Origin of the sequence: Hymenobacter lapidiphilus (assembly GCF_003417065.2) — a bacterium.
GTDB lineage: Bacteria > Bacteroidota > Bacteroidia > Cytophagales > Hymenobacteraceae > Hymenobacter.
Genome location: NZ_QVLT01000001.1, coordinates 1 through 55,152, shown reverse-complemented (window position 1 = coordinate 55,152; position 55,152 = coordinate 1). Strand labels below are relative to the sequence as shown.

The 55,152-nt window shown below is 60.9% G+C and carries 51 protein-coding genes, 1 other RNA gene and 3 pseudogenes (1 of these 55 only partly in view); 29 read left to right on the top strand and 26 right to left on the bottom strand.

The window, feature by feature from the left end:
* On the bottom strand, positions 1-633 hold the 5' portion of the coding sequence (locus D0N36_RS00275) for a pyridoxal phosphate-dependent aminotransferase (protein ID WP_116939075.1). 564 nt of this gene lie to the left of the window's left edge; the window shows 633 of its 1,197 coding nt (coding positions 1-633); its start codon is at positions 631-633; its stop codon lies beyond the left edge, outside the window.
* A 92-nt stretch (positions 634-725) separates the two neighbouring features.
* On the opposite strand from D0N36_RS00275, the gene D0N36_RS00270 reads away from it, so the two are divergent.
* Positions 726-1,142, top strand: coding sequence for a hypothetical protein (locus D0N36_RS00270; RefSeq protein WP_116939074.1), 417 nt, complete (start codon positions 726-728; stop codon positions 1,140-1,142).
* Here the strand turns inward: D0N36_RS00270 and D0N36_RS00265 are convergent.
* From D0N36_RS00265 to D0N36_RS00255, 3 genes are all read right to left on the bottom strand, one after another.
* Positions 1,139-2,038 carry a glycoside hydrolase family 16 protein gene (locus tag D0N36_RS00265; RefSeq protein ID WP_147320693.1) on the bottom strand — a complete coding sequence of 300 codons (900 nt, stop codon included), beginning with the start codon at positions 2,036-2,038 and terminating at the stop codon, positions 1,139-1,141. The genes D0N36_RS00270 and D0N36_RS00265 overlap by 4 nt on opposite strands.
* A 256-nt stretch (positions 2,039-2,294) precedes the next feature.
* Positions 2,295-3,149: a M12 family metallopeptidase gene (locus D0N36_RS00260; RefSeq protein ID WP_116939072.1), complete on the bottom strand. Its 855-nt coding sequence runs from the start codon at positions 3,147-3,149 to the stop codon at positions 2,295-2,297.
* A gap of 288 nt (positions 3,150-3,437) precedes the next feature.
* Positions 3,438-3,734 carry a DUF202 domain-containing protein gene (locus D0N36_RS00255; RefSeq protein ID WP_116939071.1) on the bottom strand — a complete coding sequence of 99 codons (297 nt, stop codon included), beginning with the start codon at positions 3,732-3,734 and terminating at the stop codon, positions 3,438-3,440.
* Positions 3,735-3,861: 127 nt separating this feature from the next.
* Between D0N36_RS00255 and D0N36_RS00250 the strand changes: the two genes are divergently transcribed.
* Positions 3,862-4,890, top strand: coding sequence for a mechanosensitive ion channel family protein (locus D0N36_RS00250; protein WP_116939070.1), 1,029 nt, complete (start codon positions 3,862-3,864; stop codon positions 4,888-4,890).
* A 185-nt stretch (positions 4,891-5,075) separates the two neighbouring features.
* Here D0N36_RS00250 and icd read toward each other — a convergent pair whose 3' ends face one another.
* From icd to dnaX, 4 genes are all read right to left on the bottom strand, one after another.
* A complete protein-coding gene (gene icd, locus D0N36_RS00245; RefSeq protein WP_116939069.1) occupies positions 5,076-6,338 on the bottom strand; it encodes an NADP-dependent isocitrate dehydrogenase in 1,263 nt (420 codons plus the stop codon).
* 288 nt (positions 6,339-6,626) lie between these two features.
* A complete protein-coding gene (locus D0N36_RS00240; RefSeq protein WP_242478735.1) occupies positions 6,627-9,596 on the bottom strand; it encodes a M16 family metallopeptidase in 2,970 nt (989 codons plus the stop codon).
* A gap of 275 nt (positions 9,597-9,871) precedes the next feature.
* Positions 9,872-10,741, bottom strand: coding sequence for a hypothetical protein (locus D0N36_RS00235; protein WP_116939068.1), 870 nt, complete (start codon positions 10,739-10,741; stop codon positions 9,872-9,874).
* A gap of 34 nt (positions 10,742-10,775) precedes the next feature.
* Positions 10,776-12,047 (bottom strand): DNA polymerase III subunit gamma/tau, encoded by a 1,272-nt coding sequence (gene dnaX / locus D0N36_RS00230; protein WP_116939067.1) that lies wholly within the window; start codon positions 12,045-12,047, stop codon positions 10,776-10,778.
* Between the two features lie 222 nt (positions 12,048-12,269).
* On the opposite strand from dnaX, the gene ssrA reads away from it, so the two are divergent.
* Together ssrA and D0N36_RS00220 are read left to right on the top strand one after the other, a co-directional pair.
* Positions 12,270-12,640: a transfer-messenger RNA gene (gene ssrA / locus D0N36_RS00225) on the top strand.
* Between the two features lie 209 nt (positions 12,641-12,849).
* Positions 12,850-13,224 (top strand): hypothetical protein, encoded by a 375-nt coding sequence (locus D0N36_RS00220; RefSeq protein ID WP_116939066.1) that lies wholly within the window; start codon positions 12,850-12,852, stop codon positions 13,222-13,224.
* 234 nt (positions 13,225-13,458) lie between these two features.
* Here D0N36_RS00220 and D0N36_RS00215 read toward each other — a convergent pair whose 3' ends face one another.
* The 5 genes from D0N36_RS00215 to D0N36_RS00195 form a co-directional block, all read right to left on the bottom strand.
* Positions 13,459-13,806 (bottom strand): hypothetical protein, encoded by a 348-nt coding sequence (locus D0N36_RS00215; RefSeq protein WP_116939065.1) that lies wholly within the window; start codon positions 13,804-13,806, stop codon positions 13,459-13,461.
* A gap of 74 nt (positions 13,807-13,880) precedes the next feature.
* Complete coding sequence (gene uvsE / locus D0N36_RS00210; protein ID WP_116939064.1) at positions 13,881-14,798, bottom strand: UV DNA damage repair endonuclease UvsE; 918 nt, start codon at positions 14,796-14,798, stop codon at positions 13,881-13,883.
* Positions 14,799-14,961: 163 nt separating this feature from the next.
* Positions 14,962-15,630: a carboxypeptidase-like regulatory domain-containing protein gene (locus D0N36_RS00205; protein ID WP_116939063.1), complete on the bottom strand. Its 669-nt coding sequence runs from the start codon at positions 15,628-15,630 to the stop codon at positions 14,962-14,964.
* Positions 15,631-15,805: 175 nt separating this feature from the next.
* Positions 15,806-16,471 (bottom strand): hypothetical protein, encoded by a 666-nt coding sequence (locus D0N36_RS00200; protein ID WP_116939062.1) that lies wholly within the window; start codon positions 16,469-16,471, stop codon positions 15,806-15,808.
* A gap of 201 nt (positions 16,472-16,672) precedes the next feature.
* Entirely contained in the window at positions 16,673-17,920 is a 1,248-nt protein-coding gene (locus tag D0N36_RS00195; RefSeq protein ID WP_116939061.1) for a metallophosphoesterase, read from the bottom strand.
* Positions 17,921-18,033: 113 nt separating this feature from the next.
* Between D0N36_RS00195 and radC the strand changes: the two genes are divergently transcribed.
* Together radC and D0N36_RS00185 are read left to right on the top strand one after the other, a co-directional pair.
* Positions 18,034-18,801, top strand: coding sequence for a RadC family protein (gene radC, locus D0N36_RS00190; protein ID WP_242478733.1), 768 nt, complete (start codon positions 18,034-18,036; stop codon positions 18,799-18,801).
* A gap of 164 nt (positions 18,802-18,965) precedes the next feature.
* Positions 18,966-19,580 (top strand): DUF1684 domain-containing protein, encoded by a 615-nt coding sequence (locus D0N36_RS00185; RefSeq protein ID WP_190242454.1) that lies wholly within the window; start codon positions 18,966-18,968, stop codon positions 19,578-19,580.
* A gap of 207 nt (positions 19,581-19,787) precedes the next feature.
* On the opposite strand, the gene D0N36_RS00180 is transcribed toward D0N36_RS00185, so the two are convergent.
* Positions 19,788-22,250: a T9SS type A sorting domain-containing protein gene (locus tag D0N36_RS00180; RefSeq protein ID WP_116939059.1), complete on the bottom strand. Its 2,463-nt coding sequence runs from the start codon at positions 22,248-22,250 to the stop codon at positions 19,788-19,790.
* Between the two features lie 299 nt (positions 22,251-22,549).
* Here D0N36_RS00180 and pheT point away from each other — a divergent pair, with 299 nt between their 5' ends.
* The 5 genes from pheT to D0N36_RS00155 all read left to right on the top strand — a co-directional run bounded on the left by pheT (position 22,550) and on the right by D0N36_RS00155 (position 28,652).
* Positions 22,550-24,985 carry a phenylalanine--tRNA ligase subunit beta gene (gene pheT, locus D0N36_RS00175; protein WP_116939058.1) on the top strand — a complete coding sequence of 812 codons (2,436 nt, stop codon included), beginning with the start codon at positions 22,550-22,552 and terminating at the stop codon, positions 24,983-24,985.
* A gap of 144 nt (positions 24,986-25,129) precedes the next feature.
* Positions 25,130-25,429, top strand: a complete 300-nt coding sequence (locus D0N36_RS00170) for a hypothetical protein (protein WP_092769557.1) — start codon at positions 25,130-25,132, stop codon at positions 25,427-25,429.
* Between the two features lie 50 nt (positions 25,430-25,479).
* Positions 25,480-25,770, top strand: a complete 291-nt coding sequence (locus tag D0N36_RS00165; RefSeq protein WP_092738424.1) for a cell division protein ZapA — start codon at positions 25,480-25,482, stop codon at positions 25,768-25,770.
* A 249-nt stretch (positions 25,771-26,019) separates the two neighbouring features.
* Positions 26,020-27,717, top strand: a complete 1,698-nt coding sequence (rny, locus tag D0N36_RS00160; RefSeq protein WP_116939057.1) for a ribonuclease Y — start codon at positions 26,020-26,022, stop codon at positions 27,715-27,717.
* A 167-nt stretch (positions 27,718-27,884) separates the two neighbouring features.
* Positions 27,885-28,652, top strand: coding sequence for a hypothetical protein (locus D0N36_RS00155; protein ID WP_116939056.1), 768 nt, complete (start codon positions 27,885-27,887; stop codon positions 28,650-28,652).
* 15 nt (positions 28,653-28,667) lie between these two features.
* On the opposite strand, the gene D0N36_RS00150 is transcribed toward D0N36_RS00155, so the two are convergent.
* Both D0N36_RS00150 and D0N36_RS00145 read right to left on the bottom strand, forming a co-directional pair.
* Positions 28,668-29,363, bottom strand: a complete 696-nt coding sequence (locus D0N36_RS00150; RefSeq protein WP_116939055.1) for a hypothetical protein — start codon at positions 29,361-29,363, stop codon at positions 28,668-28,670.
* A 90-nt stretch (positions 29,364-29,453) separates the two neighbouring features.
* Positions 29,454-30,854, bottom strand: a complete 1,401-nt coding sequence (locus D0N36_RS00145) for a mercuric reductase (RefSeq protein WP_116939054.1) — start codon at positions 30,852-30,854, stop codon at positions 29,454-29,456.
* Between the two features lie 198 nt (positions 30,855-31,052).
* On the opposite strand from D0N36_RS00145, the gene D0N36_RS00140 reads away from it, so the two are divergent.
* Complete coding sequence (locus tag D0N36_RS00140) at positions 31,053-31,790, top strand: hypothetical protein (RefSeq protein WP_116939053.1); 738 nt, start codon at positions 31,053-31,055, stop codon at positions 31,788-31,790.
* A 150-nt stretch (positions 31,791-31,940) separates the two neighbouring features.
* Here the strand turns inward: D0N36_RS00140 and sucD are convergent, their stop codons facing one another.
* From sucD to D0N36_RS00125, 3 genes are all read right to left on the bottom strand, one after another.
* Positions 31,941-32,822 carry a succinate--CoA ligase subunit alpha gene (sucD, locus tag D0N36_RS00135; protein WP_116939052.1) on the bottom strand — a complete coding sequence of 294 codons (882 nt, stop codon included), beginning with the start codon at positions 32,820-32,822 and terminating at the stop codon, positions 31,941-31,943.
* Positions 32,823-32,992: 170 nt separating this feature from the next.
* Entirely contained in the window at positions 32,993-33,520 is a 528-nt protein-coding gene (locus D0N36_RS00130; RefSeq protein ID WP_116939051.1) for a transposase family protein, read from the bottom strand.
* A complete protein-coding gene (locus tag D0N36_RS00125; RefSeq protein ID WP_190242453.1) occupies positions 33,435-33,860 on the bottom strand; it encodes a helix-turn-helix domain-containing protein in 426 nt (141 codons plus the stop codon). Before D0N36_RS00125 ends, D0N36_RS00130 begins: the two co-directional genes overlap by 86 nt.
* Before the next feature lie 179 nt (positions 33,861-34,039).
* Between D0N36_RS00125 and D0N36_RS00120 the strand changes: the two are divergent.
* A pseudogene (locus D0N36_RS00120) lies at positions 34,040-35,014 on the top strand (PLP-dependent cysteine synthase family protein); the annotation flags it as partial.
* 44 nt (positions 35,015-35,058) lie between these two features.
* Positions 35,059-35,469, top strand: a complete 411-nt coding sequence (locus D0N36_RS00115; RefSeq protein ID WP_116939048.1) for a response regulator — start codon at positions 35,059-35,061, stop codon at positions 35,467-35,469.
* 85 nt (positions 35,470-35,554) lie between these two features.
* Here D0N36_RS00115 and ade read toward each other — a convergent pair whose 3' ends face one another.
* Complete coding sequence (gene ade / locus D0N36_RS00110) at positions 35,555-37,255, bottom strand: adenine deaminase (RefSeq protein WP_116939047.1); 1,701 nt, start codon at positions 37,253-37,255, stop codon at positions 35,555-35,557.
* A gap of 307 nt (positions 37,256-37,562) precedes the next feature.
* Between ade and D0N36_RS00105 the strand changes: the two genes are divergently transcribed.
* The 11 genes from D0N36_RS00105 (at position 37,563) to D0N36_RS00055 (ending at position 46,157) form a co-directional block, all read left to right on the top strand.
* Positions 37,563-37,955 (top strand): hypothetical protein, encoded by a 393-nt coding sequence (locus tag D0N36_RS00105; RefSeq protein WP_116939046.1) that lies wholly within the window; start codon positions 37,563-37,565, stop codon positions 37,953-37,955.
* Between the two features lie 38 nt (positions 37,956-37,993).
* A complete protein-coding gene (gene cmk, locus D0N36_RS00100; RefSeq protein ID WP_116939045.1) occupies positions 37,994-38,695 on the top strand; it encodes a (d)CMP kinase in 702 nt (233 codons plus the stop codon).
* Between the two features lie 156 nt (positions 38,696-38,851).
* Positions 38,852-39,736 (top strand): 4-hydroxy-3-methylbut-2-enyl diphosphate reductase, encoded by an 885-nt coding sequence (locus tag D0N36_RS00095; RefSeq protein ID WP_116939044.1) that lies wholly within the window; start codon positions 38,852-38,854, stop codon positions 39,734-39,736.
* A 159-nt stretch (positions 39,737-39,895) separates the two neighbouring features.
* Positions 39,896-40,450, top strand: a complete 555-nt coding sequence (locus tag D0N36_RS00090) for a DUF502 domain-containing protein (RefSeq protein ID WP_116939043.1) — start codon at positions 39,896-39,898, stop codon at positions 40,448-40,450.
* A gap of 150 nt (positions 40,451-40,600) precedes the next feature.
* Complete coding sequence (locus D0N36_RS00085; RefSeq protein ID WP_116939042.1) at positions 40,601-40,888, top strand: 2TM domain-containing protein; 288 nt, start codon at positions 40,601-40,603, stop codon at positions 40,886-40,888.
* A gap of 78 nt (positions 40,889-40,966) precedes the next feature.
* On the top strand, positions 40,967-42,091 hold the full coding sequence (locus D0N36_RS00080) for a PQQ-dependent sugar dehydrogenase (RefSeq protein ID WP_116939041.1): 1,125 nt from the start codon (positions 40,967-40,969) through the stop codon (positions 42,089-42,091).
* 125 nt (positions 42,092-42,216) lie between these two features.
* Positions 42,217-42,681, top strand: a complete 465-nt coding sequence (locus D0N36_RS00075) for an ATP-dependent zinc protease family protein (RefSeq protein ID WP_116939040.1) — start codon at positions 42,217-42,219, stop codon at positions 42,679-42,681.
* Positions 42,682-42,782: 101 nt separating this feature from the next.
* Entirely contained in the window at positions 42,783-43,685 is a 903-nt protein-coding gene (gene rimK / locus D0N36_RS00070; RefSeq protein WP_116939039.1) for a 30S ribosomal protein S6--L-glutamate ligase, read from the top strand.
* Between the two features lie 151 nt (positions 43,686-43,836).
* A complete protein-coding gene (locus tag D0N36_RS00065) occupies positions 43,837-44,934 on the top strand; it encodes a succinylglutamate desuccinylase/aspartoacylase family protein (RefSeq protein ID WP_116939038.1) in 1,098 nt (365 codons plus the stop codon).
* Between the two features lie 81 nt (positions 44,935-45,015).
* Complete coding sequence (locus tag D0N36_RS00060; RefSeq protein WP_116939037.1) at positions 45,016-45,672, top strand: OmpH/Skp family outer membrane protein; 657 nt, start codon at positions 45,016-45,018, stop codon at positions 45,670-45,672.
* A gap of 227 nt (positions 45,673-45,899) precedes the next feature.
* Positions 45,900-46,157 (top strand): hypothetical protein, encoded by a 258-nt coding sequence (locus D0N36_RS00055; RefSeq protein WP_116939036.1) that lies wholly within the window; start codon positions 45,900-45,902, stop codon positions 46,155-46,157.
* A gap of 85 nt (positions 46,158-46,242) precedes the next feature.
* Here D0N36_RS00055 and D0N36_RS00050 read toward each other — a convergent pair whose 3' ends face one another.
* From D0N36_RS00050 to D0N36_RS00035, 4 genes are all read right to left on the bottom strand, one after another.
* On the bottom strand, positions 46,243-46,782 hold the full coding sequence (locus D0N36_RS00050) for a hypothetical protein (protein ID WP_116939035.1): 540 nt from the start codon (positions 46,780-46,782) through the stop codon (positions 46,243-46,245).
* A gap of 58 nt (positions 46,783-46,840) precedes the next feature.
* Complete coding sequence (locus tag D0N36_RS00045; RefSeq protein WP_116939034.1) at positions 46,841-47,518, bottom strand: NAD(P)H-binding protein; 678 nt, start codon at positions 47,516-47,518, stop codon at positions 46,841-46,843.
* A 113-nt stretch (positions 47,519-47,631) separates the two neighbouring features.
* Positions 47,632-48,462: a CvfB family protein gene (locus tag D0N36_RS00040; protein WP_116939033.1), complete on the bottom strand. Its 831-nt coding sequence runs from the start codon at positions 48,460-48,462 to the stop codon at positions 47,632-47,634.
* A gap of 181 nt (positions 48,463-48,643) precedes the next feature.
* Entirely contained in the window at positions 48,644-50,554 is a 1,911-nt protein-coding gene (locus tag D0N36_RS00035; protein ID WP_116939032.1) for a BamA/TamA family outer membrane protein, read from the bottom strand.
* A gap of 296 nt (positions 50,555-50,850) precedes the next feature.
* Here D0N36_RS00035 and D0N36_RS00025 point away from each other — a divergent pair, with 296 nt between their 5' ends.
* The 4 genes and pseudogenes from D0N36_RS00025 to rfbD all read left to right on the top strand — a co-directional run bounded on the left by D0N36_RS00025 (position 50,851) and on the right by rfbD (position 54,351).
* Positions 50,851-52,119 carry a putative DNA modification/repair radical SAM protein gene (locus D0N36_RS00025; RefSeq protein ID WP_116939031.1) on the top strand — a complete coding sequence of 423 codons (1,269 nt, stop codon included), beginning with the start codon at positions 50,851-50,853 and terminating at the stop codon, positions 52,117-52,119.
* A 105-nt stretch (positions 52,120-52,224) separates the two neighbouring features.
* On the top strand, positions 52,225-52,419 hold the full coding sequence (locus D0N36_RS00020) for a hypothetical protein (RefSeq protein ID WP_116939030.1): 195 nt from the start codon (positions 52,225-52,227) through the stop codon (positions 52,417-52,419).
* A 69-nt stretch (positions 52,420-52,488) separates the two neighbouring features.
* Positions 52,489-53,435, top strand: a pseudogene (locus tag D0N36_RS20185) (TIGR03915 family putative DNA repair protein).
* A 49-nt stretch (positions 53,436-53,484) separates the two neighbouring features.
* The gene (gene rfbD, locus D0N36_RS00010; protein ID WP_116939029.1) at positions 53,485-54,351 is read left to right on the top strand and encodes a dTDP-4-dehydrorhamnose reductase; all 867 of its coding nucleotides are present in this window, start codon (positions 53,485-53,487) and stop codon (positions 54,349-54,351) included.
* Positions 54,352-54,364: 13 nt separating this feature from the next.
* Here the strand turns inward: rfbD and D0N36_RS00005 are convergent, their stop codons facing one another.
* Positions 54,365-54,787 (bottom strand): hypothetical protein, encoded by a 423-nt coding sequence (locus D0N36_RS00005; RefSeq protein WP_147320691.1) that lies wholly within the window; start codon positions 54,785-54,787, stop codon positions 54,365-54,367.
* Between the two features lie 233 nt (positions 54,788-55,020).
* Positions 55,021-55,152 (bottom strand): annotated as a pseudogene (locus tag D0N36_RS19420) (IS481 family transposase); the annotation flags it as partial.

The window sequence follows — 55,152 nt, the reverse complement described above, 5'->3', positions numbered from 1 at the left end:
GTCGTAGCAGAACTCGCGGTAGGCTTCGTCGGCCAGCAGGTACAGGTTGTGGCGCAGGCATAGGTCGCGCAGCTGCTCCAGCTCGGCGCGCGAGTACACGTAGCCGGTCGGGTTATTAGGGTTGCAGACCAGGATAGCGCGGGTACGAGGCGTGATTCGGGCCTCGAAGTCGGCAATCGGCGGCAGGGCAAACTCATCTTCCAGATAAGAAGATACCGGCACCAGCCGGGTGTCGGTGGCTATGGCAAAACCCTGATAGGGCCCGTAGAATGGTTCGGGCACGATGAACTCGTCGCCCGGATTTAGGCAGGCCAGCAGCGCAAACATAATAGCCTCACTGCCCCCGGTGGTTACGATGACGTCGTCGGCGGTAACTGCCAGGCCCTGCTGCTGGTAGTAAGTGGCCAGCACGTGGCGGTAGGAGTCGAGGCCGGCGCTGGGGCCGTAGTCGAGCACCCGGATGTCGGCCCGCTGTACGGCGGCCACCATCTGTGGGGGCGTTTCGATGTCGGGCTGCCCGATGTTGAGCGGGTGCACTGTGAGGCCCCGGCGGCGGGCCGCTTCGGCGTAGGGCGTGAGGTGGCGGTAGGGCGATGGCGGCAGCAGCTGGCCGCGCTCCGATACGTGAAGCATGAAGCAGGGAAGAAGGAAATCGGATGCGGAATGCGGGTGCAAGGTAACAGCCGGCCGGTCAGGTTGTAGCGGCGCGCGGTATCTTTCGCATCATGGAAAATAGCCTGCCTTTCCCGTTGCCCGCCACTGTTGCGCAGTGCCGGGTGTTGCTGCTCGACTGCCTCAAAAGCGGAGAATACGCCCTTACTTCGTCTGACAAAGAAGGCAGCCGAACGCTATGCTACTACCGAAAGACCTTTTTGCGGGCGGCGGTAGGCGACGAAGGCACCAGCCTGCTCCGCCTGCCTACCGATGAGCACCTGCTGGTACACATCGGGCAGCAGCTCGGTGCTATGCTGGAAATAATCGATGGGCAGCCCCGCTGGCGCTACGACCTCACCGAAGCTGAGCAGCTTGAGCAATGGCAGCTGCAGCTGGGCCGACTCAGGCCCTTTGGCCAGGCCCAACAGCGGTTCGTGGCCAGCGTATTAGCCGAATTCGCCGCCCTGTCGCTAACGCCGCTTGGCTAAGGCTGGCCCCGAACTTTGTACACCTTGATGTAATCCACGACCAGGCTGCTGTAAGGGCCATCCGGGCCTGTGGGCCAGGTGGCCAGGTCGGAGTATGTTAGCACGGCCTGGTTGACGATAACAGTAGCCGGGGCCGGAAAAGTAGGAAGGCGGCTGGCCGGTACTGTGCGCAACCGGCGTTGGTTCAGGTAAAAGGTTACTTCAGTAGGTGTCCATATGGCAGAAAAGACGTTGAAATCGGCACTCAGATCCTTCCAGGCTGGCGCTTGGAAGCTGGCAGATTCGTGGCGGGCCGGCTTGTTGGGGGTGTAGTGCACGGTGTTGGAGTACTCGCGGCCGGCACCACCCTCAAACACATCTATTTCGGTGGGGCCACTGAACAGCCAGAAGGCTGGCCAAGTACCTTCGCCGCCCCCAAACCGGCAGCGAATCTCAAACAGACCGTATTGGAAGCCCCGGTTACCTGCCCACCGGGCCGTATCACCCAGTGCGGGGTTGGCCCCGAATCCGGGCTTCAGGCTCAGCCACCCCGACTCAAAATGCAGCTGCTTGAGCGTGTCGCGGCCGTCTACCTGGAAAGCGAAAGTGCGCGGCTGAGGCAGCGGACGGGCCGTGAGGTAGACGTAGCCGTCGCGCAGCGAAACGGCGGCCTGATCGTAGTATTCATCCTCGTACTGATTGCCCCACAGCGTTGGGCCGTTGTCGGGCGCAAACTGCCAGGGCGAGCGGACGGCCATATCGGCCACGTCGCGGTAGGTATCAAAATCTTCGAGAAAAACCAGCTGCCAGTCGGTGTAGCGCAGGCGGCGCTGGGCCTCGGCCGGCAACCCCGCCGATAGCAGCGGTAGCAGGCATAATAGTAAGCGGCAAATGGCTGGCAGGTACTGCTTGGACACACTAACTGGATTGAGGCTACTGAGCGAAGTGAGGGTTGGGAAGTTGCGAAAAACACTACTTCTGGCATGCTTAGATAAGTGGACACCAGATCAGGCATGACAATTTTCCGGCATGCCTTAAACGCAGAACGACCAAGCTCCGATGCAGGCGAAAGAGCAAAAAATTGGGCGGCCTTCCCCGAAGGAAAGCCGCCCGATCTGAAAAAAGCGCCAAGTGTACGCTCAACAGGCCTACCAGGTGCCCTGTGGTTGCTGGTTAGTACATGGCGTCGATGCCGCTCTTGTCGCCGGCCGAGAGGCCGGTACGCTGGATGTCAAACGTCGAGCCATCCTTTCGGGTGATGGTCGGCTGACCATTCGATGAGAACGAGAACGAACCGTACATCATGATGGAGCCAAAATCGAGGGCGCCGTAATCGGTGCCGCCGTAACCCGAGGCAGAGTATTTGCTGAAGTTGCCTTCGTAGCCCGACTGGATGTTTTGGGTGAGAATGTTAACGAAGGTGTCACGGTCGTTGCGGGTCTGCTCGTGAAACAGGCCCACGGCGTGGCCGATTTCGTGGATGGTGTTGCCCGTGCTGCAGCCCGAAGCCAGGTTGATGTACTGCCGGCTGCCGGTGCGCCCGATGTTTGAGGAGCAGCCCGAGCCTACCCGGAACGTTACATAGGCGGTTTGGGTGGTGCGGGCAATGAATCGTACGGGCGAGTTGGCCTGCCAATGCGCAATGGCATCGGTTACGCGGGCCTGATTGGGCAGGGCCGCATCAATGGTGTAATACACGATGCCCGAAGGCCAGCGGCCCGTAGTGCGGCCGGCGCTGCCGGGGCGCTGCTGGTCGCCATCGGAGCCGGCAGTAAGCTGCTCGCTGGTAAGCAGAATGTCGCCTTCGTACACTTTATCCCCGTTGATTTTCTGGTAGCTGACGGGCTGGCCGGCCCACTCCCCGGTTTTCAGCTCCCCGGTCTGGCCAGGGTAGGCCAGCTCGGCCTGGTCCTGGGCCACCTGCTCTGGCTGGTTGGGTTGGGCCTGCTGGTCTTTGCTGCAGCTCGCTAATGAAATAGTACCAAATAAGGCCAAGTAGGCCAGGGCGGAAAATGATGGTTTGAACATGATGTAGAAGGGTTTGGTTGTGGAGTGTGGTCGAAACGCCAATGATAAAACAATATTTCATTCGCGCCGGAAACAAGCCGGCTCCCCGCTTCCGGCCGCTACCCGCCCGCCTTTGGTTTCACAACTTTTCGGTGTGTGTAGCTTCCCCAAAAAACTGCCTTGTACCTTATTGCAGTGCTATTAAGCCAAATCTGTAATCGGCTTCCCTTATATATGGCTGAGGGAGTAGTAGCTCTGTGCAATGACATAATCATGCACGAGCAGGTGCAGGCAATAAAGGCCGGCTACTTAGGTCATTGCATCGGCCGCGGCTACGAATTGCTCGATGTGGCGGGCGCGCACCTGGTAGCGCCGCCAGCCCACTACCACAATGGTCAGGCCCAGGGGCAGTAACAACCCGCCGGCCCAGATATACGCGCTGCTGCGGAAGAACTTGAAGAAGGTTAAACCGGCAATAACTAATGTCAGGCCGGTGCGCAGGTACGCCAGCAGCGTCCGTTCGTTGGCCAGGCGGGTGCGTTCCATGGCCAGCCGGTCGCGCAGTTCGAGGGGGGAGTTGGGGGTAGCGGTGTGCAGCTTTGTCATGGTAGGGCCTACGCAGAAAGCGGCTGGCGGGTCGGCAGCCGGCCGCTATAACTATTCGTCGGGCAATTACGTGTTCTATGCATTGGATGCTTGCTGGCCACCTCTCTTCTTACCCTTTCTCTGTTCTATGGATTTTTCGGTTACCTGGCAGAAGCTCAATAGCATGGGCACCACCTTTATGGCCATGCTGCCCAACCTGCTCATCGGGCTGGTGGTGCTGGCCATTTTCCTCTTCATTGCCCGGGGCGTGCGCTCGGGGGTGGAGCGGCTCACCGCCATCCGCCACCAGAGCCAGAGCCTCACGCTGCTGCTGAGCCGGCTGGCCTACCTGTTTGTGGTGCTGCTGGGCGTACTGGTGATGTTCACCGTCATGATTCCCAGCTTTACGCCCACCAGCCTCATCAGTGCGCTGGGTATCGGCGGGGTGGCCATCGGCTTCGCGTTCAAAGACATTTTCCAGAACTTCCTGGCCGGCATCCTGCTGCTACTCACCGAGCCCTTCCGCATCAACGACCAGATCAAGTACAAGGACTTCGAGGGTACTGTCGAAACCATCCAGGCCCGCGCCACCACCATCAAAACCTACGACGGCCGCCGCGTCGTCATCCCCAACGCCGAGCTGTTCATCAACGCAGTAACCGTGAACACGGCCTACGACATGCGCCGGCTGGAGTATGATTTTGGCATCGGCTACGGCGACAACATTGCTCAGGCCCGGCAGGTGATGCTGGCCGCCGTGCAGTCGATACCCGGCGTGCTCTCCGACCCGGAGCCCGAGGCCCTGGTGGTGGAAATCGGGGAGAGTACCATCGATATCCGGCTGCGCTGGTGGATTAACCCGCCCCGCCGCGCCGACTACATGAAGTCGAAGGATGCGGTGCTTGAACTCGTAAAAAACAAGCTCACCGAAGCCGGAATCGACCAGCCCTTCCCCACCCAGGTGGTGCTGCTGCACGACCAAACCGAGGAAACCGACGGCAACCGCAAAACCCAGCGCGAAGGCTGGCCCGCCGGCCCCGGCGAAATGCCCCGCTCTATGATAGAAGTGCGCCAGCAGCGCCGGGAACAGGAGCAACGCCAACTAGCCAAGCAGCAACCGGCCCCCGTACCCGCGGATTCTCCCGCCGACCAGCAACCCGACCCCCGCCAGCAGTAGACTGATAGGATGGTTAGGCTGCCTGATTATTTACCAGAATTGAAAAAGGCCGGGCTTCCCTGATTAGGGGAGTCCGGCCTTTTTTAGCGCTTGGTTATTTTTCTAGCGGTACACTATTCACGAAACCGCCATAAAACAGTTTTGAGTTGCGGATGGGGTTGCGGTAGTTGGCTTACACCAAGCTACTACATATCCTGGATGATTTCGTTGCCGAACTCGCTGCACTTAAGCAGGGTAGCGCCTTCCATCTGGCGTTCGAAATCGTAGGTGACGCGCTTGGCGGCAATGGCGGCTTCGAGGCCTTTGTAGATGAGGTCGGCGGCTTCGTTCCAGCCCAGGTGCTCCAGCATCAGGGCGCCGGAGAGAATCACCGAGCCGGGATTCACCTTGTCGAGGCCGGCGTACTTGGGGGCCGTGCCGTGGGTGGCTTCGAAGATGGCGTGGCCGGTTTCGTAGTTGATGTTGGCGCCCGGTGCAATGCCGATGCCGCCCACGATGGCGGCCAGCGAGTCGGAGATGTAGTCGCCGTTCAGGTTGAGCGTGGCGACTACCGAGTACTCGGAGGGGCGGAGCAGAATCTGCTGCAGGAAGGCATCGGCAATGCTGTCCTTGATGAGGATTTTGCCGCTCTCGAGGGCCAGCTTCTGCTGGGCGTCGGCCATTTCCTGGCCCTGCTTGGCCAGTACCTTGTCGTACTGAGCCCACGTGTACACCTTGTCGCCAAACTCCTTCTCGGCTAGCTCGTAGCCCCAGGTTTTGAACGCGCCCTCGGTGAACTTCATGATGTTGCCTTTGTGCACGATGGTCACCGAGGGCTTCTTGTGCTTGATGGCGTACTCGATGGCCGCGCGCACGAGCCGCTCGGTGCCTTCCTTGCTCACCGGCTTAATGCCGAAGGAGGACGTTTCGGGGAAGCGGATTTTCTTCACGCCCATCTCATCCTGCAGGAATTCTAGCATTTTCTGGGCCTGTGGCGTACCGTTCATGTACTCGATGCCGGCGTAGATGTCCTCGGTGTTCTCGCGGAAGATGACCATGTCGGTCAGCTCGGGGCGCTTTACGGGCGAAGGCACGCCTTCGAACCAGCGTACGGGGCGCACGCAGGCATACAGGTCGAGCTCCTGGCGCAGGGCCACGTTCAGGCTCCGGATGCCGCCGCCCACGGGCGTGGTCAGGGGGCCTTTAATGCCCACCAGGTATTCGCGGAAGGCGTCGAGGGTTTCGTTGGGCAGCCAGTTATTCACCTGCTTGAAGGCCTTCTCACCAGCCAGCACTTCTTTCCACTCCAGCTTACGCTTGCCGCTATAGGCCTTCTCTACCGCCGCATCTAGCACGCGGACGGCCGCAGCCCAAATATCCGGTCCCGTACCGTCGCCCTCAATGAATGGGATAATCGGCTGATCCGGCACATTCAGCTTGCCGTTCTTGATGGTTATTTTCTCTGCCATTGTCGAAAAAAAGTGTCAGGTGTTACGTGACAGGTATTTTGAGGTTAGTGCTGGGCGTTAGTGCTTAGTTACTCGTGCTTAGAGCTTAGGCTGTGCTTGATATCGGCCTCACTGATCAGCGCTAGTAACTTGTTTGGTGCTCGGGTGCTGTTGTTTATTGTTTTGGCTGTTGTAGTGGAGTGTTCTGATACTGCGAGTTATCGACCTGTTTAGTGCTTCATTGATAATGCTTAGCACGTTCAGCCAAAACGGCCTGAGCACCAAGCACTATCACCTAAGCACTAAAATCTAATACCCGAAAATCTCCTTCAGTGTCAGCTGCTCGACTTTGCCGTATTTGGCCAGGGCCTTGAAGTTGAGGCGGTCTTTGGAGCCGATGACGAGGATGGTCTGGGGCTGGCCTTTCACGCGGGCCTGCTGAAACTTGAGCAAGTCGGCGAAGCTCATGTTGGCCGTCTGCTCATACACGTCGCGACGCAGGTCGTAGTCGAGGCCTAGGCGTTTGGCGCGCTCGTAGCTGAAGAGGATGTCGGATTTGGTGATGCGGTCGGTGGCGATGCTGTTGCGGATAGCGGCTTTGGCAATCTGCAGGTTGGCTTCGGCCGTGGGCATATCGGTGAGCAGGAGCTGCATGCCGGCCATAGCTTCGGGCAGCTTGTCGGCCTGGGCCCCGATGTAGCTCATGTTGTAAGAGCTGCGGCCCGTTTTATCGGCCGTGGCGAAGCGCGAGGAAGCCGAGTAGGCGAGGGCCTGGCTTTCGCGCAATTCCTGGAACACGATGCTGCCCATACCGCCCCCGAAGTAGGTGTTATAAAGGCTGGTGGTGGGCACGAGCGTCTTATCGAACAAAGGCCCTTTGCTCATGAACAGGATTTCGGCCTGCACCATGTTGTAATCCACCCAGTACACTTTGGGCGTATTCAGTGGCTGCTCGGCGTAGTCCTTGTTGGCGGGCACGGCGGCCAGCGTGGCGGGCGTTTTGTGCAGCTGGTTGAGCGTGGCGGTCAGACCGGTTTCGGGCTTGGGGCCGTAGTACAGCACCCGGTGCTGGTAGGTGGGCAGCTGCTTGATGAGGCTGGTGAGCTGCTCGGGCTTGAGGGCCTTGAGCTTTTTCTCACTGAGCTGGGTGGTGAAGGGGTTTTTCGCGCCGTACTTGGCGTAGTTCACCATGGCCTGCTGCAGAATCACGCCCTTGTTGAGCTTGGCATCCTGGCGGGCCTTGAGCACGCCGGCCACCATGTTTTTGAGGGCGGCGGCATCGGGCTTGGGAGCCGCGAGCAGGCTTTCGAACAGCTGCAGCGCGGGCTCCATATTGCTATCGAGGCCGCTGAGGCTGATAGTAGTGCGGTCCTGCTCGCTCTGCACCGCAAACGAGCAGCCCAGCTTATAGAACTCCTGCTGCAGCTCGGCGGCCGAGTACTTACCGGCCCCCAGGTACTGCAGGTAGTCGGTGGCCAAACCCAGGCGCTGGTTGCCGTTGGTGCCCATATCGAGCACGTAGTACAGGTTGAACAGGTTGTTCTCGGTGTTGCGGGTGTAGAACACCGGAATGCCCGAGGCCAGCTTGGTCTCCTGAATGTCCTTCTTGTAATCAACAAAAACCGGCTGCAAATCGGGCGACGACATGCCCATTACCTGTTTGTAGAAGTCGGAGGCCGCGTCGCGGTTAACGGGCACCGGCGTAATGGCCGGCTTCACCACTTTCACGATGTTGGGGTCCTGGCCGGTGCGCTTGTACACCAGGGCATAGCCGGGGCCGTAGTACTGCTGGGCCACGCGCATCACGTCCTCGCGGTTCACCTTGCCGAAGTCCTCGATCTGCTGCAGGTAGTCCTTCCAGTCGGCGCGGGCCACGAAAGCATCCACGAAAGCGCCGGCGCGGGCCTCATTGCTCTCGTAGCTCTTGGTACGCTGCAGCTGCTCGTTGTTGATGATGGCCGGAATCAGCCACTCCGGGAAGTCGCCTTTCTTTACTTTATCCAGCTGGCCCAGCAGCAGGTCGCGCACTTCCTCCAGCTTCTGGCCCTGGCGGGGCGTAGCGTAAAGGATGTGGCTGGAGTAGTCGTTGTTGATATTGGCAAACGAGGACGCCTGCAGTACTTTCTGCTGCTGATTGAGGTTGAGGTCAATCAGACCGGCCTGACCGTTGCTGAGGATCTTGTCGATCATGCGCAGGGCCAGTGCGTCCTTGGTGTTGCTGCCCGGGAAACGGAAGCCCAGCATCACGTTCTCGGCGCTCGGACCCACGATTTTCGTAATCACCGGAGCCGTCAGGGGCGCTTCCTGGGCCACCGTAAAAGTGGGCACCGGCTTGCGCTTCAGCGGGCCGAAGTACTTGTCAATCGTGCGGATGGTCTGGTCGTAATCCAGGTCGCCGCTCAGGGCCAGCGCCACGTTGTTGGGCACGTAGTAGGCCTCGTAGTACGCCTTAATCTCCGTTATGGAGGGATTCTGCAGGTGCTCGATGGTACCGATGGTGGTCTGGGTACCGTACTGGTGCTGCTGAAACAGCGTCCGGTTGATGGCCTCAAACTCCTTGCTGAAGTCGTTGTCGAGGCCGCGGTTCTTCTCCTCGTACACGGCCTCCAGCTCGGTGTGGAACAGGCGGGGCACCAGCTCGCCCATCCGCTCACTCTGGATGGCAGCCCACTTCTCAATCTGGTTGCTCGGAATATCCTCCTGGTACACCGTCTGCTCGACCGAGGTGTAGGCGTTGGAGCCCTGCGAGCCGATGGCGCCCATCACCTTGTCGTACTCGTTGGCCACGGCGTACTTGGCCGCCACACCCGAGATGGAGTCAATCTGGTAGTAGGTTTTCTTACGGGCGGCGGGGTCGTTGCGCTGGGCGCGGTACTGCTCGTAGAGAGCCTCAATCTTGTCGAGCTCGGGCTTTTCGGCAGCCCAGTTCTGGGTGCCCAGTTGCGAGGTACCCTTGAACACCATGTGCTCGAGGTAGTGGGCCAGGCCGGTAGCGGTGGCCGGGTCGTTCTTGGAGCCGGCGCGCACGGCCAGATAAGTCTGAATACGCGGGGCGTCTTTGTAGTCGGAAAGGTAAACCGTCAGGCCGTTGTCGAGGGTATAGATGCGGGCCTTGAGCGGGTCGCCGGGAACGGTCTGGTACGTGTATTCCTTCTGCCGGGGCGTTGCGGGAGCTTCAGTAGCCGGGGTCGAGGCCGAAGTAGCGGGCTTGCTGGATTGACACTGGGTCAGGCCCAGGGCAGCCAGGGCCGGAACGAAAAGCAGAAAGGGTTTTCTCACGAGGGAAGGGGGGCGGAGAGAGCAGATTCTAATAATAAACTCAAAGATAGGCGTCCCCCCCGGGAATAAAAAGCCCACCGATACCCGTTCCGCCTTTCAATTGCGAAAAATTGCTTATAGGATCACAGATGTTGCAGATGGTGCAGATGACGCAGAGTCGTTCTGCCGATGGATTCGTTCTGTTAGCAGACTTACTGATTACACGAATCTACCGTCGAACGACTACGCCAGCAGAACGAATCTGCGTCATCTGCACCATCTGCAACATCTGTGATTTAGTCGGCATCCAGGCCCAGGCGCTGCTTCATCTGGGCCAGCATGGGGTACTTTTCGGTCAGGTACTCCAGCTTATCGGTGGCGGTGTAGAGCTTGCGGCCGGTTTCCTGGCGCTCCACGATGCTCACCTGCACCGTGAGGCGCGGGTAGCCGGTGCGGCGGCGCAGCTCGACTACGAATTCGCCCCGGAAGTCGTTGAACTGGTCCTCCTGCACGGGATTGTCCACAGTCAGCAGAATAACGTGCTGCTCGGTGGCCTGCACCGGGCGGTTGAGGATGCTGTAGTGCATCATGCTGCCGGCCTTGCGCTCCTCGGTCAGTTCCTTCCAGGCGCGTTGCAGCTTGGCGTCGTCGATGGCGGGCAGGCCGGTTACGGGGCCGCTGGGCTCGGCTTCGGCGGTGGCTTTGCCGGCGGCGACCTGCTGGGCCAGCTGGGCCTTCATGGCGCTCAGGCTGCCCAAACCGGGCAGCTTGGTGCCCAGACCCAGGGGCTTGCCCGGCAGCGGCATGCCAGGCTTGGGCACGGGCGGGGGCAGTGGGGCGGCCGTTACGGGCGTCATGCCCGGCTCGTGGCCGGCAATGCTGGGCCGACCGGTTTCTATGTGCGGCACCGTGTCGCGGGGGCCGCTGGTGGTGGGCACGTTGGTAGCGGCCTCGTCCTCGATGCTGGGCGTGTCGTGCAGCTCCTCCACACCGCTTTCCACCGGCACGATGGGCTCGGGGTCGGCGGGGGCGTGGGCTAACTGGTTGTCGGTTGCTGGTTGCTGGTTGTTGGGTTGCTCTGGGGCCGCCGGTGGCGACTTAATGTATGCAGCGGGCGCTTCGGCGGTGCCGTCGGCTACCAGCTGGCCGGTGGGAGCTGCTGGCACTGGCGCGGCGGCAGCGGATTCAGCAGTACTTACGCTACTTTTTTTTTTTCGCCTCGCCGTTGCCGGACGAGGCGGCCGGGCCGGCGCTCAGGTCGCGGGCAAACTGCACGGCCCCGTTGAGGTAGGCCAGCTTCATCAGCATCAGCTCGACGTGCAGGCGCTGGTTTTTGGCCTGCTTGAACTCCCGGTCGCAGAGGCTGACCAAGTTCAGGCCCGACAGCAGAAAGGCCAGCGGGGCCGCCTGGGCCTGCTGCACGTAGCGCACCCGGATGTTGTCGGACACTTCCAGCAGCTGCACCGTAATGGGGTCCTTACACACGAGCAGGCCGCGCAGGTGCTCGGCCGCGCCCACCACAAAGTTGTGCAGGTCGAAGCCGTTCTGCATCACCTCTTCCAGTAGCAGCAGTGTGGCGCTCAGGTTCTCGGTCAGCAGCGCATCGGTCAGCCGGAAATAGTACTCGAAGTCCAGAATGTGCAGGTTCTGAATCACGTCCTGGTAGCGCAGGTTGTGGCCCGAGAAGGTCACCATCTGGTCGAACATGCTCAGCGCATCGCGCAGGCCGCCGTCGGCCTTTTGGGCCAGCAGGTGCAGGGCGTCGTCCTCGGCCTCAATCTGCTCCTGGGTGGCCACGTGGCGCAGATGTCCTCGAATGTCGTCTACCTTAATCCGGTTGAAGTCGAATACCTGGCAGCGCGACAGGATGGTGGGGATGATTTTGTGGCGCTCGGTGGTGGCCAGAATGAAGATGGCGTAGCCCGGCGGCTCCTCCAGCGTCTTGAGAAAAGCGTTGAAGGCCGCGTTCGAGAGCATGTGCACCTCGTCGATGATGTAGACCTTGTAGCGGCCCTGCTGGGGCGCATACCGCACCTGCTCCACGAGGCTCCGGATGTCCTCGACCGAGTTGTTAGAGGCCGCATCCAGCTCGTGCACGTTGAAGGAGGCGCTTTCCTGGAAAGCCCGGCAAGAGCCGCACTTGCCGCAGGCTTCCAGCTCGAAGGGCGTGTTGTCGGGGTCGGCGGCGGTCAGCAGGGCCTCGGGCACGATGCCGGGCTGCTGGGCAATCAGCTCCGAAACCAAGCGGCCGCGGCGCACGTGCTCCTCGACAAACTCGCAGTTGATGGTTTTGGCCAAAATGCGGGCGCAGGTGGTTTTGCCCACGCCCCGCGGGCCGCAGAACAGGAAGGCCTGGGCCAGATGCTGGGAAGCAATGGCGTTCTGCAGCGTGGTGGTAACGTGCTGTTGCCCCACCACGCTCCTGAACGTGGCCGGGCGGTACTTGCGGGCCGAAACAACGAAATTCTCCATAGGTCTTCCCACAAAGTTACCCCGAAAAGCCCGGCTTTGGAAGCCTGCGCGTCGGGCGTTTAACGGCACCGGCCGGGGTGGCAGCATCCGGCCCAGGGCCCCGCTTCCTGGCCCGTCTGTTCCTTCTGAACCGGAACTTTCGTGGGCCTGCACAACGTTTATCGGGTAGTGTGCGTACATTCGCACCCCGCCACTCGTGGCGGGCATCGTTCTTTCACAACTGGGGCTGACCGGAATTGACAGCTTGTGCACTGCGCGAGTAAGCGTGTCGGGAGTTGGATGAATCTCCCGTAAAAAAAGCCGTCCAAAACACAACTGGCGAGTATAGCTACGCCATGGCTGCTTAGTCTAGGTACTAAGTAATGTCATCGTCCCGCATCCGTCTTCCTTCTCACGGGTGAGTACGGGGCGTCGAAAGAGTTAGGATAGTTCGTGGGGCGCTGTGACCCGCGGGCGAAACTCAAACAGATAAGGGGAAATCAAAGGCCTGATGTGCGCCTGGTTTCCTTCGACAATCCAAGCATAGATACACACGTAGAAAGCTCGACGTTTTCCTTGTCTGGACCAGAGTTCGAATCTCTGCAGCTCCACTTCTGAACGATGTGAAAACCCCCGTTGGCCATGGCCGGCGGGGGTTTTTGTTTGTCCAAACCCGGCTGATGGGGTATATAATGGCTTGTTATATAGAGATTTACAGGAGTTGAAAATTCGGGTTTTTTTGTCCTTTAATTGACCTCAAACGTATGAAGCGGCAGCCGCCCTATCCGAGGCCGGCTTATAGTCCACGTTAAAATCTCGAGCTATGAAACTGAATTTCCTGATGGCCGCTGCCCTGCTTGTGGGTACGGCCACGGCCGCCACGGCCCAGACCATGCCCACTGGTACGACCAATAGCGGCGCCCTTAACCAGACGAGTGCGCCGCTGCCTAATCCGGCCAACCCGACAACGAACCCCGGCACGCTCGACCAGCGTACGCCCACCATGAGCAACCCTACCCAAACCAGTGTCGGGACGATGGACCGCACTCCGGCCGTGGAAAGCCGCACGACCATTGAGGCCCAGCGCCGCACGTCCACCATGACGACCACCGAGCCCCAGCGCACCCGCACCACGACGACCAAACGCTCGACTCGCAAAGCCAACATGCCGCGTAGCACCAGCCCGATTAAAGAGTAAGCGCCCACACTTTCCAGGCATAGAAGCTGGGTAGAAATTTGTTGCCGCTAATGAGAACGTCATGCTGAGCGAAGCCGAAGCATCTCTACTGCAGCAGTAATCATATACTGTTGCAGTAGAGATGCTTCGGCTTCGCTCAGCATGACGTTCTTTTGACTTCCTAAATAGCATCAGGCATAAAAAAACCGGCCCGCACGATGCGGGTCGGTTTTTTTATGCCTGATGCCGGTGGGGTTACGCCTTCTGCTCCAGCTGGCCGCCGGCCCGCAGCAGCAGGTCGGAGAGTTCGGTGAGGCCGGCGCGGATATCGTCGGGGGCCTGGGCCACCACTCCGGCGGTCTGCGTGGCGAGCATGCTTAGCGAGCGGCCAATGGCCGGCCCGTTCAGGCCCACATCACCCTCGCTGAGCAAGGACTGCAGGTTGCCGATTTCGCGGCCGATATCCTGGAGGCGGGGTTCGCCGCTTTGCAGCAGATGCTGCTGCCAGGTTTCGGTGTTGTCCTGGGCGGCGCTCAGCGGAATGCCGGTCAGGCCGTTGCTGAGGGAATGGGTGGTGGCGTTGAGCAGGTCGGTAAAAATCATAGGAAAGAAAAAAACAGAAGAAAAACGGATAGCCTGGTAAGCAGGCAGTCTTACGTAGAAAGTGGCCCTAAAGGTCAGGTTGCCACCGGAGCCGGTACGCTGGGCAGTAGGCCGGCCCCGCGCATGGTAGCGCAGGCACGGTGGGCGCTGGCTTCCTTGTCCTTGATTTCGAGCATGATATCCACATCCAACTCGCCCAGGTCGCGCAGGAAACCCGCGAACAGGTCGTCTTCGAGCGTGGGCGTGTGCTTGCCCTTTCGTTCGCCGGGAGCCTGCGAGCTGTAGTCCATCATCATCACGCCGTCGCGGGTGGGGTGCCAGGTGGCGGCGGCCAGGCGCAGGGCCTCGGCCATGGGCTCGCCGTGGTTGAGGCATTCGTGGTGGAAATTGTCGAACAGCACCGGAATACCCACCGCCGCGTGCACCCGCAGGCAATCCTGCAGGCTGAACAAACGGTCGTCGTTTTCGATAACCAGGCGGGCACGCACGGCTTCGGGCAGGCGCTGATGCGTGGCAATAAAGCGGTCGATAGCCAACTCCCGGTCGTTGTAGAGGCCGCCCACATGAATCTGGAGCTTGTGGGTGGAGTCGAGGCCCATCAAATCCAGCATCGAGCCCTGGTAGATGAGCTCCTGCACGCTGCGCTCCACAATGCCGGCATCGGGCGAGTTGAGCACCACAAACTGGTCGGGGTGAAACGAGATACGCAGGTGGTGGCCCCGCACATAGTCGCCAATGGCCCGGAACTCGGCCGCAAAACGCGTCTGCCAGGGAAAGGTGTTGATGGGGTGGGAGCCAAAGGGCACCACGCCCGAGCCAATGCGGAAAAACAGCAGCCCGTGGGCCACGTTCCACTCCAGAATCCGGAGCAGGCAGCGCAGGTTGTTGGCCACCGTCAGTTCCAGGCGCTCATCGGTGTATGAGGCCAGCCGGAAGGTGCTGGTAGAAGTGCAGTCGAGCGTTTCGTTGACGCAGGGATAACCGATTCGCATGGCAGAGGCGCGGATGGGAGAAAGGCGTGAAATATCGTATCAGCAGGCATACGGCAAAAAAACCCTTTGCGGCCAAAAGCCGGGTCCTCCCGCCAAGCCCCCTGATTTTACTTCCGAAAAACAAGGTTTCCCTCCGGCCCGCTACCGTCCAGCTTCCACACGGCTACTCGTAGCCGCGGTTGTCCTTGAAGTTGCGGTTGTAGCGGCGGCGCTGCTGCAGCGCCTTTTTAGCGGCTTCCTGCGCCTCAATTTCCCGCATCTTCTCCCGCTCCTTGCCGGCCCGCGAAAACTGCTCGTACAGCAAGCTCACGGGGCTGGCCAGGGTGGGCGTAGGGGCCTTGGGCGCCGCCGAATCGACGGGGAACATGGGCTTGGGGGCGGGCGGGCGCTTCACGGCGCTGGTCGGGGCCGTGCTGGGCCGCTTGATGTTGCGCAGGGCGCGGTCGATGAGTTCCTGGTCGGGCCGGCCTTCGGTGATGCGCACCTCACCCAGCTGCACCGTGTCGGGCCGCAGCCGAATCTGGACGATAAGCTGCGAGAGGCCGGTGCCGCCCAGCGGCAGCTGCCGGGGCTTGAAGCCCACGGCCCGGAAAATAAGCGTGTCGGTGCGCTGGGCCGTAATGCCAAAGTCGCCGCTGGCGTCGGCTACTACGGCCAGCTGCGTGCGCCGCACCGTGATAGAGGCCCCGGGAATGGGCCGGCGCGAGCCTTCCTCCGAAATGCGGCCCGTTACGCGCACCTGCCCCGCCGCCAGCCCGGCCAGCAACAGCAACGGCGCCAACAGCAGCAGGAAACGAATACGACCAGAGGGTGATAAAGCAGTAAACAGCATCAACAGGTAAACTACGGCAGCGCGGCGGGAAAATCCTCCCCAACGGCCTCCCAAGGGGTCGGCCGACAGTCGCGCATAACGCCGGAAGGAGACAAAAGAAGCCCGCACCGTTGCAGGTGCGGGCTTCTATACGCTAACAAATCGTTGGCCGAAAATGCGCTGGCCGCCGAAAAAATTACTTGATAACGGTTTTGTCGCCCTCTTCGGGCTTCACCTTCATGGTGCCGTCGTCGCCGTCCATTTTGGCTTTATTGCCCTCGGCATCTTTGATTTTTACGTCGCCGTCGGCTTTGATTTTCATCTTGCTGCCGTCGTCGCCTTTCATTTTCATTTTCTCCATATCGGAGCTGCTCATATCAGCTGATGAGCTGCCGGTCGACGTATTGTCTGACGAGCTCATGCTGGTGTTGTCCATATACCGGTCGTCGTAGTAGTTGGAACGACTTCTTTCGTAGCTCGAGTACTGCGTGGGGTTGGTAAACACGGTTTTCATTTCCGTGTCGGTGTTGGCGTACACGTCGCGGCGGGCGGCGGCCATGCCCATCGTGTCGGTCATGTATTTCTGGTTGAGCTCGGCCATGCGCTGGCCCCGGGTAACGTAAATGTCGCGTACGCGGGTGCGGGTAGGCTCGTCGAGTTGCATGCTGGTCGCCATGTCGGCGGCCATGCGGTCGGCCCGGCTGTTAACGGCTTCCGGTGAATAGTCCATGCTACCGGCCGTCGTAGTGGTGGTCATGGTCGTGTCGGTGGTCGTCGTGGTAGTTTCAAGGGGCTTGTTTTCCGAACACGAGCCAAGGGTGAATGCGGCTGCGGCCGAAAGCAATAGCAGAGTCTTTTTCATGACGAAGGCTTGAAGGTGAGGGGAAAGGGAAGGGGAGAGAAAAATGGGAATGGCGCGTATACGGTGAGACAGGTTTTTAAGTTTAGCGGTCGGAGACCGGGAGAACGTGAGAAAGAAAAAGCGGGTGGATCCGTGGGCAAGGATGCATCCTTGCCCACGGATCACCCGCTAGCTTCCCGGCCGGGTGCTACTTGGCGGTGCTTACCCGCGGCGCAGCTCAAACACGGTTATTTCGGGCAGGAAACCTACCCGGCCAGGGTAGCCAATGAAGCCCAGGCCCGTGTTCACGTACAGATGCTGGCGGCCCCGCTGGTATAGGCCCGACCACTGCTTGTAGGCGTACTGCACGGGGCTCCATTTCAGAAACGACAGGTTGACGCCGAACTGCATGCCGTGGGTGTGGCCGGCCAGCATCAGATCAATGTCGGGGTACTCCTGCACCTGCGCATCCCAGTGCGAGGGGTCGTGGGAGAGCAGAATTTTAAACGGGGCCGCGGGGTCGGCGGCGGCGTGCGCTTTGGCCAGGTCGCCGTACTGGGCAAAGCCGCGGGCACCCCAGTTCTGCACCCCGATAAGGCTGATTTTCTCGCCTTCGCGCTCAATAGTCCGAGCCTCATCGAGCAGCAGGTTCCAGCCCATTTTGGCGTGGTTGGCTTTCAAACGGGCGAGGTTGGCCTGCTTGGCAGGCAGGCCGCCTTCCTTGGTCCAGTCCACGTAGTCGGAGTAATCGTGGTTGCCCAGCACCGAGTACACCGGTAGCTTGGCCCGGATGCCAGCCAGCGTGTCGATATGCTCCTCAACTTCGATGGCGTAGTTGTTTACCAAATCACCGGTCATTACTACCAGGTCGGCGGCCTGCTCGTTGATAAGGGCTACGGCCCGGCGCAGGGGGGCAAGGCTCTGAAACGAGCCAGCGTGGAGGTCGGAAATCTGGAGCATTTTAAACCCATCGAACGAGGCCGGCAGGTTGGGGAAACGCAGCACCACGCGCTTAACCGTGTAATCGGTGCGGCCCTTGAACATGCCCCAGAGCAGCGCCACAAAAGGTATGGCCCCGGCAAGCAGCGCCGCCTTGCTCAGAAACTCGCTACGCGAAATAGACTGCCCGGAGCCGGCTCCGGCGGGCTGGCCCACCAACTGCACGGCCCAGCGGCCCAGGCGCACCATATCTTCGAGCAGCAACGGCACGATAACGACCATTTTGGCCGCAATAACAGCCAGCAGCACGCCGCCGAGGTACGCTTTATAAGAGGCATGCTCGCGGCGGTTGCTCACGGCCCAGATGCCCAGGCCCCACACCAGGGCCGTAACAAGCCAGTAGAGCACCACCGTAGTGCGGCGCACGCCGGGCGTGGAAGATTGAACGAGTGTGCGCACGGCCTGGAAGGCATACCACTCGGCAGCGGCTATAAGGGCCAGAAAGAAAGGCAAAAACAGTTTGCGGGACATAAGTAAAAGCGGGCCCCGTAAATGGGACCACAAAGTAAGACACTGAGGTTGACAACAGTATGCTGGGCCTCCGGATTTTAGAGTAAATTCCGGGCCTACAACAACGATGCCCCATGCAAGAGTTTGACAAGCTGTCGGAAAACCCGGCGCAACCCGGCCCGACGGCCCCCAATGGCGCGCCAGTGCCCTACGCCCCGGTCGTCAGTGGCATCAAGAGCTGGGCCGAAGAAGACCGGCCCCGCGAAAAGCTGCTGCAGAAAGGCCGGGCCGTGCTGTCGGATGCCGAGCTGCTGGCCATTCTGCTCGGCTCAGGCACCGCCAAATTGTCGGCCGTTGATGTGGCCAAGCTCGTGTTGAAAGCTGCCCAGAACGACCTCAACACGCTGGCCCGCTTCTCGGTGAAGGAGCTGATGAAGCAGAAAGGCATCGGCGAAGCTCGCGCCATTACCATTGTGGCGGCCCTGGAGCTGGGTCGCCGCCGCAAGGAAGCCGACGCGCCGGCCCGCAACACCATTACCTGCTCGCGCGACATCTACCATGTGATGCAGCCCCACCTGCAGGATTTGCCCCACGAGGAATTCTGGGTGATTCTGCTGAACCGGGCCAACGTGGTCATGCGCACCGTGAGCATCAGCCGGGGCGGGGTGGCCGGCACCGTGGCCGACCCCAAGCTCATTTTCAAGGAGGCGCTGGAGCAGTTGGCCAGCAGCATTGTGCTGGTGCACAACCACCCCAGCGGCAACCGCAACCCCTCGGCCGCCGATATTGCCCTCACCCGCAAACTCAAGGAAGCCGGCCAGCTGCTCGACCTACCCGTGCTCGACCACCTCATTTTCACCGACCAGGGCTACCACAGCTTCGCGGATGAAGCGATGCTGTAGAGCTTGAAGTAGAAACGCAAGGCGAAAAGGTGAAAGCAGGCTAAGCAAACAGGCTGGCGGAAGAGGTGGCATATTGCGCAGCAGCGTGCTTCTGCAGCCTCCGGCACGGTTTGCCACTTGTTCTTCCGACTTTTACTGCCTCGTTTACTTTTTACCTCCTTCCAGTGCGCTTCAATCCTAAACTTCTCATTGGCCTGGGCCTGCTGCTCGTGTTCGGCTACTTCGTGCAAGACCTCGTGCTGGGGCAGGACCAGTACACTGCCCGGCTGCTGCAGCAGCGCGAAGCCAAGAACAACGCCTTCCGCCGGCCCAACTCCTCGCCCCTCAGCACCGAGCTGCGCCAAAGCTTCGACAGCCTCCGGTTTTATGCGCCCAACCGCGACTTCCGCCTGGAGGCGCAACTGGAGCACTTCCCGCAGCGCGACACCGTAGAAATGCCCCTCACCGACGGCAAGGCCGATAAGTACCTGCGCTGGGGCCGGGCCAAGTTCATCTTTGATAAGCAAGAGTACCAGCTCACGCTCTTCCTGAAGGCCGATGGCAAGGATACAACCCTATTTGTGCCCTTCACCGACCGCACCAACGGCTTCGGTTCCTACGGCGGCGGCCGCTACCTCGATGCGCCCCTGCCCGCCGCCGCCGATACCGAAGTACTACTCGACTTCAACCTGGCCTACAATCCCTACTGCGCCTACTCGGCCGCCTACGCCTGCCCCGTGCCCCCGCCCGATAACCGCCTGAAGCTGCAAATCGAGGCCGGTGAAATGGCGTTCAAGTAGTGTCAGTAGCTGCTGAAGCTGTTAGCCGCCAGCTTTTAGTCTGATTGCTTTAGTCTGATTGCTTCTGGCTACATACCTGCTTATGGTTGGCGAGTTTTATTACAAAAAGGGCGCCCCTCCAAGTTGGAGGGGCCGCCCTTTTCTTTTCGCCCAGCTTCAGTTCGATGAAAACAAAAAGCGAACAGCTCTCAGCTAATGGCTAAATGCCTACCGCTGAATCAGGATTTTGCGCGAGGCGGCATCGGCACCGTTGCCCAGGCTCAGCTGGTAAAGGCCGCTGGCCAACTGGCCCAGGTCGATGGGCAGGTTGAGGCTGGCCGTAGCAGGCACGGCCTGGCGGTACACCTCCTGGCCCAGCATATTGCGCACCACCACTTCGAGGCCGCTGGTGGGCCGGCTGAAGCTGGCCTGCACCCGGAACTGGCCCGCGCTGGGGTTCGGCGACACCACGAGGCTGCCACTGGCTTTCAGCTCCGAAGCCACGCTGGTCACCACGTTGCTGACCACCACATTGTCAATGGCCCAGCCCCAGCCGAATGCGCCGGGGTCGGAGGTGAGGCGGAAGCGCAGGCGCACTTCGTCGCCCACGTTGTACTTGCTGCCCAGGCTGAAGGTGTGCGGCTTAAACAGAGACGCCGAACCCACGGCGGTGGAGTTGCCGGCTGCCGTAACCTTGGAGTTCCAAGCTGCCAGCCAGTCGGCCTGCAGGCGCGAGTCGTAGCCGTCGGCCACAGGCTTCCAAGTGGCTCCTTGGTCGGTGCTGCCTTCTACCACCACAAAGTCGTAAAAATCTACGGTGCCGAAGGGGGCGTTAGGCTCGCCGGGCTCCACCAGCACTACTTCGTCAAACGTCATGCTCGTGTTCTTCGACGTTACCTTGATAGGCACCAGCAACTGGTAGATGCGGGTTGAGTCGTTGGTGTAGGGATGGTCGGAATGGATAGCCGGGTTGGCGAATTCGGCGGGTTGCGCAATCGTGAAGCCTTCGCCCACGAAATCGAGGGGCGTAGTGCTGTTAAGATTGTTGGTGTAAGTAGCCTGTGCAGGCTTAAAGCTCACCACGTTCACGGTGTAGAAGCCACTGGCGGGGTTCAGGGTCTGGTTGGGGGCGGCAGCCACGTCGCGAACTACAATGCGGTAGGTAAGCACGTCGCCGGCCACTATTCCGGCGGCCGTCAGGCTGCCCACAAAGTTGTTGGAAGTGCCCTGGCGGCTGAGCGTGATGGTGGGCTTGGCCACGCCATTCACAAACAGTTCGGCCTGTACGCTGCTCACGCCCAGGTTGTCAGTGGCCTGCACCTGCAGGCTCAGCGGTAGCTTATCAGCAAACACGTAGGTTGCGGCCCGGTGCTGCACGAGCGGCGCCACCACATCGGGGCCTACCTTAAACGAGTAGCGGTCAACCGTTGCCACGTTGGGCTGGTAAGCGGCCGGGGCGGTGTAGGTGCGCTTGGTTTCGTTATCAGAAGCCGTAATGAAGTAGCTGACGGTGCGGTTGAGGCCCGGGTTCGGAATAACGCCCTGGTAAACGTTGCCGCCGGTGTTAGTCATCGTAACGGCCACGGGCGCGGCGTTATCGATGGAATAGTTGAGCTGCACCGAGCCGGGCGTAACGGTGCCGTCGCTGATAATGGTAGCCGTAACCGTAAAGTCGCGGGCCACTTCCGAGTCTTTGAGGGGCGTGGTGCGGATGGCCGTGTTGAACCAGCCCATCTCGTCGAACATTTTCAGCGTGATCGGGCCGGGGTTGTGCATGGCTTCGGCCGCGCCAATCTGGGGCGTCATCAGCGAGTTGATGTCGCCGGCGCGGTACGTGGCCTCATCGAGGTGCGAAATGCTGGAGCCGGCCGAGTAGGTAGGCGGCGCGAACAGCCGGGGACGGTTGTCGTTGTTGACAGAGCGGGCCAGCGGGCTGTTGAAGTAAAGCTGGCCACTGATTAGCTGCGCGCCGAGTGCGGCCGAGCCATTAGGGAAAGCGGGGTTGTTGGTGAGCTGCTCGCCGGCCAGATTTTCAATGTAAGTACTGAAAACCGACGGTGGGTTGCCATAAAAACCGTTGGGGGCCGTGTAGCTTGTGCCGGCAATAAAGCCCAGCCCGTGGCCCAGCTCGTGCAGCACCACCGATACCAGATCGTGCTTGCCGGCCGGCGTCTTCATATCGAGCCCGTAGTACCAGTTGAAGCTGCTGTTGAATCGGGTTGTAATGTCGGGGTCGGTGGGGAGGTTCAGGTTCTGCCCGCTGATTTTTTCGGCCAGGGCCACCGGATACAGCACGCCGGCGCGGGTAGCCCCACTCAGGTCGCGGTAGTAGGCCGTGGGGCCGGCCGAACCCAGTACGTTGGTGCCCAGCGTCGTCCAGTTGGCCTGCACCCGGATGGTAACCGGTGAAATCAGCAACGACTGCCAGATATCGACGGCGTGCTGAAAGGCGGCCTGCGCTTCAGGCGAGAAGCCGGTGTAAGTTACCTCGATTTTGGCTCCGGTTACGCGGCGGCCGGAGCGCTGCTGCTCCAGGTAAGCGGCGGGCATAGGCAGCTGCGTGTGCATGCTCTCGGGGCGCGAGTAGCAGATGGTAGCCGGAGCGGGGGCGGAGTCGAGGATGAACTTGTGCGTCTGGCTGAAACCGGCCAGGCTCACCAGCAGCGCCGGTACCGTAAGTAAAGTTTTCATCAAATGCGCAAAAATGATTGATAGATAGTAAAAAGGAGTCCGGAAAGTTACGGGAATGATGTCGTTTATTCAACATAATTCCCACATTTGAAACGGCCGGATCCGGCGAGGTTTAGTAGCGTCCGGGAGGCGGCTGCAGGTGCCGGCCAGCGCGCTGCTTTATACCGCCCGCCCGAATCTGTACCTTTGCCCGAATTCAGTTGCCAGTGGTCAGTCGCCAGTTACCAGTTTGTTCTTTGATCAACCTGGCAACGCACCACCGCACCCTGGCAACTGGCAACTGACCACTGGCAACTGAAATGAAGATATCCTACGACTGGCTCCGCACACTTATTCCGACTGATAAACCCGCCGCCGAAATCGGGGCGCTGCTTACTGGCTCGGGCCTGGAAGTAGAGGGCATTGAGGAACTGGAAAGCGTGCCCGGCGGCCTGCGCGGCTTGGTGTTAGGCACTGTGCTCACCCGCGAAAAACACCCCGACGCCGACAAGCTCAGCCTGACCACCGTGGACGTGGGCGACACCACCCCGCGCCAGATTGTGTGCGGCGCCCCCAACGTAGCCGCCGGCCAGCGGGTGGTAGTAGCCCTCGAAGGCGCCATGCTGTACCCCAGCAGTGGCGAACCGTTCAAAATCAAGAAGTCAAAAATCCGGGGTGCGGCCTCCGAAGGCATGATTTGCGCCGAGGACGAAATCGGCCTGGGCCAGTCGCACGACGGCATTATGGTGCTCGATACCGACCTGCCCAACGGCACGCCAGCCGCCGACTACTTCGGCTTGGGCTCCGATTCGGTGTTTGAAATTGGCCTGACGCCGAACCGGGCCGACGCGGCCTCGCACTACGGCGTGGCCCGCGAGCTGCGCGCGCTGCTGCGCCAGCCCTGCCAGCTGCCCGATGTAAGCGGCTTCCATGCACCCGCCGAGGCGGCCGAAAACGTAAAAGTTACGCTGGAAGACGCGGCGGCGGCCCCGCGCTACGCCGGCCTGCTGCTGGAGAATGTGCGCGTAGCGCCGTCGCCGGAGTGGTTGCAGCGTCGCCTGCGCAGCATTGGCCTGGCCCCGATCAACAACGTGGTCGACGTCACCAACTTCGTGCTCCACGAGCTGGGCCAGCCCCTGCATGCCTTTGATGCCGACCAGCTGGCCGGCAACCACATCCGCGTGAAGCGGGCCGAAGCGGGTGAGAAGTTCATGACGCTCGATGGCGTAGCGCGCACGCTGAAGGCCGACGACCTGGTTATTGCCGATGCCAACGGCCAGCCGCTGGCCCTGGCCGGTGTGTTCGGCGGGCAGACGTCGGGCGTGAGTGAATCGACGACCCGCGTGTTCCTGGAAAGCGCTTACTTCGCGCCGGCCGTGGTGCGCAAAACTGCCCAGACCCACCAGTTCAAAACTGACGCTTCTTTCCGCTTCGAGCGGGGCACCGACCCCAACATGGTGCTGCTGGCCCTGAAGCGGGCCGCGCTGCTGCTGCAGGAAGTAGCCGGCGCCACCGTGGCAGCGCCCGTTGTCGATGAGTACCCCGAGCCCATCACCTCCACGCTGGTGCGCCTGCGCCTGCCCCGGGTCGAAAAGCTCGTCGGCCAGTTCATTGCCCCCGCTCGCATCCGCCAGATTCTCACCGACCTCGATATCCTCATCACGGAAGAACTGACCGACGAAGCCGGCCACGAGGAGTGGATTTTGTCGGTGCCGCCGCACAAGGTGGACGTGACGCGCGAGGCCGATGTGATTGAGGAGATTCTGCGCATCTATGGCTACAACCACGTGACGCTGCGGCCCCATAACTCAGCCTCGTTTCTGGCCCGGTTCCCGAACCCCGACCCCGAAGTCATCCGCCAGAATGTGGCCCGGCTGCTGAGCGGGCAGGGGTTTTCGGAAATCATCACCAACTCCATCACCAACTCGCGCTACTTCGAAACCGACGACGCGCCCGACCCGGAGCTGGTGCGCCTGCTCAACTTCAACAGCGCCGAACTAAACGTAATGCGGCCCAGCCTGCTGCCCAGCGGCCTGGAAGTGGTGCGCCACAACGTAAATCGCCGCCAGCGCGAGCTGAAGCTTTACGAGTTCGGCAAAACCTACCGCCAGCTGCCTAACGGCGGCCACGAGGAGCAAAACCAGCTCGTTATCTACCTCACCGGTAACACCGGCGCCGAAACCTGGCAGCAGAAGTCGGCCAAAAGCTCGTTCCATCAGCTGGCCGGAGCCGTGCAGCAGGTGCTGGCCGCGCTGGGCTTCCCCGAGCCCGCCTCGCGGCCCGTCGAGCACCCTTATCTGGCGGGTGGCCTCACGCTGCTGGCCCAGAACCAGCCCGTCGCCCGGCTCGGCGCCGTGGCGCCGGCCGTGCTCAAGCGCCTCGATGTGAGCCAGCCGGTATGGTACGCCGAGCTGGACTGGGACGGCCTGATGCGCAAATACAAGAGCCGCCTTGTGGCCCAGGAGCTGCCCAAGTTCCCGGAAGTGCGCCGCGACCTAAGCCTGGTAGTTGACCGCACCGTAACCTTCGACCAGCTCCGGCAGATTGCCCGCCGCGCCGAAAAGAAGCTGCTGCGCCACGTCAACGTGTTCGATGTGTATGAGGGCGACAACTTGGGCGAAGGCAAGAAGTCGTACTCCGTCAGCTTCCTGCTCCAGGATTCCACCCAGACGCTCACCGACCAGGCCATCGACCAAGTGATGAACCGCCTCATTCAGCAGTTCGAGCAGCAGGCCGGCGCCGTTATTCGGCGGTAGATTGGTTTTTGGTGGATGGTTTTTGGTTATTTGACCAATAGAACCTGTGTTGTGCTTCGACTCCACTGCGCTTCGCTCAGCATAACACAGGTTTTTCTAGCTGATTAACTGAAGAACCAAGACTCGTCTACCAAAAACTAAAAAATGGCTTCAACCCAGCAGCTTGCCCAACTCGACCGCCTGGAGCGGCAGGTAACCACTTTAGTGGCTGCCTATCAGCAGTTGCGCGAGGAGCTGGCCGATGCCCAAACGACGGTGCAACAACTCCAGGCCGACGTGCGCGACCGGGAACGGGCCATCAAGGATTTCCAGAATCAGGAGAATATCACTAAACTTGTCAATACCATAGCTACCGGGGAACCGGCCAATGTCAACGAGCTGAAACTTCGCCTGAACGAATACATCCGCGAAATAGATAAGTGTCTTGCCTATTTGAGGGAGTAAACCATACCGAACCAACCCAAACGTAACCTACCACTGCCAGCAACCTGCTGATGTCCGATCTTTCCATTAAAATCCGAATTGCTGACCGGGACTACCCCATGAAGGTAAGCCCCCAGGATGAGGAGCGCCTGCGCCTTGCGGGCCGGCTGCTAGGCGAGCGGTTGAAGGAATTCCGGGAACAGTACGGCATTCAGGACAAACAGGACCTGCTGGCCATGATTGCCTTATCAACCATGGCCGACCGCCTGAAGGTCACGACGGAAAAGGATGGGACCGATGCGGCCCTGACCGAGCGCCTGGCGCGTTTGGACGAGCTGCTGTCGGGGACGGTATTGGTCTGAACCGGCCGCCCTACGTGGGCGCGGGGCCGGTTCGGCGCGAAGTAACAGCCCGGTGCGGGGCGGGGCAAACGGCCCAGCCATCGCACGGGCCTTTGGCGTTTTTACCGGGGGCTGTGGAGTAATGGTTCTTAGCTGCTAGTTTTTGGTTTATGGTGGGTAGTAGTCAGCTTTGACTCCTGCCAGACCAAAAGCCAAGAACTGAAAGCTGAAAGCCAGCATTCAACTTCCAATTTCAATCCCCTTAAAATCATGTCTCAAACTCTTTATATCGTTCTGGCAGCCGTGCTTTCCCTTGTGGTTGGCTTGGTGCTGGGACGCCTGCAGGCCGGCAAGGCCCGGCAGGACCACGAGGGTGATGCCCGCACCAAGGCCAAGCAGTTGCTGGCCGATGCCGAGGCCGAAGCCACCCGCATTCGCGACGAGCGGATTCAGCAGTCAAAGGATAAATTCCGCAACCTCAAGCAGGAATTTGAGCAGGAAAGCCGCCGTCAGAAGCAGTCGCTCGACCAGGAGCTGACCGACCGCCGCGCCAGCGTAGTAGAGCAGGAGCAGAGTATTAAGCAGCTGACCCAAACCACTCAGAAGCAGCTCGACCAGGTGCAGCGCAAGGAGAAGGAGCTTGATACGGCCAAGGAGCGCCTCGAAACCAACGCCCAGCAACAGCGCGAAAAGCTCGAAGCCCAGGACGAGAAGCGCAAAGCCACCCTGGATGCCCAGTTGGCCAAGCTCGAAGCCCGCGAGCAGGAAGTAGAAACCGAGCTGCGCGACATTCGCCAGCAGCTCACCGAGAAAATCAGCGCCATTACCAGCCAGCTCGAAGCTATTTCGGGCCTCACGGCTGCCGAAGCCCGCGAGCAGCTGGTGGAAGGCCTCAAGAACGAAGCCCAGATTCAGGCCAGCTCCTATATCAAGGACGTAGTGGCCCAGTCGAAGCTCACGGCAACCAAGGACGCCAAGAAAATCGTGCTCGAAACCATTCAACGCACCGCCGCCGAGCACGCCATCGAGAACTGCGTCAGCATTTTCAATATTGAAAGTGATGATGTGAAGGGCAAGATTATCGGCCGCGAGGGTCGCAACATCCGGGCCCTGGAGGCTGCTACGGGCGTTGAAATCATTGTGGATGACACGCCCGAGGCCATCATCATCTCGGGCTTCGACCCGGTGCGCCGCGAGGTGGCCCGCCTGAGCCTGCACCTGCTGGTGAAGGACGGCCGGATTCACCCGGCCCGCATCGAGGAGATTGTGGCGAAAACCCGCAAGAACATCGACGAGGAAATCGTAGAAATCGGCGAGAAGACCATTATCGACCTTGGCATCCACGGCCTGCATCCCGAGCTGATTAAAATGGTAGGCCGGATGCGTTTCCGCTCCAGCTACGGCCAGAACCTGCTTCAGCACTCGCGCGAAGTAGCCAACCTCTGCGCCACGATGGCCGCCGAAATGGGCCTCAACGTGAAGCACGCCAAGCGCGCCGGCCTGCTGCACGACATCGGCAAAGTAAGCACCGACGAGCCTGAGCTACCCCACGCCATTCTGGGCATGGAGATGGCCAAGAAGTACAAGGAGCACCCCGACGTGGTCAATGCCATCGGTGCCCACCACGACGAGATGGAGATGACGGCCATGATTTCGCCGCTCGTGCAGGCCTGCGACGCTATTTCGGGCTCGCGCCCGGGTGCCCGCCGCGAGATGATGGAGAGCTACATCAAGCGCCTCAAGCAGCTCGAAGAAACTGCCAACGGCTTCAAAGGTGTGAACCAGTGCTTCGCCATTCAGGCCGGCCGCGAGCTGCGCGTAATGGTGGACGCCGAGAACGTGACCGACGAGCGGGCCAGCGAGCTGAGCTACGAAATCTCCCAGAAAATCGAGAAGGAGATGCAGTACCCCGGCCAGATCAAAATCACGGTTATCCGCGAAATGCGCGCCGTGGCCTACGCCAAGTAGGCCAGTTGTAAAAACCGTTTTCCATGCAAAAGCCCGCCGGAGGCACTTCCGGCGGGCTTTTTCGTGCTTCTTGCAACCGTGGCCCGCCGCTAGGCCTCCCATAGCTATGCCCAGGCGCCTGTGGTCCGCCAATGCTTACCAAACACTCAACTCAACCTTACTACTTTATGCAGTTGAAATCATGGCTGAAAAAGGCGTTGGCTGGTTTGATAAGCGGCTTGCTGACCGGCTGTTCGCTGTACGTGCCCATGCTGCCGGCAGCCCCGCAAATCCGGGATAAAGGCCAGGTAGAAATCCACGGTACCTCGTTTCTGAACCGGCGCTGGGAGGCCGGCGTAACCTACTCGCCCGCCAAATACGTGCTGGTGCGGGCCGCCGGGGGCATCCGCACCAATCGGGGCGACAGCACTTTCGTCCGGAGCCGGCAGTACGAGCTGGCGGCTGGCGGCTACTACCCACTGGGTAGGCGCTGGCTGGTGAGCGGGCTGGCTGGTTTTGGGCAGGCCCGTAGCGGCTACGCCTACTGGGACCTGGGGCCCGATAACCGCTACGCCGACCGGGAATACCGCCGCTACGAAGCCCGCTACCACCGGCTGTTTGCCGAGCTGGCCGCCTCCTACACCGACAACGGCTTCACGCTGGGCGTGGCCGGCCGCCTCACCGACGTCCGCTACGACGCCCTGACGTTCAACAGCCAGCCCGTGGGCCTGCGGCGGTTGCCCCGCTTCGAGCCCATGGTGTTCTGCCAACTCGGCCGCCCCGAAGGAGCCGTGCCCTGGCTACGCGGACAAGTAGCAGCTACCGGCTCTACCAGCCTCAACCAGCGCCCGGCCATAAGCCCAGTGTTTGTAGCCAGCCAACTGGCGGAAGAGGTGCCCTGCCTGACGGTAAGCATTATCATCCTGCCACATCTACTTAAGGCGGGCGGCTGGTGAGTGCCGGTGACGCTGCTACTCCTCTACTACTTCAGGCAGCACGATTTCGCCCTCGAACTCGCCCGAATCGGCCAGATCCTGCAGCCAGTATTCCGACGAAATAAGGCGGACGGCGAAGGTGCCGGGGGTGCCTTCAGGCGTGGCAGTCAGCTCCCAGAGGATGTTGTCGGCGGCCTCGAAGGGCGTGTCGGCTTCCAGGTCGGCGGCGTAGAGGCGCTTGATGAGTGAGCGGTCGGAGAGGGCCGGAGCCAGGGCCCGCAGCACGAGGCCGGCCGTGAGCTGCTCGGGGGCCTCGGGGCCGGAGAACTGCATGGTGGCCTGTACTAATACTGCCGCGCCGTTGGGAAACTTGCCGTTATAAGCTTGGCGCAAAAGCTGGTTGGCATCGAACAGATGACGGTGCAGACCGATTTCCGGGTACTCCTCGAAAATCTTGTCGTTTTGCATGTCGTGCGAAATCTGGTCAATCTGGCCGTCGTTCAGGTCGTCGCCCAAGCGGTAGCTGAGCAGCACAGTGGCGGCTTCAGATGGATCGAGGTCGGCCAGGGCCATCAGGGTCATCTCGCGGGTTTCAGCCTCCGAGATGGTGTCGCCATCGGTGAAGCCCGCCGCGCTCATGATGGAGCGGTAGTCGGTGAGCTGCCAGGTGCCGGGAATCTCGCTCAGCGTTTCTTTGGTCGTGATGGTGGTTTTGCAGGCAATAGTTGTCATGATAGGCGGATTCGGAAGAAACAATAACCTCCGTGCCGGACCGAAGCCCAAGGCGCGGAAGTAACAGGATGGAAGATAATAAGCGGGATTCTAGCCCCGCTCGAGTCGCTGGAAAGCGTTGTTGAGCACTTCGGCCCAGGTGGGGTGGGCAATGACGAGGTTTTCGAGTTGCTGGTAGCGCAGGTCGCCGGCCATGGCCAGTTGGAACATGGTCATGATTTCGCCGCCCTGCTCGCAGAACACGGCCGCTCCTAGCAGTCGGTCGTCGTCGCCCACCAGTACTTCCACGAAGCCCTCGGTCAGGCCCGTTTCCACGGCCCGGCCAATGGTGCTAGCCGGCAGCCGACTCACCCGGAAAGGCACTTTCTGCTTACGGGCCTCACTTTTGGAGAGCCCGATGCGGCCCAGTTGCGGCTCCGTAAACACCACGTAGGGCACCGGCCGCTGGTGGTAGTCGCGAGGCTTGTTGTGCAGTAATTGGTCGCGCACGATGCGGTAGTCGTCGTAGGTGATGTGGGTGAACTGGGGGCCGCCCTTCACGTCGCCGAGGGCATACACGCCTTTGGCCGCCGTGCGCAGGTCGTTATCCACCTGAATGTAGCCGTCCTCATCGGTCTGGATGCCGGCCAGCTCCAGCCCCATATCCAGGGTGTTGGGCACGCGACCGGTGGCGACCAGCAGGTGCGAGCCGCGGATGCGCCGCTCGCCGCCCGGCGTGTCGGCCGTGAGCGTGAGTACGCCCTCGGCGTTGCGCGACACATGCCGGGCCTCGGCTTCGAGCACCAGCTCAATGCCTTCCGCCTCCAGTATCTCCTGTAGCGGCCGGCTCACGTCGGTGTCTTCGCGGTCCATGAGCGTGGCCGAGGTTTCGATGATGGTCACCCGCGAGCCCAGCCGACGGAACATCTGTCCGAACTCGACGCCAATATAGCTGCCGCCGAGAATAACCAGATGTTCGGGCAGTTCCTTGAGGTCCAGCAGCAGCGTGTCGTTGGTGAGGTAGCCGGCGGCTTCGATGCCCGCAATGAGCGGTACGGCCGCGCGGGTGCCGGTATTGAGGAAGATGAGCGGGGCCGTTAGTTGCTCCTGACCGGCTTTATCATTAAGGTCGATGTGCAGCGTGTTGGGGGCCGTAAAGCGGGCCCAGCCGCGCACGAGCCGGATGTTGGGGTGGGCCGTGGTGAGCTTCCGCTCGATGCCGTCGCGCGCGTCCTGCGTCAGCCGATCCTTGCGGGCCACTACGGCGGCAAAATCCACCACGGGTTCGGGGGGCCGGATGCCTAGCTCGCCGGCCGTGCGCACCAAGTGGGCGCGCTGGGCCGAAGCCAGCATTATTTTGGTGGGCGCACAGCCGTAGTTAACGCAGGAGCCGCCCAGGTGGGCGCTTTCGATGATGGCAACGCGGCGTCCGGCTTCGGCCAGCGCATAAGCCAGCGGGTTGCCGGCCTGGCCGGAGCCGATAATAAGAGCGTCGTAAGAAGTAGCAGGCATGAAAACAGAGTTTGGCAGAGGGTAAAGGCCAGTTTGGAGCCGATCCCCGCCCTCTGTACGCAGCCGCCGCACTTCCGGCCGGACAACGAAGCCGGGCTTTCTGCGTTAGGCCCGCAGCCAGGGGGCCGGCGCGGCCATACTACCCCAACTTTGGCGCTCCTTTTCTATCTTCCCGCATTGGCTTACTTCTGCCCGCCCATGTTTTTGCCTTTTCGCGCGGTTTTCATCCTGCCACTGCTGGTCCTGTTGCTGTCGGGCTGCGCGTCGCTCTACTTCCCGCCGCCGCCCCAGGTGCCGCTGCTCACCCAAAAGGGCGAATGGAGCGCCGGCGTACATACCAACCTGAGCCAGAACACGGCCGTGCAGGGCGCCTACGCCCTCACCAACCATCTGGGGGTGATGGGCTCGGCCTCGTTTCTGCACACCAACAAAAAGAAGGAAGCCGTTGACCACGACTTTGCCGAGCTGGGCGTGGGCTACTTCACCCGCCTGCCCGATAAGCGGGTGCTGGAAATATATGGCGGCTACGGCGGCGGCCGCACCAAGCGCGTCGAGCGCAACCCCACCGAGGGCGTTACGCGCACGCTCGAAGCGGGCCTGAACAAGTACTTTGTGCAGGTGAACTACAGCTCGAAGGAGAAGAAAAGCTACCACCTGCTGGGCCGCGACTGGCCCCTGACCTACGGCACGGCCATGCGCGCCAGCTACGTCACACTCACCGATTTTCGCCTCGACGGTCAGCCGGCCTTCAACGAAGACAATATCCTGTTCGAGCCCATCACCTACGCCCGCGTCAAGCTCATCGGCCCGCTCGACGGCCAATTCATCAGCGGCTACAACTTCGGCCTCAAGCACCGCAAGTACCTCAAGGCCGCCAACTCGGTATTTCAAATCGGCATTGTGGTGAACCTGGGCGGGCAGACGGGCGAGAAGTAAGCGGTTAGCTTCTAGTATCCCGCTTATATCCCTTGGCCCAATTGCATGAGCAGGCCAGGATAGTGCGTAGGAAACATGACGCATTCAGTAATACAAAAGGGCTGTTCTCCGCAGAGAACAGCCCTTTTGTATTACTGAATGAAGTGCGGATTACTTGCCGCCCAGCACGCGCAGCATCGTGTCGCCGATTTCGGCGGGCGAGTCCACTACGTGAATGCCGCACTCGCGCATGATGGCCATTTTGGCAGCAGCCGTGTCGTCGGCGCCGCCAACGATGGCACCGGCGTGGCCCATGCGGCGGCCGGGAGGGGCAGTTTGGCCGGCAATAAAGCCTACTACGGGCTTCTTGTTGCCGGTTTCCTTGATCCAGCGAGCAGCTTCAGCTTCCATGCCGCCGCCGATTTCGCCAATCATCACGATGCCCTCGGTTTCGGGGTCGTTCATGAGCATCTCTACGGCCTCCTTGGTGGTGGTGCCGATAATCGGGTCGCCGCCGATGCCGATGGCCGTGGTCTGGCCCAGGCCGGCCTTGGTGAGCTGGTCAACCGCCTCGTAGGTCAGGGTACCCGACTTCGAAACGATACCGATTTTGCCTTTGGTGAAGATGAAACCGGGCATGATGCCCACTTTGCACTCGCCGGCCGTCATTACGCCCGGGCAGTTGGGCCCGATCATGCGCACGCCTTCGCGGCCTTTCAGGTACTCCTTCACCGCAATCATATCCTTGGTCGGGATGCCTTCGGTGATGGTAATGATAACCTTGATACCAGCGTCGGCGGCCTCCATAATGGCGTCGGCGGCGAAAGCCGGGGGAACGAAAATGATGCTGGTGTTGGCGCCGGTTTCGGCTACGGCCTCGGCCATGGTGTTGAACACAGGGCGCTCCAGGTGCTGGGTGCCGCCTTTGCCGGGCGTTACGCCGCCCACCACGTTGGTGCCGTACTCAATCATCTGCTGGGCATGAAACGAGCCTTCGGAGCCCGTAAAGCCCTGCACTAGCACTTTGGAATCCTTGTTTACCAGAACACTCATAAAAGGGGGATTAGCGGAAATTGCTTCGTGGAAGTGGGAACAGCAGCCGCCAGGCGGGCGGCAGCGCAAAAGTAGGCTTTTCTGGTTAGCTGCCTATCATTGGCTGTTAGCTGAGAGCTATTAGCTGTTAGCTCACCGGGCAAAAACACCGTCAGCTATTAGACTTGTTCCTAAATAGGGTTTGTTGATTTCTGCGTCAGATGCCAGTTCCAAATACCGCAGGCAATACCCATTATCCGGTCGTTAAACGAGGTGGATTTGTTGCGGTACGTTTGGGCGACGCAGCCCAAGCGTTTGGCCCCACTGATAGCGTGTTCAACCTTGACGCGGCGGCGCGCGTGGGCGAAGTTGGCGGCGCGTTGCGCGTCGGTCAGCGCCGCGGCAGGGTATTTTTTGCTGCGTCGGGGCTTGCGGTGCGGCAAACTCGCGGCCGGCAGGTCGTAATCCGTCACCAGCCCCAGATAGCCCAAATCAGCCAGCAGCTCAAAGAGGTCGAGCAGCCCCAGATTTACATCGAATTCATTTTTCAGCAGGTGATAGTCATGGCTGGACCCGCTCGTGGTGGGTCCCAGGTAGTGAATATAGCGACTGGGGTCGGCGATGAGCGTGTTTTTACGCGTCAGTCTTTTTTTTGCCCGAATAGTCGGCCTTCTGGTCAACCGTGGCCTGCGGTCGGTGATGGGGCCGTTCAGTGGCATCGAGCAGCAGCATGGGCACGTCGGCAAAGACGGCTTGCATCTGCGCCAGCGAGTCAATGGCACGGGCCGGCAGCACGTTTAGGGTGCGCAGGGTCCGTTCCAGGGCCTTGGCCAGGTGGTGCGCATGTTCACAGGCTTTGGAGCGGGGCAAGCCAAACGTGGCGGCCAGCACATCGAAGGTGGGATACGTTTTCAGGTAGTACAGGATGAATAAAAGCTTCTGCTGCGAACTGGCTAACACGCCTTTACGCCCGCCACCCGCCTTGCGCTGGCGCGGGCGCTGCAGGGTAAAACGCGCATCTGCTTCTTGCTGGCAACCGCTGGTAAAGGGCTCGGCCAAGCGCAAAAAGTGGCCATGTCCAGCCCCGTCAACGCCCGCATCTGGCGGTCGTCAACTATCGTATTCACGTCAAGCATGCCCAAAAATACTATTTGGGAACAAGTCTATTAGCTAACGGCTATCAGCTAATAGCTCACACCAAAGAGTTACCTTTGGGCCAGCAAATCACTCACTCACTTATGTATCTCAACAATATCGTTGAAGCCATCGGTAACACGCCGATGGTGAAGCTCAACCGCGTAAATGACGGCATCAAAGGCACGGTGCTCGTGAAAGTAGAGTACTTCAATCCGGGCAACTCGGTGAAGGACCGCATGGCGGTAAAAATGATTGACGACGCCGAAAAGGCGGGCCTGCTGAAGCCCGGCGGCACCATCATTGAGGGCACGAGCGGCAATACCGGCATGGGCCTGGCCCTCACGGCTATTGCCCGCGGCTACAAGTGCATCTTCACGATGAGCGACAAGCAGAGCAAGGAAAAGCAGGATATCCTGAAGGCGGTGGGCGCTGAGGTTATCGTGTGCCCCACCAACGTGTCGGCCGACGACCCGCGCAGCTACTACTCCATCGCCCGCAAGCTGAACGCTGAAATCCCGAACTCGTACTACCCCAACCAGTACGATAACCCCTCCAACGCCCAGGCGCACTACGAAACCACCGGCCCCGAAATCTGGGAGCAAACCGACGGTAAAATCACGCACCTGGCGGCCGGCGTGGGCACGGGCGGCACCATCTGCGGCACCGGCAAGTACCTGAAGGAGCAGAATTCGGCCATCGTTTCCATCGGCCTCGACACCTATGGCTCGGTATTCAAGAAGTACAAGGAGACGGGCATCTTCGATGAGGACGAGATTTACTCGTACAAAACCGAAGGCATCGGCGAAGATATTCTGCCAAAAAACGTGGACTTCGACCTTATCGACCTCTTCATCAAGGTAACCGATAAGGATGCGGCCCTGATGACGCGCCAGCTGGCAAAAGAAGAAGGCCTGTTTGTGGGCTGGTCGTGCGGTTCGGCTGTGCATGGTGCCCTGGAGTACGCCCGCGAGCACCTCAAGGAAGAGGATACGATGGTCATCATTCTGCCCGACCACGGCACGCGCTACCTCGGCAAAATTTACAACGACGACTGGATGCGCGAACAAGGCTGGTTGTAGGCTGGTTGTGTTGTTCCTCTGACTACTCTTTCGCTTTCGGTATGGCTTCCAGGCTCCGCAACATCGTTTTGGTGGACGATAACGAAACCACCAGCTTCCTCAACAACCGCCTGCTCAGCCGCCTCGAAGTGGCCGAGCAGGTGCACACCTTCCACAAGGCCGAGCAGGCCTACCAGCAAATCTGGGGCGATGAGAAGGGCGAGGCAGCTCCCACTGATGCCCCCGATCTGGTGTTCGTGGACCTGAAAATGCCCGGCATGGATGGCTTCGAGTTCCTGAAACTCTTCAGCGCCCTGCCCCCGGAAGTGCGCGAGAAAACCGTCATGGCCGTGCTCACCACCTCCATGCATGCCGCCGACACCGCCCGCGTTGCCCAGTACGAAGGCGTGGAGTACCTGGCCAAGCCCCTGACGGAGGAAAAGATGATCAAACTGCTGGAAAAGCGGTTTTAGGTTTAGCGCTTAGCTAAACAGTAATAAAGGCTGTCATTCTGAGTGAAGCGAAGAATGACAGCCTTTTTGCCTTTTACTTCATGTCTTAATCACCCAGCACCACATTCTCCACAAACCGAAACGCCTCCCCATCAAACAGGCCTTTATCACTCAGTTTGAGGCTGGGGATGACGAGCAGAGCCATGAAGGAGAGCGTCATGAACGGGGCCTGGAGCGGGGAGCCCAGGGCTTTGGCGGCTGCATCGACGGCCGAGTAAGCGGCGGCCACGTCCGGGCCGGGCTGGTCCGACATGAGTCCGGCTACCGGCAGCGGCAGCACCAGCTCCTGGCCGTCGGGCGACACCACGGCCAGCCCGCCGCGGGCTTCCATTACCAGCTGCACGGCCCGGGCCAGGCTCGCGTCGTCGCAGCCCACGGCCGTGATATTGTGCGAATCGTGGCCGACGCTGCTGGCCAGGGCGCCGCCTTTCAGCCCGAAGCCCCGGATGAAGGCCACCGCCGGCGGGGCGGCGTGGTAGCGGTTGACTACCGTCAGCTTGAGGATGTCACGACTCAGGTCGGGCACTACGCATCCATTTTCTACCAGTGCTGGCTCATCGTGCCGGGCCGTAATCAGCTGCCCGTCGAAGCACTCGATGAGGCGGACGGTTGCGTTGGTGTTCGGCTGGCTGTCATCTATCGAACCACTGTTAGCCTTTTCAATGCTTACCTGAAAATCTGCGGCCTGCACGTGGTGGGGCGTGAAGTTGTTGACGACTTCCACCGGCGCGGGTGCAATCAGGGTTTCGCCGTTTTCGGCCACCAGCACGCCGTCGAGGTAGGTCTGGCGGACCTTGAAGTCCACTAGGTCTTCTACCACGATGAAGTCGGCCAGGTCGTCTTCACGGAGCAGGCCCACGGGCAGGCGGTAGTGCTCGACGGGGTTGCGGCAGGCCACGCGGAGCACTTTCAGCACGTCCTGGCCGCGGGTTACGGCGCGCTGCACCAGCTGGTCAATGTGGCCCAGCAGCAGCGTGTCGGGATGCTTGTCGTCGGAGCAGAACATCAGGTGCTCGTAGTGCTCGGGCAGCAGGTCAATCAGGGCCTCGAAGTTGCGGGCCGCCGAACCCTCGCGAATCAGGATTTTCATGCCCGCCGCCAGCTTGTCCACGGCCTCGCCGGCCATGAAGCACTCGTGGTCGGTGCTGATGCCAGCCTCGGCATAGCGGCGCGCATCGTCCCCCATAAGGCCGGGGGCGTGGCCGTCTACGGGGCGGTTGTAGCGCTGGGCCAGGGCAATTTTCTCCATCACGTCGGCATCCCGACTCAGCACGCCGGGCCAGTTCATCATCTCGGCCAGGTAGCCGATTTCGGGATGGTAGCGGAACAGCTCCTCGATGTCGGCGGCCGTTATTTCGGCTCCTGCTGTTTCGAAAGGCGTGGCCGGCACGCACGAGGGCGCGCCGAAGCAGAACTTGAACGGCACCTGCGCGGCGTTGGCCAGCATGTACTTCACGCCGGCCACGCCCAGCACGTTGCCTATTTCATGGGGGTCGGATACGGTGGCCACGGTGCCATGCGTAACGGCCAGGCGGGCAAACTCGGAGGGCACTAGCAGTGAACTTTCCACGTGCACATGGGCATCCACGAAACCCGGCAGGGCGTAGGGCAGGGCCGGGTCGGGCACAGTGGGCCCCAGCGGCTCGATTTGCCGGATTCGGCCCCCGGCTACGTGCACCGTAGCGGGGGTTATGGTGTTGCTGAACAGGTTGATAACGTTGGCCTGAAGCGAGAAATCGGCGGACATAAGCGGAGCAGAAGACGCGGGGAAAAAGCGGGCCGCAGGGCGGCGGGCGGGTAAAGAACCGTATATTTGCCCAAAATCCGCGCCGTGAGAAAGATTGTGACTTTACTGCTGGTCGCCTGTATTGGGGGCTCGGGCCTGCTAACCGCAGGCTGCGCCACCCGCTCGACTCTGCAGAAAAAAACGGCCAGCTACAAGCGTAAAGCCAAGTCCGGCAAGATTCCCTGTCCCTGCGAGAAGAACTAAAAGGCAACCAGCCGGCGGGATTCCTGCCGGCTCATTGCTGTTACTGCCCCTTACCAGCCCGCTCATGCCCGACGAATCGCCCTTAGCCGCCCTGCAGAACGCCGCCGAAGCTGTCCGCCACCAGCTGCGCCTCAATACCTATGACGCCGCCGCCGTGCAGCGGCTCGACGAGTTCATCGAAGTGCAGCGGCCCATCATCAAGGATGACGAACGCGAGGGTGTTATCAGGGCGCTGGGCTGCTTTCTGGGCCAGTGCATGGTGCAGACCTACGGTGGTACCTGGGCCCAGAACCCGCAGGGCGTAACGGGCGTGGGCATCGGCGACGTGCATTTTTTCAACCCCTTCTACCGCGTGGGCGAGCAGTTGGCAAAAGGTCCCGCGCAATCGGTAACGGCCTTTTTTGCGAGCCTGCCTGAGCGCATGGCCATGCAGCCCGCCCGTAAAACCTGGATTTAGTGAGCTCTCCATCCGAACCCGGCCGTCCCGACCTTGCTATGCAGAAAATTGTCATTGCCATCGACGGCTATTCTTCGTGCGGCAAAAGCACCACAGCCAAGGCCGTGGCTGCCGAGTTGGGCTACGCCTACATCGATACTGGGGCCATGTACCGGGGCGTTACGCTGTACCTGCTCGAAAACGGCATTGCTTTCGACGATTTGCCCCGCATCGAGCAGGCCTTGCACGAAATGCAGGTCAGCTTCAGGCGCAACCGCCAGACCGGCCGCAACGAGCTGTGCCTTAACGGTAAAGTTCGGGAGGATGAAATCCGGCAGATGCGCATTTCCAACTCGGTGAGCGAGGTGTCGGGGCTGCCGTTGGTGCGCCACGCCATGGTGCGCCAGCAGCAGCAGATGGCCCGCCGCCGCGGCGTAGTGATGGACGGGCGCGACATCGGCACCACCGTTTTCCCCGATGCCGAGGTGAAGGTGTTTATGACGGCCGAAGTGCTGACCCGCGCCCTGCGCCGGCAGGAAGAGCTGGCTACCAAAAACGAGCACGTGCCCGTCGAGGACATTGTGGAAAACCTGCAGAAGCGCGACCACCTCGACTCGACCCGCACCGAAAGCCCCCTGCGCCGCGCCTCCGACGCCGTGCTGCTCGACACCACCCACATGATGATTGACGAGCAGGTAGATTTCGTGCTTGAGCGCGTGTCGGCTGCCCTGTTCTCCCGCGCCGTTGCCCAGGTAAAGTAGCAACCGTTGGCGGACCCAAACCGCCGCCGCGGCTGTTATACTGTCGAAACCTGGCTCGTAATTCGCGGGTCCACCCCAGCAGTTGGTTTTCTCTGCAGTCTGACCCGCGAAATTCTGGCAAGCAGCCAGCAGCTTACCGCATAAAAATATACGCGCATGAACGTCCTCATTGATAAGAATTCCGGTTACTGCTTCGGCGTCGAATTCGCCATTCAGATGGCCGAAGACGAGCTGGCCAATGAGCGTAGCCTGTACTGTCTAGGCGACATCGTGCACAACCGCATGGAGGTGGAGCGCCTGCACGCGCTGGGCCTGCGCATCATCGACCGTGAGCAGCTTGAAGAAATTCATGACGCTAAGGTGCTCATCCGGGCCCACGGCGAGCCGCCGGCCACCTACGAGCTGGCCCTGCGCAACAACCTGGAGCTGATTGACGCCTCCTGCCCCGTGGTGCTCAAGCTGCAGAACCGCGTGAAACACGCCTTCGACGCCTCGAACCGCCAGCAGGGCCAGATTGTGATTTACGGCCAGCCTGGCCACGCCGAAGTAGCCGGCCTCACGGGCCAGACCCGCAACCAGGCCATCATCGTCATGACTGAAGCCGACCTCGACCAGGTGGATTTCACGCGGCCCGTCACGCTCTTCAGCCAGACCACCAAGAGCACGGCCGGTTTCTACCACATGAAGTCCGTTATAGAGGAGCGCATAAAAGCGGCCGGTGGCTCGCTCGACTCCTTCGATGCCAACGACAGCATCTGCCGGCAGGTGAGCAACCGCGAGCCGGCCCTGCGCATTTTCGCCCAGCAGCACGACGTTATCATCTTCGTGAGCGGGCGCAAAAGCTCCAACGGCAAGGCCCTGTTCTCGGTCGTCAATCAAACCAATCCGCGCAGCTACTTCGTGGAAAACGAGCAGGAGCTGGAAGAAGCCTGGTTCCACGAGGCCGACTCGGTGGGCATCTGCGGCGCCACCAGTACCCCCATGTGGCTGATGGAGCGCGTGAAGGGGCGCATCGAGGAAGTTGGGGAGCTGATTGGGTAGACGAAAAACCATTTGTCATCCTGAGCGGAGCGAAGGACCTTATCACGTTGGGACAACATCGTTATAACGATTTGTACTGTCGAGATAAGGTCCTTCGCTCCGCTCAGGATGACAGTATCTTCGCAACTCTATTCAAGCATTACCAAGCAAGCCCAAACCATGCGCCGGTACCTTAACTACTTCCTGAGCGGTTTTCTGATTGTGGCTCCCATTGGGCTCACGGCCTACATTTTATTCGCTTTGCTGCGCTGGCTCGACGACCTGTTTGCGGGCCTCAGCTTCGACGTGCCGGGGCTGGGGCTGCTGGTGGCTGTGCTGCTGATTACGGCCGTAGGTTTCGTGGCCAAGTCGTTTCTGGTGCGGCCCTTCCTCATCATCACCGAGCGGCTGCTACACCGCACGCCCCTGGTGAGCATCATCTATTCGAGCCTCAAAGACCTGTTCGACGCCTTCGTAGGTGACAACCAGAAGTTCAACCGTCCGGTGCTGGTGCGCCTCAATAGTGCCGACGAGGTGTTTAAAATGGGCTTCGTGACCCAACCCAGCATGGCCGCCATTACCCGCGACGATCTGCTGGCCGTGTACTTCCCGCACTCCTACAACTTCTCGGGCGAGCTGGTGCTGGTGCCCATCGAAAACGTGACCTACCTGGAGCTGCCAAGCAGCGAAATCATGAAGTTCATCGTCTCCGGCGGCGTGTCGCGGCTGGGGTAGAAGGCTGACAAATGATGACAGGCGGTGTCGCTTCAACCGTTGCTTTCGACGCTTCGGGGGCGGCGGCCGACGGTTGGGTAACTACTCGTTGAGGTAAATCAGGGGAAAGGCTATATTTATACTAGTCAACCACTTAACCGCCTCCCGATCATGGAAACTCCCGACCGCGACCCCCAACTCTGGCGCCTGGCCCGCCAACGCGCCAAATTTCAGTCCGGCCTGCTCACTTACCTGTTCGTCAATGCCATTTTGTGGGCTGTGTGGGCCTTCACGGGTCGCGACTCCAGCCCCATTCCGTGGCCGCTGTGGGTGTCGTTTTTCTGGGGTATCGGCGTGGTTATCCGCGGGCTGAAAGCTTACGGCGGCCTGGGTTGGGCCGACCGCTCGGAGCACGAGTACGAGAAGCTCATGCGCCAGCAGCGCAACGAACTGCGTTAGCGCCCGGCAGACCCGAAATATGGGTGGCCTGGTAGCCGGCGGGGCAACCTTCCCGGCCGGGGGTGGGTTAGGGGAAGTATGAAAAGCCGTCATTTCCTGCCCCTGCTGCTGGTCCCGCTGGCCCTGAGTTCTGCCGTAACGCCCGGCCCAGTGCCAGTGGCCTACGCCAACCTGAGCAAAGTAAAGCTGCCGCCCGGCTTCACCATCAGCTACTTTGCCCAAGGCGTGAAAAGCGCCCGCGAGCTAGCCTTGGGTCCCGATGGCACGGTGTACGTGGGCACCAAAAACGACAAGGTATTCGCCCTGCCCGACCGAAATAAGGACGGCCGCGCCGATGAGGTGATTACGCTGGCCTCGGGCCTGAACGCGCCCAACGGCGTGGCCGTGCGCAACGGCAGCCTCTACGTGGCCGAAATCAACCGCATTCTGCGCTACGACAACGTGGGCGCCAAGCTCAGGCAGCCGCCCAAGCCGGTAGTGGTGAGCACCGCCCTGCCCGATAAGGAGTGGCACGGCTACCGCTACATTGCCTTTGGGCCCGATGGCAAGCTGTACGTGCCGGTAGGCGCGCCCTGCAACAGCTGCCTGCCCGAAACGCCCATTTTCGCCACCATCAACCGCATGAACCCCGACGGCTCGGGCCTCGAAACCTTCGCCTACGGCGTGCGCAACACGGTCGGCTTCGACTGGAGCCCCAAAGACAAGGCCCTCTGGTTTACCGATAATGGCCGCGACCAGCTCGGCGACAACCTGCCGGCCGACGAACTGAACCGCGCCGTCAAGCCTGGCCAGCACTTCGGCTTCCCATACTTCTTCGCCGGCGACGTGCCCGACCCCGAGTTTGGTAAAGGCAAGTCGGCCGACACTTACGTGAAGCCGGCCCGGAAGCTGGGGCCGCACGTAGCGGCGCTGGGCATGAAGTTCTACACCGGCCGGCAGTTTCCGGCCCGTTACCAGAACCAGATTCTCATTCCCGAGCACGGCTCCTGGAACCGGAGCAACAAAATCGGCTACCGCATCACGCTGGTTACACTCGATGCCACTGGCAAGCAGGCTACCAGCTACCAGACCTTCGCCGAAGGCTGGCTGCAGAACCAGAAGCCCTGGGGCCGCCCCGTAGCCCTGCTGGTAATGCCCGACGGCTCGCTGCTCGTTTCCGACGACCAGAACGACGCCGTATACCGCATCAGCTATAAGGGGTAGGCGTAAGGCTCAAAGCAGGGAAATCAAAAGTCAGAGCGGTTTAGGTGGCCAGAGTGAGTAGCAATTAGCTGCTTGAACTGCTTCGACTTTTGACTTCCTAATTTTTGACTTGTATTTTGCCCCCCATGAAAAAGCAACGTGAATCCAAGCGCACGGTGGGGCGGCGGGAGCTGGTTGATTTTCCGACCCTGCAGCTCTGGGGCGTGGAGGCCAAGGTGGATACCGGTGCCTACACCGGGGCGCTGCACTGCTCCAACATCCACCAGGAAACCGACGCGCAGGGCACCACGCGCCTGCACGTGCAGTTACTCGACCCCTCGCACCCCCGCTTCGATGGCTCCCCCATGACCTTCGATAGGTTCGGAATGCGCGACATTCGCAGCTCCAACGGCGAAGTGCAGCAACGCTACGTAATCGAGGCTGTTATCCGGCTGTTCGGGCAGGATTTCACCACCGAGTTCTCCCTTTCCGACCGTTCCGACATGAAATATCCCGTTCTTGTGGGCCGGGTGCTGCTGCGCCAGGCCCGGTTGGTGGTGGATGTGGCCCGGCGCAACGTATCGTACAAGTTATTAGAGATTGGAGCCTAGTTATTAGTGCTTAGTGCACGGAATACACTTCCACCCTAAGCTCTAGTAACTGAGCTCTAAGCTCCAACCACCCCTCTTTCGCCTCTTCAGTCCGCAACCAAATGAAAGTAGCGATTCTATCGCGTGAGCCGAAGCTCTATTCGACCCGCCGACTGGTGGAAGCCGCCGAACAGCGCGGCCACGAGCCCGTGGTAATTGACCACCTGCACTGCAACCTGGTGCTCGAAAAAGGCCAGCCCGGCATTATCTACCAAGGCAAGCGGCTGGAAGGAATCGAGGCCATTATTCCGCGCATCGGCGCCTCGGTGACGTTCTATGGCTGCGCCGTGGTACGCCAGTTCGAGATGATGAAGGTGCGCACGGCCATCGACAGCCAGTCCATCGTGCGCAGCCGCGACAAGCTGCGCTCGATGCAGATTCTGAGCCGCGCCGGCGTGGGTATGCCCAAAACGGCCTTCACCAACTACTCCGACGACGTGCCGGCCATGATTGAGCAGGTGGGTGGGGCGCCGGTCATCATCAAGCTCCTCGAAGGCACCCAGGGCCTGGGTGTGGTGCTGGCCGAATCGGCCAAGGCGGCCCAGTCGGTGATTGAGGCTTTCCACAACCTCAAGGCCCGCATTATTGTGCAGGAGTTTATTGCCGAAAGCAAGGGTGCCGATTTGCGGGCCTTCATTGTGAACGGTGAGGTGGTGGGCGCCATGAAGCGGCAGGGCAAGGAGGGCGAGTTTCGCTCGAACCTGCACCGCGGCGGCTCGGGCATGCTCGTGAAGCTGAGCCGGGCCGAGAAGGCCGCCGCGTTGCTGGCCGCCAAGTCGCTGGGCCTGGGCATTGCGGGCGTCGATATGTTGCAGAGTGCCCGCGGCCCGCTGGTGTTGGAGGTGAATTCCTCTCCCGGCCTCGAGGGCATCGAGCGCGCCACCGGCCTCGATATTGCCGGCAAAGTCATCGAATACACTGAGCAGCTGGTTCAGAAAAGGAAAGCCTCCAGCAACAAGGTATAGGTTGGAAAGAGCGAGTTAGACCCCTGTCATCCTGAGCAGAGCGAGACCTATACCGAAGCTGACATCAAATAGCGCCTTCTGTATAGGTCCTTCGCTCCGCTCAGGATGACAGGCTTTTTTCTGTCAATACATTCATTCAAACCTCCAGATAATGCCCCAAACCGCCCCCGACCAGCTTTGCCTGAACGGCCTGACCATCGGGCCCGGCGAGCGGGTACTGACCCGGCTCGTGATTTCGCGGCTGCCCTCGGGAACGGTAATTGATATTCCGGTACACATATTCCGGGCCGTGGAGCCGGGGCCGACAGTGCTGCTGATGGCCGGCATGCACGGCGACGAGGTGAACGGCATCGAAACCATCCGCCGCCTTATCCGGCGCGAGCTGCTGCAGCCGCTACGGGGTACCATCATCGCCATTCCCATCCTCAACATCTACGGCTTCCTCAACTTCTCGCGCGAGGTGCCCGACGGCAAAGACGTGAACCGCAGCTTCCCCGGCAACCCGCGCGGCTCGCTGGCCAGCCGCGTGGCCCACCGCTTCATGCGCGAAATCATGCCGCTCATTGATTACGGCATCGATTTTCATACGGGCGGGGCCACGCGGGCCAACATCCCGCAAATCCGCTGCCTGTTGCACGAAGATGCCGAAACCGACGCGCTGGCTGCTGCTTTTGCCGCGCCCTTTACGCTGCACGCCAGTCTGCGGCCCGGCTCGCTACGCGAAACGGCCATGCAGCAGGGCCGCCGCATTATCGTGTACGAAACTGGCGAGTCGATGCGGCTTGATGAGCCGGGTATCGACCTGGGCATTGCCGGTACGCTGCGGGTGCTACACCATCTGGGCATGGTGGCCGAGGCGCCGGCTCCGGCCCAACCAACAGTGGTGTGCCTGCGCTCTACCTGGCTGCGGGCGCGCTACGCCGGTATTTTCCGTAGCCTGGTGCAGCTGGGCCAGCATGTAGAGGAAGGGCAGGCCTACGGCTCGGTGGCCGACCCCTATGGCGAGCGGTCGGTGCGGCTGGAGTCGCCGGTGACGGGCTACATTATCGGCCTCAACCACATGCCGGTCGTGAATCAGGGCGATGCGCTGGTACACGTGGCCCGCCTCGATGCCGCCCCCAGCCGCGCCGATTTAGTGGTGCCCTTCGACGAAAAGCCCATCAAGCGCACCGAGGAAGACGTGAACGAGGTGGACCGCGCCGAAGACCCCGCCCCCCACGACGACGGCCACGGCAACGAAGTGTGGTAGGCGCGGGGCACCGATTCGCCTATTCCCTGTACTTTTGCCCCGCTGCCCTTCGGTAGCTTTTTGCTTCTTCTTGCTTTCTGAATGAAAAACTCCACTCAACTGATTGTAAATGCGCTGCTGGTTGTGGCCGTGGCCGTGCTGTTTTACTTGCATTTCGCCAGCGGTAAACCGGCCAAACCGGCCCCCGCGTCCGCGCCCATAGCCGCCGCCCCCGCCGACACAACCGCCGCAGAGCCTGAGGAACCTGAAGTGCCCCTAACCCCGGCCGCGCTGGCCGACACCAACAAGGTAGCCTACGTAGAAACCAACCGGCTGTTGGAAGAATACCAGGGCATGAAGGACGCCAGCAAGCGGCTTGAAGCGAAGGCCCGCGGCTGGGAAGCCCAGAACAAAAAGCTCGTAACCAGCTTCCAGGCGGCCGTGCAGCAGTATCAGCAGAAAGCCGAGGGCATGAGTGCCGAGCAGCGCGCCACCACCGAGCAGCAGCTACAGGCCCAGCAGATGAAGGTAGGCCAGGAGCAGGAGCGTCTCCAGGGCCAGGCCCAGCAGGAGCAGGCCAAGCTAAACGACCAGGTGATGGGCCGCGTGAACAAGCAGATTGAGAAGTACGGCAAAGCCAACGGCTACCGCCTGATTCTGGCTACCGGCGCCGGCAACATTGCCTACGGCCGCAAAGACCTCGACATTACCACGCCGGTGCTCAAATACCTTAACAAGGAGTACGCGGGCAAAAAGTAGCCGTACGCTTGTACCCGCCCGAAACGCCCAACGGCCCGACTCACTGAGTCGCGTTGGGCGTTTTACGTCGGCCGGGCTTTGGGCTGATTCCCGCCGGTGGTTTACGCAGGCAGCTGGCCTTTGCCGAGTGGCAGCGTACAGGCCGGTTAAACTCTGGGGCAGCAGCAGCTTCTAAGTGGGTAGCCTCGCCGCTCAAGGCGGGGTGGTTTACTCCTTTTCTGCTCACTATGAAAAAGCATTCGTTCTTTCCCGTATTGCTGGCCTTGCTGGCCATTGTTTCGTCCGGGCTGTTGAGCGGCTGCGTGGCCTCGGCCCGCCCAGCGGCTGTGGTGGTGCGTCCGCGGCCGTATTACCGCCCCGCGCCAGTGGTCGTGATGGCTCCACGGCCGGTGGTGGTGGCGCCGAGGCGGGCGGTAATTGTAAAGCCTGCACCGCGCGCCTATTACCCGTACCGCCCGCACCGCTTTTCTGGCCGGCTGCGGTAAGCAGGCGGGGCCCAAAATAACCACTGCCATCTGACGCACAGTGCGGCAGGAGTTCGGCAGTGGTTGTTCTAATGCTTGGCTGATGTTAGAAAACGAAGCGCAGGCTTACGGCCGCGTCATTGTATAAGCCGGTGTATCCTCGGAATACTTCAAAAAATGGCTTGTAGTCCAGCGCCACTACGAAAGGCAGGTCGGGTAGCTTGTACTCGAGGCCCAGAATGAGGTCGGCCCCGGCTACCAGTTGGTTTTGGTCGTCGTAATAATACCTGTTTTTCTTGCGGCCGAAGCGGGAATCTTCGAAGTAGTAGCGGCCCTGATAGACGCCCAGGTGCGCGCCGGCGCCGTAGTAAAACTGCAGGCCTTTGAAATCGGAAATAGGCAGGTGTTTCTCCAGTAGCAGCGTCAGGCGGCCACCACGGGCGGCATACTCACGCGTGAGCAGGCCCTCTACGGCCACGCCGTTCTTGCCACTCAGGAAGTGCTTTACCGTGAGACCCGACGACCAGCCGCCGGCCCGCAGGCCGATGCCGGTAGTGTAGCCACTGTTGCTCTTTTTTTGTGCCAGCGCCGGAGTGCCCGCCGCCAATACTCCCAGCGCCAAAGCGCCAGTCAGCCAGAATTTCATACAGGGAAGGTGAATTGGAGAAATCGGAATTCCCCGCAAAAGTACAACATGCCTCCCACTATCCGGCTGAAATCCTTGCCCCACCTTCGCGGGCAATAGCATCAGAAGGATGGATGCGGATGCCGCCGCCATCATCTTCGGCGGCGCGGAGCATGGCGCGGGCTACCGTATCGGCGGCAATGGCGCGGTAGGGGCGCAACGGGCCGCGTAGCAGTGGTTTCAGCACGGCCAGAAGTGCGGTGGCCAGCCGCTCGTTGGGGTGCGGGGTGGCCCGGTGGCCCAGCAGCAGCGAGGGCCGGAAAATATGCACGGCATGAAACGTAGTCTGGCGCACGGCTTCCTCCATTTCGCCCTTCACCCGCAAGTAATAGGCCCGCGCCCGGGCATCGGCTCCCAACGACGATACGACCAGCAATTGCCCGCCGAAGTTGGTGGCGGCCAGCTTGGCCAACTCCACCACGTAGGTGAAATCGACCTTGTAAAACGCCTCGCGCGAGCCCGCCTGCCGCATGGTAGTGCCCAGGCAGCAGAATACGTCGTCGGCCACGAGCTGCTGCCGGTAGTCGGCGAGGCGCTCGAAGTCGACAACCAGCTGCTCCAGCTTTTCGTGCACCATCGGTAGCGGTGTGCGAACCAATGCAATAACGCGGCTGTAGCGGGCCGAGGCGAGCAGTAGCGGCAGCAGCTGTTGGCCAATCAGGCCGCTGGCACCGGCAATGAGAGCAGTTTTGGGCATCTTGGTTAGGTGTTAACTGAGCAGGTTATTCTGAGCTACGTGAAGAAGCTGAGGGAGCAGGTAGGGGCGGGGGCAAGCCCCGCCCCTACGCCGTTCTGCATAGCCCGGGTTAGTTAGCTGCGCAGCTGGGTGTGCTCGGGGGCCAGATCGACCAAACCCTGCTTGTAGAGCGCGCCCAAGGCCTTTTTGAAGATTTTCTTGCTCATGCCCAGGCGGCGGTACACGTCGTCGGCCAGGCTTTTGTCGCCCAGGGGCAGGCGCCCTTCGGGGGCGGCGCGCAGGGCTTCAAGTAGCGTGTCGGACTGGGCGCGGGCCTCGTCGTAGCCGATTTGCTGCAGGCTCAGGTCGAGTTTACCGTCGGGGCGAATGGCGCGGATGTAGCCGGTGTGCACGTCGCCGAGGCGCAGGGGCTTGAACACCTCGTTGTGGAAAATGAGGCCCTGGTGGGTGCCATCGACCAGCATCTTGTAGCCCAAATCGGTTTCCTCAGCCACGAAAAGCTCGGCCGCGTCGCCCACTTTGCCGGGAAACGGGTCGGAGCTGAGGAACCACTCCCACTTGGCCGAGGCTACAATGCGGTCCGAGGTGTCGTCGAGGTACACGAACACGGTGGCCCGCTCGCCGGGGCGCAGGTTGCGGCGCTGGTTGCGGTAGGGCAGCAACAGGTCTTTTTCCAGGCCCCAATCCAGGAACGCGCCGGTGGGCGTTACGTCGCGCACGGTGAGGGCCGCGAACTGGCCCACGCGGGCAAAGGGTTCCAGGTTGGTGGCAATCAGGCGGTCCTCCGAGTCGCGGTACACAAACACGCGCACCACATCACCGATTTGGGTGCCCGGCTCCACGTACTTGCGCGGCAGCAGCAGGTCGCCGTCGTCGGAGGTCAGGTAGAGGCCGAAATCCACCTCCCGCACCACTTCCAGGTCGTTGAAATCACCGAGAATCATTCTCTCAATTAAAAGTTGAAAATTAACCATGACCGGGTGCGGCCCTTGGAGCTTGGCGCGAAGGTACGCAAAGGGTAGGGGCAGAGCCAATCAACCCAACCGCGCCCGCTAAATCCCGTAGCCTGCTCACCGCTCACCGCTCACCGCTCACCGCTCACCGCTCACCGCTCACCGCTCACCGCTACTGAAACCGCGTGACGCCGGGCTGGCCGAAGCTGAAGTCGGAGAAGTCGTAGTAGGAGCGCGAGTTTTCGAAGATGCGGATGCCGTTGGGCGCGCCGAGGCCGCGGGGGTAGAAGCCCAGCGTGAGCTGAATGGTGCGGATGGCGGTGTACTCGTTGCGGAAGCGCAGACCCATGCCGATGCCGGTGTAGGGCTTCTCGAAGAAGGGCAGCAGCCGGTCGGGCTTGGTGGCATTGAGCCAGGCCACATCGGCGAAGCCCACCACGGCCATCCGGAAGCCCAGAAACGAGACGGGCGTGTACATGGTGGCCTCGTAGTTGAGCGTAACGCGGCTGGTGCCGGTGAGCGGGCCGGTGGGCCGGAACCCGCGCAGGCCCCGCTCGCCATCAATGGTAAGGTACTCGTTGGCGAAGCGGTGCAGCCCCAGCGCCGAGCGCTGCCACAGGAAGTGCCGCCACTGGAAGTTGCCGGTGCTGTATAGCCGGGTAAAATACAGGATTTCGCCGCTCAGCAGGCCCTGCTGCCAGTCGTTGCTGCGGCCCCGCACGAAGCCGCCGAACTCGCCGCTCAGGTACAGGTAGCCCCGCTGCGGCCGGTAGGTGGCCGACGACAGGCGCACGCCGTAGTAGCGGCGGTTACCGGCCGGGTTGAACTCGTAGCCGGCCGTGAAGCTCACCAGCGAGCCGGTCGGAATATCCTCGGTGCGGCCGAAGCCGAACAGGTACTTGTCCTTATAATAGCGGCGCACGCTGTAACCCACCGTGCCCAGCATCAGGTTGGCGCTCTGCAGAAAGTCGAAAGGCTTCTCCTGGTACGAAGTCCGGACCAGGCGGGCCGCCGCGATAATGCGGCCGGGGCTTTCGTAGCCCAGGTCGTAGCTGCGGGGCTGGAAAGCGCGGCCCACCCAGGCGTCCTGGGTGTTGTAGCGCAGGGCCTGAAACTCGTAGGGCTTCTCGGCCGAGCCGTCGCCGGCGGTGGTGTAGAGCCAGTCGAAGAAGCTGTAGCTGATGGCCCCGGCGTAACGGGTGTTGATGGAGTAGAAATCGCGCGAGATGCCGATGCTGCCCTCGCGGCGGCGGGTTTCGTCGCGGTAGGTGGCCCCGGCGTACACGAAGTCGCGGAACGGTATCCGGTAGCTGCCCTCATAGGCCCACGATTGGGCGCGCGGGCCATCATCGGTGCGGCCGTACGCGTAGCGGTTTTTAAACTGGTGGCCCATGCCCAGGAAGTTCACATCGCGCAGCCCGGCCACGCCCGAACCCACGTCGCGCAGCTGAAACGAGCCATTCAGGCTGAACAGGTCCTTGGTAATCACCACCACATCCACGCTGTCGGGGGTAGCGGTGCGCTCATCCACGTACACGCGGGCGTCCAGAATCTCGTCGGTCTGGCGCAGCAAGCGTTCCGATTCGGCCAGGGCCTGGGGCTCCAGCTCGCGGCCTTCGCGCAGCAGCAGCACCTGCCGCACCCGCGAAGGCCGGGTTTTCATGTGAAACGCGTTGCCGGTTTTCTCCAGAATGTTGCGCGGCACCCGCAACGAGTCGGAGATACTGTAGCCAAAGGCATCGAGGGACGTAATGCGGATGCGGCGCACGATTTTGTAGTTGTGCTGTTCGAACTGCCGGTCGAGCAGGGCCGCGTCGAGGCCGGCCTGATCTTCGCGCCGCTCGCGGAACGAAAAAACAGCCGCCGCCGCCCGCCCCAGAATAGTTTTGCGCCGGGTGTAGTTTTTGAGCCCGTTGAGCATGCGCTCCTGGTCGAAGCGGCGACGAAGCGAGTCGGGGCGGATGTCGGCGGTCGGTCGGGTGGTGTCGGGCAGCAACGGCGGGGCCGTCTGGGCAGTGGCCGGCGCAAGGCCGGCCCCCAGCCAGAGCAGCAAAATCAGCAGCCGTAGCACGCACTTTATCATCCGGACGCGGGAAAGAAACAAGGTACGACGCCAGCCGGGGTTTGGGGCACTCCGGGGCTGTAGCGCCAAGCGCCAGCTTCGCGCCTCATTGAACGATATCATAGCTGACGTAATAACGATTTCGTTCAACAATATGCGAAGCAGGCGCTTCGCGGTGTATCCCAACGGTCCCTGCTACTGCTTCAAAAAACAACCCGATTTTACTGCCGAAATCCGGAACGATTCCAATGTAATTAGTCTTATAAAGCTTGCGTGTGTGCGCGATAAAAACTATTTTTAAGCCAGAAATCGGCCTTATGAACGAAGAGCGCATTCAGGAGAAGCTAAGCATATTGGCAGACGCCGCCAAGTACGACGTGTCGTGCAGCAGCAGCGGCGGCAAGCGCAAAAACGTGGACAAGGGCCTGGGCAACGCCGAGGGCATGGGCATCTGCCACAGCTACACCGAAGACGGTCGTTGCGTGAGTTTGCTCAAGATTCTGCTTACCAATCATTGCATTTTCGACTGCGCCTACTGCGTGTCACGCAAGAGCAACAACGTAAAGCGCGCTGCTTTTACGGTGGACGAAGTAGTGGACCTGACCATGAACTTCTACCGCCGCAATTACATCGAGGGCTTGTTTCTGAGCAGCGGCATCTTCTCCTCGCCCGACTATACGATGGAGCGGCTGGTACGCATCGTTAAGAAGCTGCGCACCGAGCATAAATTCAACGGCTATATCCATGTCAAGGCCATTCCGGGGGCTTCGGAAGAGCTGATTCAGGAGGCCGGCCTGTACGCCGACCGGCTGAGCGTGAACATTGAGCTGCCCTCGGAAATGGCCCTGCAGAACCTGGCGCCCGAGAAAAACTACGAAGAGATTCTGACCCCGATGGCTCAGATTCGGGACGGCATCATCCGCACCAAGGAAGAAAAGGCGCTGTTCAAGAAAGTGCCCCAGTTCGCCACCGCCGGCCAAAGCACCCAGCTCATTGTGGGTGCTTCCGAGGAAAACGATCTGCAAATCATCAACCTGAGTGACTCGCTCTACAAGGGCTATGGCCTGAAGCGGGTGTACTACTCGGGCTATATCCCCGTCACCGACGACGCCCGCCTGCCCCAGGTGACGCAGCCGCCGCTCATCCGCGAGCACCGCCTCTACCAGTCCGACTGGCTCATGCGCTTCTACGGCTTCCAGGCCGACGAAATCCTCGACCCCGCGCACCCCTTCCTCGACCTCGAAGTGGACCCCAAACTGGCCTGGGCCCTGCGTAACCGCCACGTATTCCCGGTGGACGTGAATACGGCCGACTTCGAGATGATTCTGCGGATTCCGGGTGTGGGCGCGCGCTCGGCTAAGCGTATCGTGGCCGCTCGCCGCTTCACGCCGTTGGGGCTCGACCACCTGCACAAGTTCGGGGTGGTGCTCAAGCGGGCCAAGTTCTTCCTTACCTGCCGTGGCCAGGCCCTGGAGCGCCGCGACTACGACGAGCAGACCATCCGCCGCCAGATTTTGTTCGGGGCCGGCTCCGTCCGCTCCGCCCTCGTCACCCAGCAACTCGATTTGTTTGCTCAAGCCTCTTGATTTAGTGCTTAGCTTTTAGTGTGTAGTGCCTAGGTCGTTCGAAACTGCCCGCGCGTACTGTACACTACTAACTAAGCACTACATACTAAAAACTAAGCACTAACGATGACTGTTTCGCACCGTACCGCCGCCACCGCTGAAGATTCTGCCGTTGCCTCGTCGCCGACTTCCACCCCGCTGAAAGTAGCCCGCGTGGCCTGCTGCTGCAGGCTTTCGGACCTGCTGCCGGTGGTATTGCGCATGCACCAGGACGCCGCCCGCAACAACGGTAAGTTTCGGCAGCCACGGCGGGCCGCATAAGCCTGTCCTGATAAACGCTGCGGCACCACACCCGCCGCCTCCTATACCACCCGCCAGGTTGCTCACTCCATGTCCCGTTCCCTAACTCCGCGCCGCTCGGCGGCCGAAGCGCTGGCCGTGGCCGCCACCCGCCGCCAGGCCGCGCCCGAGCTGCGAAACCCACCTCTGGATTACGCCTACGACGGCTCGTTTGAGGGGCTGCTAACGGTGGTCTTTCAGGTGTACGACCGCAAGGCGGCACCTAATAGCATCCAGCCGCTGGGTGCGGTGCAGGGTGGCCTGTTTGCCCGGCCGGTGGAAGTGGATACCGATGAGGCGGCCGCCGCCCGCGTCTGGGACGGGCTGCTGCGCTACATGGATAAGGAGGCCCGCACGCGCCTGTTTCACGTGTTTCTGAGCGAGGACGCGAATCGGGAGCTGCTGGTGTTCCGCTACGCCGACACGGCCATGCGCGCCGGCCGCGACATTGCCGAGAACTACACCGACGACAACGTGCGCCGGGTGCAGCGGCTAGCCCAGCAGATGTACCGCGAAAAGCACCGCATGGAGGCCTTCGTGCGCTTCGAAAAAACCGCCGACGGCCTATTCCACGCCACCATCGAGCCCGATTTCGATGTGCTGCCGCTCATCGCGCCCCACTTCACCACACGCTACGCCGACCAGCGCTGCTGATTTTCGACCGCCGCCGCTCCTACGGTCTCTACTACGACCTCACCCGCACCGACATCGTGCAGTTCGACGCCGGGGCGGCCCCCACGCGCCGGGCCGCCGTATCGGCCACCGTGCTCGACGAGCGGGAGCCGCTGTTTCAACTGCTCTGGCAGGCGTATTTCGACCATGTGAACATCCCGGAGCGCAAAAACATGAAGCTGCACCGCCGCCACATGCCGTTGCGCTACTGGAAGTATCTGAGCGAAAAACAGCCCCGCGCGCGGCCCTTCCAGCCCATCAACAACAAGCGCCCCGTGCAGCCCGGCGGCCCGGCGCTGGGCGCGGGTGGGGAGGCGCAGGGGTAGGAGGGAAGCGGGAAAGCCGTAATTTGCGGTCGATTTATCCCTGCTTACTATGAAAAAAACCCTCGTTTTCGGTGGTTCCGGCCAGTTGGGCCAGTGCCTGCAATCTGTTGCCCAGGCGCGCAGCTTTACCAGCATCGTATTTCTGGCTGAAGAGCAGGCGAATATTCTTAACCAGGAGATCCTGCGGGCCACCTTCGAGCAGCACCGCCCGGCCTACATCATCAACTGCGCCGCCTATACGGCCGTCGATAAGGCCGAGGACGAGGTGGACCTGGCCCGCCGGGTGAACCGCGACGGAGCCGAAAACCTAGCCCGCCTCTGCGCCGAATTCGACGCCACGCTACTGCATCTGTCCACCGATTTCGTGTTTGCCGGCACCGGCAACGAGCCCCTCACGGAAACCGACGAAACCGCGCCCCTGAGCGTGTATGGCCTCACCAAGCTGGAAGGCGAGCAGGTGGTAGCCGCGCACGCCGGGCGCTATTTCATCCTGCGCACCAGCTGGCTTTACTCCGAGTACGCTGGCAACTTCGTGAAAACCATGCTGCGCCTGGGCCAGGAGCGCGACGAAATGCGCGTCATCTGGGACCAGCTGGGCACGCCCACCTACGCCATCGACCTGGCCGGCGCGCTGCTGCACATCATCGAATCGGGCAGCACCGCCTACGGCCTCTACCACTACAGCAACGAAGGCGTTACCTCGTGGTACGACTTCGCAGCGGCTATTTTCGAGTTGGGTGGCCTGCCCACCCGCGCTGTGCCCATTCGCACCGCCGAGTACCCCACTAAAGCCACCCGCCCTGCCTACTCGGTGATGGACAAGACCAAAATCAAAACTGCGCTAAACCTAGCCATTCCGCACTGGCGCGCGAGTTTAGTGGAGTGCATGGGGCGGTTGGGGGAACAGCCGGTTTGAACGGGTAGTAAGGTTAGCGAGGCAAGACAACAACCGGATTGTTTTTGCCGTCTCCAATCGGCTGCACCTGAAGCTGCCCATTTACGGTAAAGCGCTTTTCAGCTACATACTGACATTTGCACGAGCCTTCGGCTTCGCTGAAAGTATGGGATACGTTATCGATATTAAAGATTTTGCCTGTAGTAGGCACAAAGACGCGGTAGCTGAATGGGGTTCCGGGCTGGGCGTAAACCGAGAAATGAAATTGGTTTTGGTTAGGTGAAGCGTAGATAGTCAGCCCTCTGAAATCTGTAGTAGGTGTACCTGGCCCAAATTGGCGCATAGTATCGGCCGGGTTTTGAAATCCGGGTCTGGTATATATCACGGCGTATACCGACCGTAACTCTTCTCTGCGAAAACCAGTAACACCCGAGCTGTCAGCCAGCAGAAAAGCCAAATTCCAGGAATTTAGAATCCAAGGGGTCAATGCAGTCAAAGCAGCATCCCGACACGGCAACGCCAATAAGTGCCAGTAGCCCTCCACTTAGTTTAGGTAGCAGGTACTTTTTCATAGATGGACTGTTGATTTTCCAGGCCATAACTGTATTTCTAAGCAGAGCCTATTCAGAAGCAAAAGGATGCAGAGGGTAAGGTATTAAGCTAGAATTTACGTAATATGTTGAACAGCCATTAAGTGTATAGTCCCAGCGTGAGGTGGGTCGGGTCCTGGGTAAAGTTAACGGGGTTTTTCTGCCACTCGGCACAGACAAATTCATGTGGCGTGAGGCCGCGCAAGGTCTTAAGCCGTTTGGCGTGGTTGTA

What these genes read in the sequence shown, in the direction of transcription:
- cmk (WP_116939045.1), top strand. Translation starts at nt 37,994, where the DNA reads ATGCAGAAAATTGTCATTGCCATCGACGGCTATTCTTCGTGCGGCAAA.
- radC (WP_242478733.1), top strand. Translation starts at nt 18,034, where the DNA reads ATGCAAGAGTTTGACAAGCTGTCGGAAAACCCGGCGCAACCCGGCCCG.
- D0N36_RS00165 (WP_092738424.1), top strand. Translation starts at nt 25,480, where the DNA reads ATGTCCGATCTTTCCATTAAAATCCGAATTGCTGACCGGGACTACCCC.
- icd (WP_116939069.1), bottom strand. Translation starts at nt 6,338, where the DNA reads ATGGCAGAGAAAATAACCATCAAGAACGGCAAGCTGAATGTGCCGGAT.
- D0N36_RS00140 (WP_116939053.1), top strand. Translation starts at nt 31,053, where the DNA reads ATGTTTTTGCCTTTTCGCGCGGTTTTCATCCTGCCACTGCTGGTCCTG.
- D0N36_RS00095 (WP_116939044.1), top strand. Translation starts at nt 38,852, where the DNA reads ATGAACGTCCTCATTGATAAGAATTCCGGTTACTGCTTCGGCGTCGAA.
- D0N36_RS00155 (WP_116939056.1), top strand. Translation starts at nt 27,885, where the DNA reads ATGCAGTTGAAATCATGGCTGAAAAAGGCGTTGGCTGGTTTGATAAGC.
- D0N36_RS00040 (WP_116939033.1), bottom strand. Translation starts at nt 48,462, where the DNA reads ATGATTCTCGGTGATTTCAACGACCTGGAAGTGGTGCGGGAGGTGGAT.
- rimK (WP_116939039.1), top strand. Translation starts at nt 42,783, where the DNA reads ATGAAAGTAGCGATTCTATCGCGTGAGCCGAAGCTCTATTCGACCCGC.
- D0N36_RS00045 (WP_116939034.1), bottom strand. Translation starts at nt 47,518, where the DNA reads ATGCCCAAAACTGCTCTCATTGCCGGTGCCAGCGGCCTGATTGGCCAA.
- D0N36_RS00020 (WP_116939030.1), top strand. Translation starts at nt 52,225, where the DNA reads ATGACTGTTTCGCACCGTACCGCCGCCACCGCTGAAGATTCTGCCGTT.
- D0N36_RS00260 (WP_116939072.1), bottom strand. Translation starts at nt 3,149, where the DNA reads ATGTTCAAACCATCATTTTCCGCCCTGGCCTACTTGGCCTTATTTGGT.
- D0N36_RS00115 (WP_116939048.1), top strand. Translation starts at nt 35,059, where the DNA reads ATGGCTTCCAGGCTCCGCAACATCGTTTTGGTGGACGATAACGAAACC.
- ade (WP_116939047.1), bottom strand. Translation starts at nt 37,255, where the DNA reads ATGTCCGCCGATTTCTCGCTTCAGGCCAACGTTATCAACCTGTTCAGC.
- D0N36_RS00025 (WP_116939031.1), top strand. Translation starts at nt 50,851, where the DNA reads ATGAACGAAGAGCGCATTCAGGAGAAGCTAAGCATATTGGCAGACGCC.
- D0N36_RS00145 (WP_116939054.1), bottom strand. Translation starts at nt 30,854, where the DNA reads ATGCCTGCTACTTCTTACGACGCTCTTATTATCGGCTCCGGCCAGGCC.
- D0N36_RS00270 (WP_116939074.1), top strand. Translation starts at nt 726, where the DNA reads ATGGAAAATAGCCTGCCTTTCCCGTTGCCCGCCACTGTTGCGCAGTGC.
- D0N36_RS00060 (WP_116939037.1), top strand. Translation starts at nt 45,016, where the DNA reads ATGAAAAACTCCACTCAACTGATTGTAAATGCGCTGCTGGTTGTGGCC.
- D0N36_RS00195 (WP_116939061.1), bottom strand. Translation starts at nt 17,920, where the DNA reads ATGTCCCGCAAACTGTTTTTGCCTTTCTTTCTGGCCCTTATAGCCGCT.
- D0N36_RS00215 (WP_116939065.1), bottom strand. Translation starts at nt 13,806, where the DNA reads ATGATTTTTACCGACCTGCTCAACGCCACCACCCATTCCCTCAGCAAC.
- D0N36_RS00080 (WP_116939041.1), top strand. Translation starts at nt 40,967, where the DNA reads ATGAAAAGCCGTCATTTCCTGCCCCTGCTGCTGGTCCCGCTGGCCCTG.
- D0N36_RS00220 (WP_116939066.1), top strand. Translation starts at nt 12,850, where the DNA reads ATGAAACTGAATTTCCTGATGGCCGCTGCCCTGCTTGTGGGTACGGCC.
- D0N36_RS00205 (WP_116939063.1), bottom strand. Translation starts at nt 15,630, where the DNA reads ATGCTGTTTACTGCTTTATCACCCTCTGGTCGTATTCGTTTCCTGCTG.
- D0N36_RS00255 (WP_116939071.1), bottom strand. Translation starts at nt 3,734, where the DNA reads ATGACAAAGCTGCACACCGCTACCCCCAACTCCCCCCTCGAACTGCGC.
- D0N36_RS00250 (WP_116939070.1), top strand. Translation starts at nt 3,862, where the DNA reads ATGGATTTTTCGGTTACCTGGCAGAAGCTCAATAGCATGGGCACCACC.
- rfbD (WP_116939029.1), top strand. Translation starts at nt 53,485, where the DNA reads ATGAAAAAAACCCTCGTTTTCGGTGGTTCCGGCCAGTTGGGCCAGTGC.
- D0N36_RS00130 (WP_116939051.1), bottom strand. Translation starts at nt 33,520, where the DNA reads ATGCCACTGAACGGCCCCATCACCGACCGCAGGCCACGGTTGACCAGA.
- D0N36_RS00055 (WP_116939036.1), top strand. Translation starts at nt 45,900, where the DNA reads ATGAAAAAGCATTCGTTCTTTCCCGTATTGCTGGCCTTGCTGGCCATT.
- D0N36_RS00090 (WP_116939043.1), top strand. Translation starts at nt 39,896, where the DNA reads ATGCGCCGGTACCTTAACTACTTCCTGAGCGGTTTTCTGATTGTGGCT.
- D0N36_RS00075 (WP_116939040.1), top strand. Translation starts at nt 42,217, where the DNA reads ATGAAAAAGCAACGTGAATCCAAGCGCACGGTGGGGCGGCGGGAGCTG.
- uvsE (WP_116939064.1), bottom strand. Translation starts at nt 14,798, where the DNA reads ATGCGAATCGGTTATCCCTGCGTCAACGAAACGCTCGACTGCACTTCT.
- D0N36_RS00170 (WP_092769557.1), top strand. Translation starts at nt 25,130, where the DNA reads ATGGCTTCAACCCAGCAGCTTGCCCAACTCGACCGCCTGGAGCGGCAG.
- D0N36_RS00065 (WP_116939038.1), top strand. Translation starts at nt 43,837, where the DNA reads ATGCCCCAAACCGCCCCCGACCAGCTTTGCCTGAACGGCCTGACCATC.
- pheT (WP_116939058.1), top strand. Translation starts at nt 22,550, where the DNA reads ATGAAGATATCCTACGACTGGCTCCGCACACTTATTCCGACTGATAAA.
- D0N36_RS00105 (WP_116939046.1), top strand. Translation starts at nt 37,563, where the DNA reads ATGCCCGACGAATCGCCCTTAGCCGCCCTGCAGAACGCCGCCGAAGCT.
- sucD (WP_116939052.1), bottom strand. Translation starts at nt 32,822, where the DNA reads ATGAGTGTTCTGGTAAACAAGGATTCCAAAGTGCTAGTGCAGGGCTTT.
- D0N36_RS00180 (WP_116939059.1), bottom strand. Translation starts at nt 22,250, where the DNA reads ATGAAAACTTTACTTACGGTACCGGCGCTGCTGGTGAGCCTGGCCGGT.
- D0N36_RS00150 (WP_116939055.1), bottom strand. Translation starts at nt 29,363, where the DNA reads ATGACAACTATTGCCTGCAAAACCACCATCACGACCAAAGAAACGCTG.
- rny (WP_116939057.1), top strand. Translation starts at nt 26,020, where the DNA reads ATGTCTCAAACTCTTTATATCGTTCTGGCAGCCGTGCTTTCCCTTGTG.
- D0N36_RS00035 (WP_116939032.1), bottom strand. Translation starts at nt 50,554, where the DNA reads ATGATAAAGTGCGTGCTACGGCTGCTGATTTTGCTGCTCTGGCTGGGG.
- D0N36_RS00050 (WP_116939035.1), bottom strand. Translation starts at nt 46,782, where the DNA reads ATGAAATTCTGGCTGACTGGCGCTTTGGCGCTGGGAGTATTGGCGGCG.
- D0N36_RS00085 (WP_116939042.1), top strand. Translation starts at nt 40,601, where the DNA reads ATGGAAACTCCCGACCGCGACCCCCAACTCTGGCGCCTGGCCCGCCAA.
- dnaX (WP_116939067.1), bottom strand. Translation starts at nt 12,047, where the DNA reads ATGGAGAATTTCGTTGTTTCGGCCCGCAAGTACCGCCCGGCCACGTTC.
- D0N36_RS00200 (WP_116939062.1), bottom strand. Translation starts at nt 16,471, where the DNA reads ATGAAAAAGACTCTGCTATTGCTTTCGGCCGCAGCCGCATTCACCCTT.